Raw genomic sequence first — 56,227 nt, forward strand, 5'->3', positions numbered from 1 at the left:
CACCAACTGCGGCCAGATCAAGACCGGCTCGCTGTCGCGCTCCGACCGTCTGGCCAAGTACAACCAGCTCATCCGCATCGAGGAGATGCTCGGCACCGCCGCCCGCTTCGCCGGCCGCGGCATCCTCAAGGCGTAAGACGCTCTTAAGGACCTCCTGAGGGAAAGGCCCCTTTCCGGGACACCGGGAAGGGGCTTTTTTCTGTGGTCTCTTTCGGGATTGCGCCCGGTGCGCGGGAGATTTCCAAATCACCACCGTGCAAGGGGCGCGCGCATCTGGTAAACAGCCGCCATAGTTTCGCCCGCTTGGGCCGGCACCCTCTTAACGACGGCTTTTCCCGCCCGGACAGGACCCTCGACGCATGACCAAGACCACTTCTTTCGCCGCCCTGCTGCTTGGCGGCCTGCTGTGCAGCGGCTCCGTCCTCGCGCAGACGGTTTCGCTGCAGGACCGTCTGGACCGGCTGGAGTCGGGGGTGGAGGCGCTGGGCGGGCGCGTCGAGGTGGCGCAGGCCTATCCGGGCAACTCTTACTCGCGGGGGCAGACCGCCGAGATCCAACCGTCGCTGGCCGCCGATTTCGAGGTGCGGCTGCAGAAGCTGGAGCGCGCCCTGTCGGAGCTGACCGGGCGCTATGAAGAGGCGACCTATCAGATCTCGCAGATGAAGGACCGGCTGGAGCGGGTCAACAGCGACATCGACTTCCGCCTGAAGGAGCTGGAGAGCAAGGGCGGCGGGGCGGCCAGCGATCCGTTCGGCGCCCCGGCCAAGCCCAGCGCGGCGGCTCCCGCCGCGGCTCCCAGCGCCGCCAAGGCGCCCGAGAGGACGGCCGACAAGCCGGCGGAGAAGCAGACCGCCGCCGTGGCGCCGCTGCCCGCCAACTCCACCCCGGAGAAGCAGTACGAGCACGCCTTCGAGCTGCTGCGCCAGTCCGACTACGACAAGGCGGAAAAGGCCTTCAGCGACTTCCTGGCCAAGAACAAGGGCCACCAGCTCGCCGGCAACGCCCAGTACTGGCTGGGTGAGACTTACTACGTCCGCAACAAGTTCCAGGACGCCGCCGTTGCCTTCGCCGAGGGTGTGCAGAAGTATCCGAAGAACAACAAGGCGGCGGACAACCTGCTGAAGCTCGGCATGTCGCTGCAGCAGTTGAACCAGAAGAAGGACGCCTGCACGGCCTTCAACCAGCTGATCACCAAATTCCCCGAAGCCTCGGCCAGCGTGAAGCGCCGCGCCGACACCGAGCGCCGCCGCCTGAACTGCGCCTGACGGGCGCGGTGAACGCGTCCGACCCTGCCGGGCCGATTTCCACGGGAGAGTTCGCCGCCCGCATGGACCGGCTGGGCGGCTTCGAGACGCGGCCGCGTGTGGCCGTTGGCGTGTCCGGCGGTGCTGACAGCCTCGGGCTGGTTCTGCTCGCTCAGAGTTGGGCGGTGGAACGGGGCGGGGATGCCCTCGCGCTGATCGTCGATCATGGGCTGCGTGCGGAATCCGCGGCGGAGGCCGCTCGGGTGGGCGGCTGGCTCCAGGCCCGCGGCGTCGCCCACGCCGTTCTGCGCTGGGACGGCGAGAAGCCGGCGACGGGCATCCAGGAAGCGGCCCGCGCCGCGCGCCACCGCCTGCTGGCCGAGCGCTGCCGGGAGGAGGGCGTCCTTCATCTGGCGCTCGCACATCATCGCGACGATCAGGCGGAGACGGTGTTGCTCCGCTTCGCCCGCGGCTCCGGAATCGACGGGCTGGCCGGCATGGCGCCGGTGCGCGCGGGCGGCGCGGTGCGTGTGATCCGGCCGCTGCTGGACCTGCCTCACGAGCGGCTGCAGGCGACCTGCCGCGCCTTCGGCCAGGAGTGGATCGAGGACCCGTCCAACAGCAACCCACGCTTCGCCCGCGCCCGCCTGCGCGCGACGGGGGAGGCGCTGGCCGCCGAGGGGATGGACGCGCCGCGTCTCGCCGGCCTTGCGCGCCGCGCCGCACGTGCCCGCAACGCGCTGGAGGCAGGGACCGCCGCCCTGCTGGCCGAGGCCGCCGAGGTCCATCCGGAGGGCTGGCTGCGGCTGGACCCGAAGCCGTTGCTGGGGGCATCGGAGGAGCTTGGCCTGCGCGCGCTGGTCCGCTGCATCGCGGTGATCGGTGGCGCGCCTTACCCGCCGAAGGACGAGGCGGCGGAGCGCCTGTTCGCCGAGATCGCGGGAGAAGACTTCCAGGGACGCACGCTTGGCGGCTGCCGCATCCTGCCGCGGAAGGGGCATTTGGTGATCGCGCGGGAGCCGGTCGGGGTCACCGAACGGCTGGCCCTTACCCCTGGCGGCGAAGTCTGGTGGGATCGCCGATTCGCCGTTCGGCTGTGGCCTGGGGCGGGTGGTGCGGTCACCGTGGCAAAATTGGGGCGGGAAGGGTGGCAAAGGGTGCGGTCCGCAGGCCCGGATTCGGGCCGCATCGGCTTGCCCGAACCGGTCCGCGAGACGCTGCCGGCGCTGTGGGACGGAAACGGGCTGGCGGCGGTGCCGCATCTGGGCTTTTCGCGGCCCGGATTCCCCCTTTCGGCGGTCGCTTTGCACGCGCCCGGGGTGGTGATGGCCGGCCCAGCTTTTCCGGTTGTTTCGGACCGTGTCGGCATTATTTAATCTGGGAACGTGCCCGTAAGCCCGGGAGGGGTGGCTCCGCATCGGCCTACCTTTCCGCGCAGGGTTCGCAGAAAGGCTTTCGACGTGAACAATTTCGGCAAGAATCTCGCGCTCTGGATCATCATCGGGCTGCTGCTGGTGGCCCTGTTCAACCTGTTCCAGAGCTCTTCCACGCGCAGCCCGCAGACGACGGTTCCGTTCAGCGAGCTTCTCGCCGAAGTGGACCGCGGCCAAGTGGCCGACGTCACCATCAAAGGAAATCAGGTCTCCGGCCATTTCACCGACGGCCGGTCCTTCAGCACCTACGTCCCGCCCGAAGCCGGGCTGGTCGAGCGGCTGACGCAGAAGAACGTGCGCATCAGCGCCGTTCCGGACGACAGCAACGTGCCGTCGCTGTTCTCCGTCCTGCTGTCCTGGTTCCCGATGCTGCTGCTGATCGGCGTCTGGATCTTCTTCATGCGTCAGATGCAGTCGGGCGGCGGCAAGGCCATGGGCTTTGGCAAGTCCCGCGCGCGCCTGCTGACGGAGAAGGTCGGCCGGGTCACCTTCGACGACGTCGCCGGCATCGACGAGGCCAAGCAGGAGCTGGCGGAAATCGTCGAGTTCCTGAAGGACCCGCAGAAGTTCCAGCGTCTGGGCGGCAAGATCCCGAAGGGAGTGCTGCTCGTCGGCCCGCCGGGTACCGGCAAGACCCTGACCGCGCGCGCCGTGGCGGGTGAAGCCAACGTGCCCTTCTTCACCATCTCCGGCTCCGACTTCGTCGAGATGTTCGTGGGTGTCGGCGCCAGCCGCGTCCGCGACATGTTCGAGCAGGGCAAGAAGAACGCCCCCTGCATCATCTTCATCGACGAAATCGACGCCGTGGGCCGCCATCGTGGCGCCGGCCTGGGCGGCGGCAACGACGAGCGCGAGCAGACCCTGAACCAGCTGCTGGTCGAGATGGACGGCTTCGAGGCGAACGAAGGCGTCATCCTCATCGCCGCGACCAACCGTCCCGACGTGCTCGACCCCGCGCTGCTGCGTCCCGGCCGCTTCGACCGTCAGGTCGTCGTGCCGAACCCCGACGTGCTGGGCCGCGAGAAGATCCTCAAGGTCCACATGCGCAAGGTGCCGCTGTCCCCGGATGTCGACGCCAAGGTCATCGCGCGCGGCACGCCGGGCTTCTCGGGCGCAGACCTCGCCAACCTCGTCAACGAGGCCGCGCTGCTCGCCGCCCGCATCGGCAAGCGCGTCGTCGGCATGGCCGAGTTCGAGGCCGCCAAGGACAAGGTCATGATGGGCGCGGAACGCCGCTCCATGGTCATGACCGAGGACGAGAAGAAGCTGACCGCCTATCACGAGGCCGGTCACGCCATCGTCGCCATCCACCAGCCGGACAGCGATCCGGTGCACAAGGCCACCATCATCCCGCGCGGCCGCGCCCTGGGCATGGTGATGCGCCTGCCGGAAGGCGACCGCATCTCGCTGTCCCAGGCCAAGCTGCACGCCGACCTGCGCGTCGCCATGGGCGGCCGCATCGCGGAAGAGCTGATCTTCGGCAAGGACCGCGTGACCACCGGCGCGTCGGGCGACATCAAGATGGCGACCGACATGTCGCGCCGCATGGTCACCGAATGGGGCATGAGCGACAAGCTGGGCCCGCTGCTCTACGGCGAGCCGACGCAGGAGGTCTTCCTCGGCCACTCCGTCACCCAGCACAAGAACATGTCCGACGCCACGGCCCGCACGGTGGACGAGGAAATCCGCCGGATCGTCGACGAGGCGTACGGCGAGGCCCGCCGCATCCTGACGGAGAACATCGACCAGCTGCACACCATCGCCAAGGGTCTGCTGGAGTACGAGACCCTGAGCGGTGAGGACATCGCCCGCCTGCTGCGTGGCGAGCCGCTGATCCGCAACGACGAGCGGGAGGGCTTCTCCCCGGCCCCGCCGAAGCAGCCGACCCCGACCTCGGGCCGTCGCCCGTCGGTGCCGACCACCAAGGAAAGCGGTGGGATGGACCCGGAGCCCCAGGGCACCTGATGCCCGGCACCTGATCCGCACCGCGGCTTCGCTTCACGAAACCGGCGCTCTTCACGGGGCGCCGGTTTTTCTTTGCCGGCTTCCGCCTGTACGCGTCTCCCGTACGTCTTGGCGGAACCAAGGGGCGGGACCATCGTACTGAACAGGGTCGCCTCTACCGAAAGCGCCGCCGATGCTGTTCCTGCCCATCTACGACGACAACCCGACGCGGCGGACGCCGGTCGTCACCATGGCGCTGATCGCGCTGTGCGTGATGGTGTTCCTGTGGCAGCTCTCGTTGGGCGCGCGGGCCGGGAACCTCGCCGTCTATTCCTTCGGCCTCGTCCCGGCGGTGCTGTTCGGCTATGCGGACCTGCCGGAGCCGTTGCGGGTCGTTCCGCCCTGGATGTCTGTCGTCACTTCCATGTTCATGCATGGCGGCTTTCTGCACCTCGCCGGCAACATGCTGTACCTCTGGATCTTCGGCAACAACGTCGAGGACAGCATGGGGCGGGGCCGTTTCGTGGTCTTCTACCTGCTGTGCGGAACGGCGGCGGCCTTGGCCCAGAGCTTCGCTGCCCCAACGTCCGAAGTGCCGATGGTGGGGGCGAGCGGGGCCATCGGCGGGGTTCTCGGCGCTTATCTGGTGCTTCACCCGCGGGCCAATGTCGGCGTCTTCTTCTGGTTCATCATCATCGTGCGCGTCATCAGCGTTCCGGCGGTGTTGGTGCTGGGCTTCTGGTTCGTCGGACAGATCCTGAGCGGGGTCACCACCCCGACCTCCGACGACAGCGGCGGAGTGGCCTTCTGGGCGCATGTCGGCGGATTCGTCATGGGGGCTGCGCTGATCCCTTTCTTCAAGCGCCCCGAAGTGCGGTTGCTGGAGCCGGCGCACAGCCGGCCCTTTGAAGTCGTTCCGCCGGGCACCCGGTTGCGCCGCGGCAGCGTGCCGGAGGCGGGCGACCGTCGCCGTCCCTTCCGGTGGTGAATAGGGATCGTCTATCGATCTGTTCGGATCGTTCGATTGGACCTGTCGCCGCCCGACGCGCATGCTGAGGCTGAACAGAAACGGCGGCGTTCGGGAGTTCCGCGATGACCAAGACCTTCAGCTTTGCCTGCATCCACTTCACGGTGGCTTTCACGGTCGGCTATCTGATGACCGGCAGCATCGCGGTGGGCGGCGCGCTGGCGCTGGTGGAGCCGCTGTGCAACACGGTGGCCTATCATCTGCACGAGCGGGCCTGGGCGGCCCACGAGCACCGCAAGGCGCAGGCGGCCCAGGCGGAGCCGGCGGATGGGACCGCCGTTCCGGCTTGAAAAATTTGGTGGTCATCCCCTCTCCCCAGAGGGGAGAGGGCTAACGAAACGGAATACCAGTTCAGCGCGACCGCAGGTAGGCCAGCACCGCTTCCGGAGCGGACTCACCGTAGGGGTCGCCACCCTCGCCGGCGTCGTTGATGCCTGGCTCCTCGAACAGCTTCTCGATCACGCCGTCGGTCACCACCATGGCGTAGCGCCAGCTGCGCATGCCGAAGCCGACATGGTCCTTGTTGATCAGCATGCCCATGCGGCGGGTGAAATGGCCCGAGCCGTCGGGGATCAGCTTGACGTTCTTCACGCCGAGATGCTTGCCCCACTGGAACATCACGAAGGCGTCGTTGACGCTGAGGCAGTAGACCTCATCGATGCCCAAATCGCGGAACTCCGGATAGAGCGCGTCGTAGGTCGGCACCTGCTGGTTGGAGCAGGTCGGGGTGAAGGCGCCGGGCAGGGAAAAGACGACGACGCGCTTTCCGGCGAACAGCTCGTCGCTGCTGACGTCCTGCCAGCGGAACGGGTTGGGGCCGCCGACACTTTCGTCACGCACGCGGGTCTTGAACACGACCGAGGGGACTTTGCGTCCTTCCATGATGGTCTCCGGATCGAAGGGAAGCGGTTGGAGTGGGATAACCGGAAGCTTAGCCCTTCAACGGATTGCCGAAAACCGGCCGGAGCCGCCTGCGCGGTCTTGTCTCAGCATCAGGGCAGGAGCGACTCCGCGAAGGGACGGAAGGCCCCCTCGGTCACCAACCGCTTCGCCGCCGCGATGTCCGGGGCCATCGCCCGATCCTCCGTCCACATCGCCACGTGGGCGCGCAGCAGCGCCCGCGCGCGCTCCAGCGCGGGGGAGGAGGCCAGCGGCGCCCGCAGGTCGATGCCCTGGGTGGCCGCCAGCAGCTCCACCGCGACGATGCCCGCCAGATTGTCGGCCATGTCCGATAGGCGGCGGGCGGCGTGGGTCGCCATGCTCACATGGTCCTCCTGGTTGGCGGAGGTCGGCAGGCTGTCCACGCTGGCCGGATGGGCCATCTGCTTGTTCTCGCTGGCCAGCGCCGCCGCGGTGACCTGGGCGATCATGAAGCCGCTGTTCAACCCGCCGTCGGCCACCAGGAAAGGCGGCAGGCCCGACAGGTGGGTGTCCATCAGCAGCGCGATCCGCCGCTCCGACAGCGCCCCCGTCTCGGCAATGGACAGGGCCAGAACGTCGGCGGCCATCGCCACCGGCTCCGCGTGGAAGTTGCCGCCCGACAGGATGTCGCCGCTGTCCGGGAAGACCAGCGGGTTGTCGGAGACGGCGTTGGCCTCGCGCTCCAGCACGCCGGCGGCGAAGCGCAGATGGTCGAGAACCGCGCCCATCACCTGCGGCTGGCAGCGCAGGCTGTAGGGGTCCTGAACCGTCTCGTGCCCCTCGCGGTGGGAGTCGCGGATGCCGCTGCCCTGGAGCAGGGAGCGGTAGACGGCGGCCACGTCGCGCTGGCCCGGCTGGCCGCGCAGCTCGTGGATGCGCGCGTCGAAGGGACCGTCGCTGCCCAGCGCGGCATCGACGCTGAGCGCCCCGGCGACCAGGGCGGCGGCGAAGCCGTCTTCGGCCGTGACCAGCCCGGCCAGACCCAGCGCGGTGGACACCTGCGTGCCGTTCAGCAGGGCCAGGCCTTCCTTGGCCTCCAACGCCAGCGGCGCCAGCCCGGCGCGGGCCAGCGCCGCGGCGGCGGGCAGCCGCTCGCCGTCCACGTCGGCCTCGCCCTCGCCGATCAGCACGCCGGTCAGGTGGGCCAGCGGTGCCAGATCGCCGGATGCCCCCACCGATCCCTTGGCCGGGACCACCGGCAGAACACCGTGGTTGTAGAGGGCCAGCAGCGCCTCGATCACCGCCATGCGCACGCCGGAATGGCCGCGCGCCAGCGCGTTGACCTTCAGCGCCAGGATCAGCCGTACCACGCCCGGCGGCAGGTCTGGCCCGGTGCCGGCGCTGTGCGACAGGACCAGCCGCCGTTGCAACTCCCGCACCTGATCCGGGGGGATGCGCTTCTTCGCCAGCAGGCCGAAGCCGGTGTTCACGCCATAGACCGCGCGCTCCCCGCCCGCCGCGTCCGCGACCGTGCGGGCCGAGGCGTCGATGGCGGCGCGGCAGCCGGGCGCCAGGGCCAGGACGGGCGGGTCGCGCAGGATGCGCCGCAGGTCGGGCAGGGCGAGATGGCCGGGGTCGATGGTCAGCGTGTCGGTCATGCGGCGTTCCTTGAAGCAGGGGGAACAGGGAGGTCCTTCACATGAGGCGCCGTTGTCGTTTGCGCAAAGGGGGTGGTTTTCAGTGGCATTCCTGTGATGTCCCTCAATCTTCAGATTTCATTTACCAAAAACGCGCCAACTGACCTCGCCTGCATCCAGTGGGCACTGCCGCAAACGGTGACAATTGGAGGGCTGTAAATGCCTCGCCTGTTTTCTCGCGGGTCTGAAAAGACCAATAAAGATATGGCTCACGGGGGACGTTATTTCACCCGGGTACTCGTTGGTGCATTTGTCTTCAGCGCTACCATCAATCTTCTGATGTTGGCGATGCCACTTTATTCGCTTCAGGTCTTCAGCCGGGCCATTCCGTCCGGCAACATCGATACGCTGGTCATGCTGACCGTCATCGTCGTCCTGGCCCTGACGCTGAGCGCCGCCATGGAAACGGTGCGGGCGCGCATTCTGGCCCGCGCGGGCAACGCGCTGGAGGTCACCTGGCGCCGCCGGCTGACCGCCGACGTGCTGGACGCCTCGGGCCGCGGCCGTCCGGACACCGCCCCGGTCAGCGACCTCATGGAGGTCAAGGGCGCGATGAGCCGCCCGTCGCTGCCGGCCCTGATGGACCTGCCCTGGGTGCCCCTGTATGTCATCGGCATCTACCTGATCCACCCGCTGCTCGCCGTGATCCTGGTCGCCGCGATGGTCATCATGACGGCGCTGGGCTATCTGAGCAACTGGGCGGTCCGTCATTTCGCCGAGGACAGCAAGGCCCCGGCCAGCCGCTCGCAGCGCCTGTTCGACTCCCTGCTGTCGCGGTCGGAAACGGTGCGCGGCCTGCGCATGGGGCCGAGCGCGCTGGACACCGTGGCCCGTGACGCCATGACCACCTCCGCCCTGCAGGGCCGCTCGACGGAGCGCGCCGCCGCCATCGGCGCCTTCACCAAGTGGGTCCGCATGGTCATCCAGATCGCGGTGACCGGCGTCGGCGCCCTGCTGGTGATCGAGCAGCATCTGTCCTTCGGCGGCATGATCGCCACCTCCATGCTGGTCGGCCGCGCCCTCGCCCCGGTCGAGCAGACCGCCGGCGCCTGGGGCCAGATCCAGAAGTCCTACCAGGCCTTCCGCCGCCTGTTCCCGCTGCTGAAGCGCCTGTCGCTGGAGCCGGAGCGTCCGATCATCCCGGTGGAGCGCGAGCGCCTGACCGTCGAGAACCTGCTGTTCGTCTCCCCCCGCGACCAGAAGCCGATCCTGCGCAGCGTCACGCTGGCCGTGGAGCCGGGCCAGACGGTGTGCATCGCCGGTCCCAACCGCTCCGGCAAGTCGGTCCTGGCCCGTCTGCTGGCCGGTGTGGCGATGCCGTCGGCGGGCACCGTGCGGCTGGGCGGCCTGGCCGTCGCCTCGCTGAACCCGGAAACCCCGGAGCAGGGCATCGGCTACATGGCCCAGGGCGCCGACCTGCTGCCCGGCACCATCGCCGAAAACATCGCCCGCTTCACCGAGACGACGCGGGAGAAGGTCGAGGACGCCGCCAAGCGCGCCGGCATCCATTCCTGGATCGAAAGCCTGCCCGGCGGCTATGAGACCGAGGTGACCGACCCGCTGTTCCCGATCACCGGCGCTTCGGCCCGCCTGATCGCCCTGGCCCGTGCCGGCTACGGACGTCCCTCGCTGATGGTTCTCGACGAGCCGTCGGCCGGCATGGACGAGATCGGCCACAAGGCGGTGCGCGAGTTCATCGTCGAGGCCAAGAACAGCGGCGTCACCACCATCGTGCTGACCCATTCCCCGGCCTTCGTCGACATCTCCGACAAGACTTTCGTTCTGAAGAACGGCATGGCGGTCGAACTGCCGCAACGCCAGCAGGAGCAGCAGGGCCCGAACTGGAGCCGCCTGCGCAACATCGGCCCGGCGCCGGTGCAGAGCGCCGCCGGCTGACGCCGGAACCTCCAGACCAGCACCCAGCACCTCCGGCGATCAAGGACCTTCTGTGATGACCGACACCACCATGAACACCTACAAGACGAAGACCATGACGTCGATCGGCGCGCTGCGCGCGCTGGTTCCCGACACCCGGGTCAGCGGGCTTCTGGCCGGCGGCTTCATGGTGCTGGCGGTGGGCTTCGGCGGGATGACCGCCTGGGCCGCGCTCGCCCCGCTTCACAGCGCCGTCATGGCCTCCGGCGCACTCGCCCCGGAGACCGGCCGCAAGATCGTGAAGCACACCGAGACGGCCCAGATCGAGGAGATCCTCGTCAAGGAAGGCGACACGGTGAAGGCCGGTCAGGTCCTGATGCGGCTGGACAGCACCGAGGCGGCGACCCGGCTCCAGGTGCTCAGCACCTCCTGGCTGGAGACCCAGGCGCTGGAAGCGCGCCTGACCGCCGAGCTGTTCGAGCAGCCGGCCATCGAGTGGCCAGAGGAGCTTCTGCGCCGCCGCGGCAGCGACCGCACGGTGGAAAAGCTGATGGGCAACCAGGAGACCCTGTTCCAGGTCCGCCGCAACCAGCTCGACACCGAGGCCAAGCTGACCAAGGAGCGCGTCGCCACGCTGCGCGAGGAGGGCAAGAGCCTTCAGGAGCAGCGCAGGTTCCTGGCCCGCGAGATCCAACTCATCGAGGACGATCTGGTCATCACCCAGGGCCTGCTGTCCCGCGGCAACGCCACCCGCACCAAGCTGGTTGAGCAGCAGAAGGAGGAAGCGCAGCTCAAGGGCCGCGACCGCGAGCTGGAGGCCCGCATCGCCCAGGCCAACCAGGCCGCCGTGGACGCGGAGGGCGAGCTTCTGCGCCGCCGCAACGACTTCCGCGAAAAGGTCCTGGTCGATCTGGAGAAGTCCCGTGGCGACGTCATCCGCCTCGCCGAGCAGATCCGCGACGCCGCCAACCGGCTTGAGACCCGCGCCATCAAGGCTCCGGACGCCGGCACCGTGGTGATGCACAGCCATTGGGCCGCCGGCGGCACGATCACCGCCAACGAGCCGATCCTGGACATCATCCCGGACGGCCGCGCCCTGCTGGCCGAGGTGAAGGTCCAGCCGAAGGACATCAAGTCGCTGACCGTCGATCTGCCGGTGAAGGTGCAGCTGACCGCCTATGACAGCCGCGTCGTCGGCTCGCTGGACGGCACGGTGACCTACGTCTCGGCCGACCGCGTGATGGACCCGATCACCCGTCAGGAATCCTACATCGCGCGGATCAAGCTGAAGGACAGCGACTCCCATCAGGTCCACAACCTGACGATCAAGCCGGGCATGCCGGTGGAGGCGCGCATCCTGCTGTCCGCCCGCACCCCGCTCGACTATCTGGTTCAGCCGTTGTCGCACTCCTATGTGAAGGCGTTCATCCAGGAGTGAGGCAGGGGTAGGGAGCGTCACGCTCCGCGAGGGTTCGAAAAAGGAAAGGGCGGCTTCCCACGGGGGAGGCCGCCCTTCCTTGTTTGACGAAGCGGGATGATGTCAGCCGCGCGGGCCGTGCAGGCGCCGTGCCGCGAGGTCCAGAGCCAATTTCAACTGGGCCAGCGAATAGGGTTTGTTGACCACGCCCAGCGGATAGGTCTCGGTGATGCGGGCCATGATCGCGTGGTTGGCGTAGCCGGACAGGAAGATCGAGCGGATGCCGTAGTTGGCGCGCAGGCGCCGTGCCGCCTCGATCCCGTCGCCGCCGGCCAGCCGCACGTCCATCAGCGCGACGTCGGGACGCTCGCGGCCGGCGATGGCCACCGCCTCCTCTTCGGTGCGGGCGGTGCCGCAAACGATGTGGCCGAGGTCCATGGCGGCCATGCCCACCGCCTCGGCGGCGAGAGTCTCGTCCTCCACGATCAGCAGCCGCAGGGGACGGACCGCCGCCTGGGTGCCGCGCCGGGGTGACTCGGTCCGGTCGGACTCTGTTCTGTCGGCTTGGGCGGCCGGGCCGCAGCGGTGCCGCCATTCCAGGCCGGACGCCGGTCGTGCCAGCGTGTCCACATCGTCCCGTGTCATGACCACCACCCTCATGCGTCGCCGCAGGTGTTATTGGTAAAGATTCATTTACCAAATAAAGTGGTAGTCGCACCCAATTCGGAGTTCAAGGAAAATCGGTGTGACGTGGGACCGTTCGGACGAGGTGCGACCTTCCCGCAACAATGCGGCCGAAGGGGGAAGGTCAGCGCTTGGGACGGCTCAGCCAGTCCACATTGCCGCTGCGGGGAGCGCTGCCGTTGGCTCCGGAACCGCCCTTGCGCCCCGACAAGGGCGAAAGCCAGGAGGGGGGGGGAGGCGAGTCGGCCGTGGGGTCCGGGTTCGCCGGGCGCTGCGGCGCCGGAGCCGGCGCGCGCGGCACGAAGGGCGACAGGACCGGTGCGGGAGCCGGCGGCGGAGGTGGTTCCTTGCGCACCGGTTCGGGGACGAAGGAAGGGGTGGGCTCGTCCGACGGCGGCGGCGCATAGGTTTGGGGGGCGGTCTGGGGAGCGATCTGGGCCGCGGACTGTGGCGTCGTCTGCGACGCCGCCGGAGCTGTGGCGGACGACTGGGGACGCGCATCGGCGGCGGCCCGCGTGGGGCGGTCGTCATCGTCGACCGGGCCGGTCTGGGTGTTGATGCGCCGGGCTTCGTCGCGGATGGACAACAGGGTCGACACCGCGAACTGGAGCAGCGGCGCCATCGTCTCGGAGTTCGCCAACTCCTCCGCCGTCAGGGCGGAGAAGCGCTGACGCACCTGCTCCACCGCGTCCTCGATGCTGTCGCGCAGTGCGCCGGTGTCCTGGAGAACGCGCTCCAGATCCTCCCGGAGCGCCGAGATCTCGCAGGCCTGGCGCAGCTCGTGGAAGCCGATGGGCGTCCCTGGCGTCCGGCCGGAGTCGGCGGTCCGCTGATCCTGCGATCGGAAATCATAGGGCATCTTCGCCAAACGCCGGGCCCTATCCTGCAATCCTGTCGGAGACCAAGGAAGGTTGCCGTGTCACAGGTTTAATGCGGTTGAACATGGTTGGAAACCGTTTGCGCACCCCAATCGCTTGTACTATTTTTTCCGCACCGGGGGGAACGGATTCCTGCGGTATCACAAATCCTACCCACCCCTCCCCAGAACCACGCCTGCCGGGTACACACGGTGTCGATTGATCGCGCGGAACTGGAACGGCTTCTTGCCGATCGTCCGACTGGAAACCGCTCGGCCATGCAGGCCGTCCGCGAAAGCTACGCCGACATCGGCCTGATGCGCGAGCGCGGCCTGTCCTGGGTGGAAATCTCCGATGTGCTGGCGAAGCTGGGCGTCACCGCCCGCGACAACCAGCCGATCTCGCCCGTCACCCTGCGCTCGGCCTTCTTCCTCGTGGGAAACGAGGAACGTGACGGCGGCCCGGACGAGGGGGATGCGGGCGAGACGACCCCGCGCGAAATGCTGGATGCGGTGCACCGCGCCGCCCTCGCCGCGGGACAGCCGGCGGACGCCGAGGACGCCACGGCCGAACCGGAGACGGCTGTTCCGGAAGCGGCCGAACCGAAAAGGGATGAATCGCAAGGGATCCCGCCGGCCCAGGCGGATGGCGACGCCGGTGTTCCGCCGGACGCCGCCGAGCCGGACCTGGACGGCACTCCGGTTGTGGAACCGCCCCCGCCCCCGGTGGCGGAACCGGCCGCCGCGGAGTCCGCCGGTCCCCCGGATGAGCCCGCCTCGGCAGCGGTTCCGGAATCCTCTCCTGCTGAGGTCCCGATTCCCCAGGCTTCGGCCCTTCATGTTTCAACACCTCAAGATTCGACAACGAACAGACTCTGGAAAGGCGATCGCATGCTGGGCACCATCTTCGTTCTCAACGACCGCGGTGGCGTCGGCAAGACGCTGCTGTCCCATCACCTGATGGCGACCGCCATGCTCGAAGGCCTTCAGCTCAAGGTCGTCGAATATGAGGTGAACGAGCGCCTGAACCGCCTGTTCGGTCCGGAGGTGGTGGAGCACCGCCGCATCACCCAGGACTTCATGAACATGATGGGGTCGGGCGACGGCTTCTACGAGTTCTGGGACCAGATCGGTCCGGAACTGCAGCGCGGCGGCCGCCTCTATGACTTCGGCGGCAACATTTCCCAGTGGTTCTTCAATTGGGCCGAGGTGTCGGGCTTCGACTACTATGTCGGCGAGGGCGAGCGGCTGACCTTCATGGTGCCGGTCACCGTCGATCTGGCGTCGCTCTCCACCGGCATGAACACGCTGGAGCGCATCGCCACCATCGCCCCGAAGGCCAAGCGCGTCCTGGTCGAGAACGGCTTCTCCGGCCCCTTCTCGCAGCTCGACGACAGCCAATACGCCCGCCGCAAGGCGGAGATGGTCGAGCGCGAGGGCGTGGAGGTCATCTCCATGGCGCCCTGCACGGCCCCGGCCTGGGCGCGCCTGACCGGCCACCGCATCGACGAGGTGGCTCAGATGACCCGCGAGGATCTGGTGAAGCTGGGCATGACCCCGCCGGTCGCCTCCCGCTCGCTGATCATCATCCACGAGTGGCTGCGCACGATGCGGCAGGCGCTGTCGCCCTATCTGCGCGACGCCTTCAACCAGTCCGCCGGTCCGGCCGCCAAGACCGGCGCCCGCCAGGGCGCGCTCTGACTGGGCTTCGCATCGCCAGCATGTGAGAACGGGGGCCTTCGCGGCCCCCGTTTCTTTTCCGGGGAACGGCTTACGCGAAGGCTTCGACCAGGGCCGCGAACTCCTGCGGGCGTTCGGCGTGCAGCCAATGGCCGGCGCCCTCGATCATCTCGATGGTGGCCTTGGGGAAATGGCGGCGGATGGCGGCGTGATTCTCCGGCACGATGTAGTCGGAGCGGGTGCCGCCGATGAACAGGGTGGGGCCGTCGTACAGGGCGCCGTCCAGATCCGGGAAGCCGATCAGGTCGCTCATGCGGGCGCCGATGGCGTCGAGGTTGATCCGCCAGTGAAACGACCCCTGTTCCAGAACGAGATTTTGCAGCAGGAAGGAGCGCAGGGGGGCTTCCGGCACCGCGTCCACAAGCTGCGCCTCGACCTCCGAGCGGCGGGTGCAGCCTTCCAGCCTGGCCTGCTTCATCGCCGCCACGAAGGGGGCGTGGGTGTGGGTGTAGGCGACCGGCGCGATGTCGGCCACCGCCAGACGCTCCACCCGGTCGGGATGGGTCAGCGCCAGGGTCATCGCCACCTTGCCGCCCATGGAGTGGCCGACCACCGACGCCCGCGCGAAACCGCGGTCGTCGAGGAAGCGCAGCACGTCCGCAGCCATCGCCGGGTAGGTCATCTCGTCCGACCAGGGGGCGCCGCCGTGGTTGCGCAGGTCCAGGGCGTAGACCCGGTGCCGCTCCGCGAAGCGCTTCGCCAGGGTCTGCCAGTTGCGCGCCGACCCGAACAGGCCGTGCAGGACCAGCAGGGGGGTGCCGCCGTTCGCTTCGCCGGCTTCCAGATAGGTGAGGGGAAGACCCTGGGCCATGGACGTTCCGCTTGTCTGAAGGTGGGTGGAGAGGACATGGGTGGGCGGCGATCCTAGCAGACCGTTTCCGCCCACTGCTTTCAAATTCCACACGGGCTGGCATGCCGAAAGGCGTGACGCGGGCGGGGAAAACGTTAGGATGGCGCCGCCCATCAGAGGACCCGTACGCACCGTGCTCCGCAACATCCTGTCCGTCGGCGGGCTGACGCTGGTCAGCCGCGTCCTTGGCTTTCTGCGCGACGTTCTGACCGCAGCGCTGCTCGGCGCCGGGCCGGTGGCCGACGCCTTCTTCGTGGCGTTCCGGCTGCCCAACCATTTCCGCGCCCTGTTCGCCGAGGGGGCCTTCAACTCCGCCTTCGTGCCGCTGTTCTCGGCCAAGCTGGTGCAGGACGGGCAGGCCGCCGCCAAGCGCTTCGCCGAGGAGGTGATGAGCCTGCTGCTGGCGGTGCAGTTGCTGTTCCTGGCCGGCATCCTGGCGATCATGCCTCAGTTCATGACCGTCTTCGCACCGGGCTTTTCCGACGAGCCGGAGAAGTTCCGGCTGGCCGTCCTGTTCACCAGCATCACCTTCCCGTACCTGTTGTTCATCTCGCTGGAATCGCTGCTGGCCGGCGTGCTGAACAGCATGGGGCGGTTCGGCGCGGCGGCGGCGGCACCGATCCTGCTCAACCTGTGCCTGATCGCGGCGATGGTGCTGGCCGCGCCGCTGATGCCCACGGTCGGCCACGCCCTGTCCTGGGGCGTCTTCGCCGCCGGGCTGGCGCAGTTCCTGTACCTGTACTGGGAGGCGAGCCGCGCCGGGATGGGGCTGCGGCTGCCCCTGCCGCGCCTGACGCCGGACGTGAAGCGCTTCCTGACCGTGCTGGGTCCGGCGGCGCTGGGGTCCGGCCTGACGCAGATCAACCTGTTCGTCGACACGCTGATCGCCTCGCTGCTGCCCACCGGGGCAGTGTCCTACCTCTACTACGCGGACCGGCTGAACCAGTTGCCGCTGGGTGTCATCGGGATAGCGGTGGGGACCGTTCTGCTTCCGGAAATGGCCCGGCGCATCAAGGGCGGCGACGAGCCCGGCGCGGTGGAGAGCCAGAACCGGGCGGTGGAGCTGTCGCTGGTGTTGACCCTGCCGGCCGCCGCCGCCTTCCTGGTCGCCGGCCTGCCCATCGTGTCGGTGCTGTTCCAGCACGGCGCCTTCGGCCCGACCGACGCCGCGCAGTCCGCTGCCACCTTGCAGGCCTATGCGCTGGGGCTGCCGGCCTTCGTGGTGATCCGCAGCCTCGTCAACGGCTTCTACGCCCGGCACGACACGGCGACGCCGGTGCGGGTGGCGCTGGCCGCGACGGCGGTCAACGTGGCGTTGAAGCTGGCCCTGATGGGGCCGCTGGCCCAGGTGGGGCTGGCGGTGGCGACCTCCGTCGCCGCCTGGGTCAACGCCGGGCTGCTGGCGTGGCTGCTGACCCGGCGCGGGCTGTTCAAGGCCGACGCCCGGCTGCTGCGCAACCTGCCGCGCATGGCCGTCGCGGCGCTCGCCATGGGCGGCACGCTGTGGCTGGTGCAGACGCAGCTCTCGTCCTGGCTGACCGCCCATGGCCTGTTCGAGCGGCTGGGCGGGCTGGTGCTGCTGGGCCTTGCCGGACTGCTGGTCTACGCGGTTCTGGCGGTCGCGCTGGGCCTGCTGCGCCGGTCGGACCTCGGGCGGTTCCGCCGGCGCCGCAAGAGCGTTTAACGCTTAAGCCACCGGCCCGTTCTTGACGGGACGAGACGGGTCGGCGGTCCATTCCGACATCGACCCGTCATAGAGGCGGACCCCGTCGATCCCCGCCACCTCGCTCAGCGCGAACCAGGACACCGAGGCGAGGTGGCCGGTGTTGCAGAAGGTGATCGTCGACTCGCCCGTCCCGGCCCCATCCGCCAGAGCCTTCACCGCGTCGGCGGGGAGGAAGCGCTTTCCGGTGGCGGAGTAGAAGGCGCCGTTCTCGATCAGCACCGCTCCCGGCAACGTCCCCGGAACGCGGGCCTGCGGGCTCTTGGCCTTGCCCTCGAACTGCTCGGCGGAGCGGGAGTCCAGCAGCGGGACGGAGCCACCGGCCACCGCCGCCGCGACCACGGGAAGGGGGGCGCGCAGGTCCTCGCGGGGGGTCGCGGTGAAGGTGGTGGCGGGACGGGTGGCGGCGGCCGTGGTGACGGGGAGGACGGCGTCGCTCCAGGCGGCGAAGCCGCCGTCCAGCACCGACACGCGGTCATGGCCGAGCGTCTTGAGCGTCCAATAGACGCGCGTCGCGTTGCCCATGTCGGCAGCGCTCAGGCCGCTGGCGACCAGAACGACGTGGTCCTCGTTGCCGATCCCCAACCCGCCGATCAGCCCTTCCAGAACGGCGGTGTCGGGCAGCAGGCCCGGGACGCCGTCCACCGTCGCCCGCCAGCCGGCCTTCGCGTAGTCGGAATGGATCGAGCCGGGAATGAAGCCACCCGATGGCGGCGTGCGCACGTCGAGGATCACGAGGTCCGGGCGGTTGAGAGCGCCCTTCAGCCAGGCGCTGTCGACCAGCGGGCGTTGGGATTCGGTCGTCATGGCTCTGCCTTCGCGGCTGGTTTCACGTCGGACTGGCAGGGTATCAACACAGGGCGGCGCAGGAAAACCAAATTTGCGCTGTTGTTTCCCATCCTTGTCGCAGGGTGTCGCGACGGTCGCCGTTGCCCCGGCGCGCCCGGTGCGGTAACTCTTGTCGGTTGAAGGGTCTTGTGATCCAGGCGAAGGAGTGCGGCATGGCCAACATCGACGATCTGCTGGGCGCCGGTTCGTCCGACGACATGAGCAGCGATGCCTTCGCCATCGGCGACGCGCCGGTCGAGATCAAGGTGGTCATCGGCACCGCCATGCTGCGCGTCCGCGACCTTCTGAAGCTCGGCCGTGGCGCCGTCGTGGAACTGGACCGGCACCTGAAGGACCCGACCGACGTCTATGTGGAGGGCGTCCTCGTCGCCCGCGGCGAGGTGGTCATCGTGGACGACAAGATCGGGGTCACCCTGACCGACTTCGTGAAATCCAGCCGCGAGTGGAAGCGCTAAGCTTTCGGCGCTTTGATGCGCTTGCGCAACGACATGTTCCGGGAGCGAAACGTCATGTTTCGCTCCCGGAACAATTATGATGCGGCTTCGCAACGATCCTTACATCGTCAATCGGCCGGTTCGGGCACCACGATGTCCAGCGGCGTGCCGGTGGCGTGGGCGTAGAGCATCAGGTCGTTCAGCAGCTCGGCCTCCTGCTCGCCGGCGTCCTTGCGGCGGATGGCGACCAGCTTGTCGAGCGCCTTGATGTTGAAGCCGGCGGATTTGACCTCGCTGCGCAGGTCCTTCAGGTCGGCCTTCAGGCCGTCGATCTCGTCCATCAACCGCTCCATGCGGTCGGCGAACTGCTTCAATTGGTCGGCGGCGGTGGTGTTGAAACCGGTCGTCACGACGGAACCATCTCCTTCAGGAACGGGAACCCCCGCCGCCTTCAGCATCCTGCCGGGCCGCGGGGGGAGGCGCTGTTAGCACAGCTCGCGGCGCTTTGTCCGGGGACAACGCGCGTGGCTTGACGCGGCGTGGCTGGCAGTGCTTTCGTGGCTGCGGCCGTCCTTGCGGCGCTGGAGAGCGAACACGATGTCCGACCTGCCGCCGCTTGGCACCCCGCGTCTCTTCTCGAATCCGCGCGCCGACACGGACCAGCCCTACGGGCCCGCCGAACGGGCGATCCTGAGCCGCGCCGCCTTCCAGGACGCGATGACGGAGATCGGCGCCTGGCCCGGCTACGCCCCGACCCCGCTGCGCTCGCTGGGCGGGCTGGCCCGCGCCGCCGGCATCGACCGCATCTGGTACAAGGACGAGAGCAGCCGCTTCAACCTGCACAGCTTCAAGGCGCTGGGCGGTGCCTACGCCGTGCTGCGCCTTCTGGTGCGTGAGGTGCAGGCCCGCGTGCCCGGCGTGCCGGTGACCGCGCTGGATCTGGTGGTCGGGCGCTACGCCAAGGTGACCCGCGGCATCACGGTGACCACGGCGACCGACGGCAACCACGGCCGCTCCGTCGCCTGGGGCGCTCAGGTGTTCGGTTGCGGCTGCGTCATCTACATTCCAGGCAACTGCTCGCAGGGGCGGCAGCAGGCGATCGAGTCCTTCGACGCCCGCGTCGTCCGCGTCGCCGGCAACTACGACGATGCGGTGCGGCAGGCGGCGGCGGACGCGCGGGAGCATGGCCGGCACGTCGTCTCCGACACCTCCTACACCGGCTACATGGACATCCCGCGCGACGTCATGCAGGGCTACACCGTGATGGTGGAGGAGGCGATCAGCCAGCTTCCGGCCAGCGAGCGCCCGACCCACGTCTTCGTGCAGGGCGGGGTGGGGGCCTTGCCCGCCGCCGTCTGCGGCCATCTGTGGGAAAGCCTGGGCCGCCAGCGCCCGCGCTTCGTGGTGGTGGAGCCGCACGCCGCCGATTGCCTGTACCAGAGCGCCGTCAACGGCCGGCCGACTCCCTCCAAGGGCGACCTGGAGACGCTGATGGCCGGCCTCGCTTGCGGGGAAGTGTCCCTGTTGGCCTGGGCGATCCTGGAGCGCGGCGCCGACGATTTCCTGACCATCCCCGACGATGCCGCGGTGGCGACCATGCGCCTGCTGGCCGAGGGGCGGCATGGCGGGCGGCCCATCGTGGGCGGGGAGTCCGGCGTGGCCGGTCTGGCTGGTCTGCTCTGCGCCGCGGCGGACCCGGCGACCCGCGCCAGCCTGGGCCTCGCCCCGGACGCCCGCGTTCTGGTCTTCGGATCGGAAGGGGCGACCGACCCCGAGGTCTATGAATCCCTGGTGGGCCGCAAGCCGGATGCGGTGCCGGGCGGCGCCTGACCCCTGCTTTGTCTCCGCATGGCCTGCCATGCGCGTTCCCCTGTTCTGGTCCCTTGCGCGAGCCCGGCGGGGCGGTCCACCATGGCGCCCCATAAAAATCGGACCCCGCAGACTGGACATCAGGGAATGGACCGCAGAGACGTCAACCCGCTCGTCGCCGCCACCGAGGCTCCGCCCATCGCCGAGGCGTGGCGCTGGGTGGAGGGCCGCAGCTTTCCGGCGGACAAGCCGCTGATCGACCTCTGTCAGGCGGTGCCCGGCTATCCGCCCGCCGACGCACTGACCGCCCATCTGGCCGAGCAGGTGCGGGCGCCGGACACCGCGCGCTACACGGCCATCGACGGCATCCCGCCGCTGACCGCCGCGCTGGCCCGGCGCACCGGATCGCTCTATGGCGGCGAGGTGGTGGCGAACGAGGTGCTGATCACCGCCGGCTGCAACCAGGCCTTCGCGGTGGCGGTGATGGGGCTGGCGCGGGCCGGCGACAACGTGATCCTGCCGGCCCCCTGGTACTTCAATCACAAGATGACGCTGGACATGCTGGGCATCGAGGCCCGGCCGCTGGCGCTGCGCGAGGAGAACGGGCTGATCCCCGACCCGGCGGAGGCCGAGCGGCTGATCGACGCCGGGACGCGCGCGCTGGTTCTGATCTCCCCCAACAACCCGACCGGCGCCATCGCCCCGCCCGACGCCATCGCGGCGCTCTACGAGCTGTGCGAGCGGCGCGGCGTCAAACTGCTGCTCGACGAGACCTACCGCGACTTTCCGGATTGGGAGGGGCGGGCGCCGCATGGGCTGTTCCAGCGGCCTGGCTGGCAGCGCACGCTGGTCCAGCTCTACAGCTTCTCCAAGGTCTACAGCCTCGCCGGCTACCGGGTCGGCGCGGTGATCGCCGACGCTGGTCTGCTGTCCCAGGCGCGCAAGGTGATGGATTGCCTCGCCATCTGCGCGCCGCATGTCGGGCAGAAGGCGGCGCTGTTCGGGCTGGAGAACCTGGACGGTTGGGTGGCGGAGAAGCGCGGCGACATCCTGGCCCGCGTGCACGCTTTCCAATCGGCGATGGAGGCCAGCGGCACCGGGTACCGCATCGCCAGCATCGGGGCCTATTTCGCCTATGTCCGGCATCCCTTCGCCGGCAAGCGCGCCCACGACGTGGCCGAGGGGCTGGCGCGCGATCACAACATCCTGTGCCTGCCCGGTTCCATGTTCGGCCCCGGCCAGGACGATTACCTCCGCTTCGCCTTCGCCAACGTCGACGCGGCGGTCATGCCGGAGATCGCGCGGCGTCTTGTGGAAAGCGAAGCGTAAGGAAGCTCAGCGGATCAGGTGGGTGACGACGTTGGCGCCCACCGCCGCCAGATGGTCGGCGTTGTCGCGGTAGTCGAGGCTGCCGGAGAAGCCGCCGGCGGCCCGCACCCGCTCGATCCAGGCGGGGGCGGCGCCCAGCGCGACCAGACGCTTCACCATCTGGTCCGTGGAGCGCAGCGTCATGCGGCCGTTCTCGGCCAGACGCGGGGCGTGCACCATGAACTCCGCGGTCGGCGCCGCGTAGCGCGGGTAGCCGGCCAGATAGAGGCCGACGCACATGCTCTCGCAGGACTGTCCGCCAGCCACGCGGGTGGCGACGGAGCGCCCCGCCTGCCGTTCCGCCAGCATCAGATCGATCATGCGGTAGCCCGCGGTGGTGAAGCCGCCGGGGCTCGACAGTTCGACCACCACCGGCTGGCCGGCCGGCACGCTGCGCAGCGCGTCGGAGAAGCGCTGCTCCACGCCCGGGGTGATGATGCCGTCCAGCCGCAGCGTGGTGGCCCCCACCTGATCGACGCGGACCAGTGTGGCGTCGGGGAAGTCGGGGGCGACGGGTGCCGGCGCCGGGTTCGGACGGTTCACCGACAGGCTGTCGGCGGTCGCGGCCCCTGACGAGCCGACGGCCAGCAGCAGCCCCAGAACCATCATGCGTGCAGTCGCGCGAACCGGCATCGAAACCTCCTTGCTCTGGGAAGGAGGGTGCCGGGAAATGCTTGCGCGTTGGTTAACGGCCGGCCTGCCCAAAGGTGCAACGTCCTTCGCCACAGGCTGTTTATGGAGGAAGTCGATCGTCAGGGCTGTGAGTGGTGAAACAATTTTGCGCATTTTGCGCCGCGGCCTTGCTGATTCTGTGGGCGGCTCAGGGCTTATCGGCGGAATTGGTTAATAATGTGGCGCCGCAGCAAACATCGCGCGGCTGCGGAGTGCCGACCCCGGCAACGGTGCCCGACCATGTGACCCTGGACGGCGCGGCGCGCGGCGTGATCGTGGCCGTGCCGGACGGCTACCGCCCCGACCGTCCGCACAGCCTCGTCGTCGCCTTTCATGGCCGGACCAACAGCAACGCCGAGGTGCGGCGTTACTTCGACCTTGAAGGGCAGGCGGAAGAGCGGGCGATCATCGTCTATCCCGCCAGCCTGAAGGATTCCCGCGGCTTGAACGTCTGGTCCGATCCCGGCGACCCGCCGGACCGGCTGCGCGATTTCCGCCTGTTCGACGCCGTGCTGGAGAGCATGGCGGCGTCCTATTGCCTGGACATGGGCCGGGTGTTCGTCGTCGGCCATTCGCTGGGCGGGTCCTTCGCCAACAGCCTCGCCTGCGCGCGGGGCGGGGTGATCCGCGGGCTGGCCAGCCTTGGCGGCGGGTCCGCACGTCCCAAGGACTGCGGCGGGCCGGTCGCCGCCATGGTCCTGCACAACCCGCGCGATGAGCAGGTGCCGGTTTCCGAAGCCCTGCGCCTGCGCCGCGCGCTGCTGGCCCAGGACGGGTTGCCGACGGGCAGCGAGCCGGACGAGCCGCACCGTTTCAACTGCCGGCGCTATGGCGCCGAAGGTGAGGAGAACCCGGTTCTGTGGTGTCCGCTGGCCGACGACCGCACGCGCAATGGGCGCTTCTACCCGCATCAATGGCCGCAAGGGGTGGGGGCGGCGATCATGGCCTTCTTCGCGCGGCTGGACTGAGTCTCACCGTGCGCGGCAACAATTGTTGGCTGTGCCCATTGCCGAGGCCGCCTCATTCCGCCAAGATGCCGTGAAAACGAACATCAGGGATGGAACGCATTGATGTCAGACAGCGCCGCCGTGGCGGCCGCCCTGCGGACGGAGGGGGCGGACAAGGCCGCGCTCCGCCTGGACGGCGTGACCTGCACCTTTCCATCGCCCGACGGGCGCGGGCAGACCTACACGGCGGTTCAGGGCGTGACCCTGTCGGTCGCCGCGGGGGAGTTCGTGTCCATCGTCGGGCCGACCGGCAGCGGCAAATCGACGATCCTGAACGTCGCGGCGGGGCTTCTCGCCCCCAGCGCCGGGCGCGCCCTGACCTTCGGGGAGCCGGTCGACGGCATCAATCCGCACGCCGGCTACATGTTCCAGGCCGACGCGCTGATGCCCTGGAAGTCGGCGCTGGAGAATGTCGCCGCCGGGCTGGAGTTCCGCGGCGTGCCGCGGCGCGAGGCGGAGGAGCGGGCGCGCCCCTGGCTGGCCCGCGTCGGACTGGACCGTTTCGGCGACCGCTACCCCCACCAGCTTTCCGGCGGCATGCGCAAGCGGGTCGCGCTCGCCCAGACGCTGATCGTCGATCCGAAGATCGTGCTGATGGACGAACCCTTCTCGGCGCTCGACATCCAGACGCGGCAGTTGATGGAGAACGAACTGCTCGACCTGTGGTCGGCGGACCGCAAGTCGGTGGTCTTCATCACCCATGACCTGGAGGAGGCCATCTCCATGTCCGACCGGGTGCTGGTGCTGTCCGCCGGCCCCGGCGCCCGGCTGATCGGCGAGTACCGGGTGGATCTGGAGCGCCCGCGCGACGTGGCGGAGATCCGCATGACGCCGCGCTTCCTCGACCTGCACCGGGAAATCTGGGGGCAGCTGCGCGAGGAAGTGCTGAAGGGCTACGCCCAAACCAAACTGAAATGACGTCCAAGCCGACGTGAGGACCCCATGGCCGTGGCCCGTGTGAAACGCCTGCCGAGCCGCCCGGTGATCCTGCTGCTGCAGGTCGCCGTGCTGATCGGATTCTTCCTGATCTGGCACGTCCTGACCGCGACGAAGATCCTGAGCCCTTTCTTCTTCGGCACGCCGCTGGCGGTGCTGGAGCGCACCTGGAGCGACTTCGCGTCCGGGGTGATCTGGTACCACCTGGGCATCACGCTTCTGGAGACCGCGCTGGCCTTCGTCATCGGCACGGTGGCGGGCATTGCCTTCGGATTCTGGTTCGCCCGCGCGCCTTTGGTCTCCATCGTCTTCGACCCCTACATCAAGGCAGTCAACGCGCTGCCCCGCGTGGTGCTGGCGCCGATCTTCGCGCTGTGGCTCGGCCTCGGCATCTGGTCGAAGGTGGCGCTGGGGGTGACGCTGGTCTTCTTCATCGTCTTCTTCAACGTCTACCAGGGCGTCAAGGAGGTCAGCCCGGTCGTGCTGGCCAACGCGAAGATGCTGGGGGCGAGCAACCGGCACCTGTTCCGGCACGTCTATCTGCCGTCCGCCCTGTCCTGGGTCTTCTCCAGCCTGCACACCGCGGTCGGCTTCGCCATGGTCGGCGCGGTGGTGGGCGAGTATCTCGGCTCCGCCGCCGGCCTCGGCTACCGCATCCATCAGGCGGAGGGGGTGTTCGACACGGTCGGCGTCTTCTCCGGGATGCTGGTTCTGACGATCTTCGTCGTGGTGATCGACGCCGTGGTGACCGTCATCGAGAAACGCCTTCTGCATTGGCGCCCGCAGGAGGCGCAGACGACCAACGCGCAGGGATGACTGCGCCATAGCAAGAAAACTGGGAGGGAAGCCATGCGTATGAAAAACGTGATCGCCGCCGCGGCGGTGGTCCTGGCCTTCGGCATCGGCGGGGCGAACGCCCAGCAGGTCGAGAAGAAGGATCTGAAGCTAGCGGTCGGCGGCAAGCCGCTGCTCTATTATTTGCCGCTGACGGTGGCGGAGCGGCTCGGCTACTTCAAGGAGGCCGGGCTGAACGTCGAGATCAACGACTTCGGCGGCGGCGCCAAGAGCCTCCAGGCGCTGGTCGGCGGTTCGGCCGACATCGTGACGGGCGCCTTCGACCACACGGTGCAGATGCAGGCCAAGGGCCAGCCGATCACCGCCGTCGCCCTGCTGGGCCGCTATCCGGGCATCGTTCTGGCCGCGGTGAACAAGGCCGGCACGATCAAATCGATCAAGGAGCTGAAGGGCAAGAAGATCGGCGTGACCGCCCCCGGCTCCTCGACCAACTTCATGGTCAACTACCTGCTGACCCAGCACGGCATGACGCCGGAGGACGTGTCCTTCATCGGCGTCGGCGGCGGCCCCAGCGCGGTGGCCGCGGTGAAGCGCGGCGAGATCGACGCCATCGCCAACCTCGACCCGGTGATCAGCCAGCTGGAGGCCGACGGCGACGTCACCACCATCGCCGACACCCGGACGGAGAAGGGCACGCTCGACACCTACGGCGGGCCGTACCCGGCGGCGGTGCTCTACACCACGCCGGCCTTCATCAAGGAGAATCCGAAGACCACCCAGGCGCTGGTCGACGTCTTCGTCCGGACGCTGAAGTGGCTGGATCAGGCCAAGACCGAAGACGTCCTGAAGGTCCTGCCGCCGGAATACTTCCTCGGCAACCAGACGCTCTACGCCCAGGCCTTCGAGCATTCGAAGCCGACCTATTCGCCCGACGGCCGCTTCTCCCAGGAGGGGGCGGAGGCCGCCTACAAGGTGCTGAAGGCCTTCGACAAGGCGGTGGCGGCGACGGACATCGACCTGTCCAAGACCTACACGAACGCTTACGTCGAGGACTCGCTGAAGCGCATCAAGTGATTGGCGAACAGCCAAGCCGCTCGACAATCCGGGGGTGCGACATTCCGTCACCGGCACCCCCGGTCCCCGCGCCGGTAGACTGGACCTAATTCGTCCTGTTTCGATGCGGAGCACCAACCCCATGACGGAAGTGATCTTTTACGGTCTGTCCGGCTGCACGGCGAACGCCAAGCAGAAGCTTCAACTCCAGGCCGCCGGCCACACGCTGGTGGAGCGCGATCTGGCCGCCGAACCCCTCACCGCCGAAACCTTGCGCCCCTTCTTCGAGGACCGTCCGGTCGAGGACTGGTTCAACCGCCGCGCCGCCGCCGTGAAGACCGGCGCCGTGAAGCCCGACGAACTGGACGAGGAGTCGGCGCTGGCCGCCCTGCTGGCCGACCGCGATCTGATCCGCCGCCCGCTGCTCCAGGTCGGGGCGGACCGCAAGGCCGGTTTCGACCCCAACACGCTGCACGCCTGGATCGGCCTGACCGCGTCCGGCGAAAGCTGCGACGACAAGCATTCGCGCGGCGTCTGCGACCACGGCCATCACCATTTCCCGAAGCAGGGCTGAACGCGGAATCAACTGGCGGGGGGACCGGGGGGAATGGTTGAATGCCGGGCTATGGACCGGCCCGACCAAGAGCTTGCGGAACTCATCGACACCCTGGGCGCGCGGCTCTCCGCCGCGCCGCCCGGCGCGCTGGCCCATCTGCGGGAGCCGTTGCGGGCGCTGCGGAAACGGCTCGACGCCGTCGCAGAGGCCCCGGCGAGCCCTCATCTGGGCGAAGGCGAGGGCGAGGCGCATTTCCGCGCGCTGCTGTCCGACGCCATCGGCTGCGTGTCCGAAGGGTTTGTGCTGTTCGGCGCCGACGGGCGGCTGGTGCTGTGCAACGACCGCTACCGCGCCGCCTACCCGCTGCTGTCCGACCATCTGGTTCCCGGCGTCCGCTTCGCCGACCTGCTGCGGGTCGCGGTGGAGCGGGGGGCAGCGGGCGACGATCTCGGCGACCCGTCCGACTGGATCGCCGAACGTCTGAACCGCCACACCCGCAGCGGGCCGCCGACCGATCACCAGCTCGGGGATGGGCGCTGGTACCGCATCAGCGAGCACGCCACGCGCTTCGGCGGCGTGGTCAAGATCCTCACCGACATCACCGAACTGAAGCGCCACGAGGAGGCGCTGGCCGACAGCGAGGCGCGCTACCGCCGGCTGGTCGAGATGGCGCCCTACGGCATCCTAATCTGGGATGGGCTGCGGCTGCGCTTCGCCAACCGCTCCGCCGCGCTGATCCTGGGCAACGGCGATCCCGAGGCCATGCTGCGCATCCCGCTGGTCGAGGCGACGGAGTTCGACGGGGTGCAGCGCCTGTTCGACTGGCTGCCCCCGCCCGGCAGCGGTCTGGAGGCCCCGCCGCCGGTCGAGGCTCGCTTCGTCACCGCGCAGGGCGCCCTGCGCGAGCTTGAGGTCGGCATCCACCCCTTCGCGGTCGAGGGAGAGGCGGCGTGGTTCCTTGTCCTCACCGACATCACCGGGCGCAAGCAGGCGGAGCGGGCGATCCAGCAGGCGCAGAAGATGCAGGCCATCGGCCAATTGGCCGGCGGCATCGCGCACGAGTTCAACAACATGCTGACGGCCATCGGCGGATTCGCCCAGATGGCCCGCCGCGCCCCGCAGGACCGCCCGCGGGTCGAGCAGTGCCTGACCGAGATCGTCAAGGCGACCGACCGGGCGTCGGGCCTGACCGCCCAGCTTCTCAGCTTCGGTCGGCCCGGCCAGACCGACGCGGCGCGTCCCGTGCGCGTCGGCGCGGTGATCGACGATCTGCGCCGCTTCCTCGGCCCGACGCTGGGCGAACGCCACCCGCTGCGGATCGAGGGCGCCGGGGGCGGGGCGGTGGTGACCATCGACCCGGCCCTGCTGCACCAGTCGCTGCTCAACCTCGTGCTCAACGCGCGCGACGCCATGCCGGAGGGCGGGCCGATCACCATCGCGGTGGAGCGGACGGACGATCTCGGCGTGACCATCACCATCGGCGACACCGGTTGCGGCATCGACCCGGCGGTGATCGACCGCATCTTCGAACCCTTCTTCACCACCAAGGAGCCGGGGGCCGGGACCGGGCTGGGGCTGGCGCTCGTCTATTCCACGGTCGTGCGGGCCGGTGGCAGGGTCGAGGTGGACACGGAGCTGGGTCGCGGCACCGTCTTCACGCTCCGCTTCCCGGTGGAGGACACCGTGGAGACGCAGGAGGCGGACGTTCCTGGACTGGACGCCTTCGGTCTTGACGACGCCTTTTCCCTCGACGCGGAGGACGACGAGATGGAGGGGCTGTCGATGGCCGCCACCGTCCTGCTGGTGGAGGACGAGGCGCAGGTGCGCGACTTCATCCGCCTGACGCTGGAGGACATGGGCATGCGGGTGGTCTGCACCGCCGACGGCACCGAGGCTCTGCGCGCCTACGCCGACCATGGCGGGGCCTTCGACCTGCTGGTGACCGACCTCGTGATGCCGCAGGTCGGCGGGGCGTCGGTGGCCCGCGCGCTGCGCCGGGAGAATCCGGACCTGCCGACCGTCCTGATGTCCGGCTACCCGCCGGAGACGGAAAGCCTGGACGATCTGCTGGCCGATCCGCTCGCGGACTCTCTGATCGACCGGTGCCGCACCGTCTTCCTGCGCAAGCCGATCAACCCGGACGAGCTGGCCGACACGATCCACGCGCTGCTGATCTGATGGCGGGGCATCGATGAGCGCTGTTCCGCCGTCCTCCACCCTTTCAACCGACGGCATTCCCATCGGCGTCTACGACGTCGACGCGCTCCTCGGTGAGCTGAGCGGCGACGGACCGGTGGAATCGCCGGAGTCCGCCATCTGCGTCCGGGTCGAGGAGATCTTCACCCCCGCCGCGCGCTTCCTGATCGCGGAGGAGCTTGCGGAGTTCCTGGAAGCACGCGGCATCACCCCCACCGAGTTCCTGCACAAGGTGGAGCCTCAGCGCTCCTTCCTCGACTGGCCGCGCCGCGCCCAGGTGCTTGAGCGGGTGGCCCAGCGGCAAGCCCGCCCCGGACGCCGCTCCCCCGCCATGCGGCTGGAGGAATTGAAGCGGCTGGAGCAGGAGGTGCTGGCCGTCACCGCCCGGCGCGCCCACAGCGGCACCGCCCTGTCCATCGACGCCAAGCAGTTCGCCGCCACGGTGGCCCAGACCATGGCGCGGACGCCGGGCTTCGCCGGGCGCCACACCATTGATTGCTGGCTGTCCGCTTGGCTGGGTGAGGGGCGCAACCACGAGCTTCGGCTGGTGCGCATCCTCTCGCTCGACGGGGACGGCCTGTCCGGCGAGGGCATCGCCATCCTCGACCAGATCGTCGGGGAGATGCTGGCCGACGGGCTGGTGGTCGAGGCGCTGTTCGGCTGGGCGGACGGGCTGCGCGGCGTGCTCGACGCCGTGGCGATGGTCTGGCGGGGCGAGGCGCCGTCGCACCCCGACGCCCCGGCGGTCCTGCACCGCCTGTCCGCCTTCGTCGCCCGCCATCAGGCGCGCGCCGCCCGGCTGGGGCTGGAGGCGGCGGTCCACCACGCCCTGCTCGGCGACGCGCCGCTGTCCGGCACCAAGGCCGAGCCGAACAGCGTGGCGGCGGTGCTGGACGAGCTGTCGGCGATCAGCCTGCTGTCCTCCCGCCTGGCGGTTACGGGCGGGGTGATCGGCGGGGAGCGCACGACCCGGCTGATCGACCGGCGGGTGGCGCTGCTGCTGTCCGGGGCGCGGCTGGAGGCGGTGCTGCACGCCAAGAGCCATTACGCCCGCATCGTCGATCTGCTGGCCTTCGAAGGGGCGGTGTCGGGGGAGCGCAGCCGGCGCATGATCGTCGCCCATCTGCGCCGCCATCTCGAGGCCCGCGACTTCACCCAGCGCCTTTTCGAGACGGCCCGCACGCCGCGCGCCCGAATCAAGGCGCTGGCCGACCTGCAACGGCGCGTGGCGCGCTCGACCCTGCCGGACGCTCTGCGCGAGCGCTACGTCCGCATGCTCGACGAGATCCAGAACACCTTCCTGCGCACCAACAAGGTCTTCGCCCGCATCGCCAAGGACCGCCCGCCGAACGTCGACGAGGTCATGGAGTTCGCCAGCCTGCTCGCCGAGGGCGCCTTCACCGAGGGGAAATGCGTGGCGGCGGCGCGCGAACTGGTCGGGCACCATGTCCGCTCCACCGCCTTCCTGCGCGGCTACCTCGCCCGCTGCAAGGACGCGACGGAGCAGCGGGCCGAGCGCTTCGCCCAGTTCTTCGCCACGCTGGCCGGCGCCGGCCTGCCGATGCGCGCCATGAACACGCTGCGCGTCCTGCTGGCCGACGACGAGCCGGCGGCGCGCGGCTACGTCGAGATGATCCTGCGCGACCTCGGCATCACCGAGCTGACCATCGCCCAGGACGGGCGCGAGGCGCTGACCCAGTTCGAGGAGCGGCAGGGGGCCTTCGACCTCATCGTCTGCGACTGGAAGATGCCGCGCCTGTCGGGGCTGGAGTTCCTGAAGCTGGTCCGCGCGGTGCGTCCCGACATGCCCTTCCTGATGGTCACCGCGCTCGCCACCATCATCGCGGTCGAGGAGGCCATGGCCCACGACGTCACCGCCTACATCGCCAAACCTTTTTCTCCCGAACAGCTCGAGGAGAAGATCCTGGTTCTGGTGAACCGGCGCTGAGCGGTGGAAATCGTATGCTCACGGTAGAATCCGACCGTACGAAGGCGAACAGCGAAACCGGCTGTTAACGGCTCCCCTCCTATTACGGGTCTATGCAGATCGCGCCTTGCGCGGCGGTACACCCATGATGATGGAGCGGGGCTCCGTGGATCTTTCCGGCCGGGGCGGGCTGCCCCCCACCGACCTCGACGTCCGTGCCGCCGGGGCGGCGGGAGAACCGGCGCCGCGCCGCGGGCTGGGCGGGCTGACCGACCTGCTGTTCCTCATGCTCGGCGCTGCCGGCCTGCTGGCCGTGATGATGCCGGAGGAGGGGCGCGACCGGCTGATGCTGCCGCTCGGCGTGATGACGCTGGCGATGGCCGCGCTGGCCGTGCTGTCGGTGCGCCGCGCCCGCGCCGCGGCGGCGGCGGTGGACCGCTCCGCCCGCCTGTTGCGCGCCGCCAACGAGGAGTTGGCCGCCAGCCGCCAACGCTTCCGCGATTTCGCCGAGGCCGCGTCCGACTGGTTCTGGGAGAGCGCTCCCGATCACCGCTACACCTATGTGTCCGAACGGCTGCCGGAAATCCTCGGCGGCGATCCGGCGCCGGTGTTCGGCGATTCGCTGCTCGATCTCGGTGCGCTGGTCGAGGACACCGACACCTGGCTCGACCAGTTGGCCGACATCGAAGCCGGGCGGGCCTTCCGCGATCTGGAGATCACGCTGCGCGACGGGGCGGGCAACACCCGTGTCTTCCGCATCAGCGGCCAGCCCTTCACCGACGCGGACGGGCGGTTCGCCGGCTACCGCGGCACCGGCATCGAGACCACCGCGGAGACGCTGGCCCTGGTCGAGGCGCGCTTCATGCAGTCGGTGGTGCACGACGCGCTGTCCAGCATCTCCGAGGGCTTCGTGCTGTTCAGCCCGGACGACCGGCTGATCTTCTGCAACGAGCGCTACCGCAGCGCCTACCCGAACCTCGCCGACGTGCTGGTGCCCGGCACCGCCTTCAAGGACATCCTGCGCGCCGCCGCCGAGCGCGGCGGGTACGAGGGCGACGACCGCGGGATGGCCGACTGGATCGCCGAGCGGATGAAGCGTCACTTGCTGCACACCGATCCGGTGGACGGCCGTCTGTCCGACGGGCGCTGGTACCGCATCAGCGAGCACGCCACCGGCTCCGGGGGAATCGTGAAGATCCTCATGGACATCACCGAGCTGAAGCGGCGCGAGGAGCAGCTCGCCGGCCAGACGGAGCGGCTGGAGGCCACCGTCAGCGCGCTCAGCGAGAGCGAGAAGCGCTACCGCCAGCTGGTCGAGCTGGCGCCTTACGGCATCGTCCTCTGGGACCGGCGGGCCATCCGCTTCGGCAACGCCGCGGCGGCGTCCATCCTGGGGGTGGACGGCAGCGGCGGGCTGGAGGGGCTGGACCTCAACCGCTTCATCGTCGAGGCGGAGACGGTGGCGTCGCGGCTGGGGCTGGGCGCGGAGGGGGAGCACCAGCGCGTGGAGTGCGCGATCGCCCGCCCGTCGGGCGAGCAGCGCCATGTGGAGATCGGCGCCTTCCCAGCGGTCTACCAGCGGGAGGCGGCGGTTCTCCTGGTGCTGAACGACGTGACCGAGCGCCGCCGCGCCGAGGCGGAGTTGCAGAAGTCGCAGAAGATGGAGGCGGTGGGACGCATGGCCGGCGGCATTGCCCACGAGTTCAACAACATGCTGACCGCCATCGGCGGATTCGCCCGGCTGGCCGAACGGGCGCCGGACGACCCGGCACGCGTCACCACCTGCGTGCGGGAGATCGCCAAGGCCTCCGACCGGGCCGCCGCGCTGACCGCCCAGCTTCTCGACTTCTCGCGCCGCCGTCCGTCCGACGAGACGGAGGTGGTGGCGCTGGCGCCGCTGGTGCGCGACCTGAAGGTCTTCCTGAAGCCGCTGATGAGCGCCGGCATCGACCTGGACATCCGCATCGGCGACGAGGACGTCCATGCCGTCGCCAACCCGGTGATGCTGAACCAGGCGATCCTGAACCTCGCCCTCAACGCGCGCGACGCGATGCCGGACGGTGGGCGGCTGACCATTGCGCTGGACAGCGCCTTGCCGGGTGCCGGCTTCTTCGGGCGGCACGGCGCGCTGGCGCACGGCCGCTACGCTGTGATCCGCGTCGTCGACGAGGGCTGCGGCGTGCCGGAGGCGGTGCGCGACCGCATCTGGGAGCCCTTCTTCACCACCAAGGAGCCGGGCAAGGGCACCGGCCTCGGCCTGTGGATGGTCTACGGCACCGCCCGGCAGGCCGGCGGGGCCGTGGAGATGGAGGCCGGGCCGGACGGGCGCGGCAGCGTCTTCTCCATCCATCTGCCCGCCGTTCCCGCTCCCGTTTCGGCCGGTTCGCTGGCGGACGGGCTGGGGCTGGGCGAGGACGAGGGGGCCGCCATCCTGCTGGTGGACGACGAGGAGTCCGTGCGCACCTATGTCCGGCTGGCGCTGGAGGAGGCCGGCTGCACGGTGACCGAGGCGGTGGACGGGCTGGACGCGCTGGAGCGCTGGGACGAATGCGGCGGGCTGTTCGACGCCGTGGTGTCCGACATGTCGATGCCCCGCATGAACGGCCTGGAGCTGAGCCGCGCCCTGGCGGAGCGCAATCCCGACCTGCGCATCCTTTTCCTGACCGGCTACGCGTCCCATGAAACGGCGGCGGACATGACGGCACAGCCGGGCCGCCGGATCGTCATGAAGCCAGTGGCCCCGGACCGCCTGATCGAGGCGGTGCGTGAATTGCTGGCCGAATGAGACGGGGTTAGGGCATGGCATCGGACCAGAGCATGGCGGACGGCCGGGACAGTGGTCGGGACCCGGACACGGACGGTGGGGGCGACACCGCCGTCTGCCGGACGCCGGACGACTTCTACACTCCGCAAGGCCGCGACAGCATCGGCCGGCATTGCCAGCGCTATTTCGACGAGAACGCGCTGACCCCGACCGAGCTTCTGCACTCCCCCCGCCACCAGCAGAGCCTGTCCAACATTCCGACCTTCGTCGCCATCCTGCAGCAGGCGGAACGGGCGATGGACCGCAAGGGCGCGCTGACCGCCCTGGTCAACGAGGTGGCGCGGCTGACCCGGGAGCGCCTGAAGGACGCCCAGCCGCCGGACCTGACGCCGGCCAGCTACGCCACGACGGCGGAACGGCTGATCGCCGCCCGCGACGCCTTCACCGGGCGCTTCATGGTCGACGCGGCGCTGACCACCCACCTGTACCAGGGCCGCAGCTTCGCCGAGAAGGCGCGGCTCCTGCTGGAACTGGCGGACGGCCTGGAGAACGCCGACGCGCTGGCGCCGCTCGACCGGCTGCTGGGCGAGATCCTGCGCAGCGACACCGGCACCGCCTCCTGCTCCATGGACGCGCCATTCGTGGACCGGGTGGACATGATCGTGTCGCTGATCGCCGGTGACAAGCCGCTGCCCGACGAGGCGCCGCCGGTCTTCCGGGGGCTTGAGACGCTGCTGCGCCGCACGGCCATGCCGGTGCTGAGCGACAGCCTGATCTTTGCGCTGCGCCGCGAACTGTCGAAGCCCGACCGCTTCACCATCACCAGCGCCGGCGACCTGTTCGGGGTGGAGGCGGTTCAGCGGGAGATTATGGCGCTGAGCCAAGTGTCGCAGCGGCTGCGCACGGGGGAGGGCTATTTCGGCGGCGCCCGGACGGAGGCGGCGCTCCAGCGGCGCAGCGCTCTGCTGGTCAACGAGGACACGCTGCCCGAGATCACCAAGGGGCGGACGCTGATGCAGAAGCTTCGCATCCTGTTCGTCCTGCAGAGGATGCCCCTGTCGCCGAGCGCCGAGCGGGCGGTGAACGGCTATCTAACCCAGTTCTTCGACGGGCGGGACTTCGCCGGACGCCTGCTCGACTGCTGGAAGGAGAAGACCGAGAAGCTGAAGGGGCTGGCCGAGGTCCAGAAGCTCGTGCTCGACAGCGCCTTCGCCGAGGAGGCCCGCGAGCATATGGCCGGGCAGATCGACGAGATCCAGAACGCCTTCATCCGCACCCAGCGCCTGCTGAGCCCCCTCCAGGGCAAGGACGAGCCGAACCCCGACACGGTGCTGGAGATGGTGCGGATGGCCGGCGACGGTGCCTTCTGCCGCGGCAAGAGCCGGGCGGCGGTCGCCAAGGCGCTGTACCGGCAGGTGCACCGGCCGCGCTTCGTGCGCTCCTTCCTGCTGGGTGCCTTGGGCGGCAAGGAGCGCTCGGCCCGCGCCTCCTGGATGCGCGGGGCGCTCGGGGTGGTCGGTGTTCCCTTCATCGACCTCGGCGCCATCCGCGTGCTGGTCGTCGACGACGAGGACGGGCCGCGGCACTTCATCGAATCGGTGCTGCGCGACCTCGGCATCGGCCATATCGACACGGCGGCGGACGGCCAGGAGGCGCTGCTCCGGCTGGCCGGGGACGGGGGGTACGACCTGATCGTCTGCGACTGGATGATGCCGAAGGCCAGCGGCCTGGACGTGCTGCGCCGGGTGCGCGAGGTGCGGCGCGATCTGCCCTTCCTGATGGTGACGGCGCTCGCCACGCTGAAGGCGGTGGAGCGGGCGCTGGCCCACAACGTCAGCGCCTACATCGCCAAGCCTTTCACCCCGGAGCAACTCGAGGAAAAGGTCTTTCTCGTCCTGACGCAGAAATCGGCGCCGGGCGGCTGAGCGGGAAAGCAAAATTTGGCATCCGCATTCATTTATAACGTCTGCGGTTTATCAATTTTTCGCTGTGGAAGACAAAACAACCCTAGCGATGGTTCAATGATGTTCGATCTTTTTTCCAAGGAATTGAATAAAACCATTAACAAATAAGTCACGATTGCTTCGATAGCATTCCGGCAGATGAAGGCAGGCGTGCCACCGCCCATCGGCGCCGATCTGTCGGAAGGGCAAATTTGTCGGAAGGGTCGTCATGCTCGATAATTTGTCCATTCGCTCGAAGCTCTGGGGACTTGTGGCTCTGGCGAGCATCGCGTCGGCGGCCATTGTCGGCGCCGGCCTCTGGCTGAATTACCAGCGCATGCACGCCGATCGCGTCCAGTCCCTGCGCTTCATGGTCGAGGCCGCCCACAGCATGGCCGCCGCCTACGAGGCGGAGGCCGCCGCCGGGCAGATCACGCGTGAGGAGGCGCAGGCCCGCTTCAAACGGTCGCTTCTCGGCATGCGCTACGGCGGGCAGGATTATCTGTTCGCGATCACGCTGGACGGTTTCGGCTTCGCCCATCCCAGCCCCAAGCTGATGGGGAAGGACGTGTCCGGCGTGAAGGACACCAAGGGGGCGCCGATCCTGATGGACATGGCGCGGATCGCCAAGACGTCAGGGGAAGGCACCTACGGCTATTTCTGGAACGTCGCCCAGAACAGCGACGAGACGGCGGCGAAGCTGTCCTACATCAAGACCTTCCAGCCCTGGGGCATCTACATCGGTACGGGCGTCTTCATCGACGACATCCGCAGCGCCTTTCTGGGCACGCTGTGGACCGTTCTGGCGGTCGCCGGCCTTCTGGCGGTGCCGGCGGTCGGCCTGATCGCGCTGGTCGGGGTGCGGCTCAGCGCCACGATCCGCAGCCTCAGCGCCCGTATGCACGCCCTGGCGGACGGCGACCTCTCGGTCGCCTTTCCCGAGGCGAACCGCCGCGACGAGATCGGCGCCATGGCCAGCGCCGCCCGCGTGTTCCTGGGCAACGCCGTGGAGAAGAAGCGCCTGGAAGCCGATCAGGCCGCCGCGCTGCGCAGCTCGGAGGAGGACAAGCGCCGCACCCTCGCCGGCCTCGCCGAGCGGTTCGAGCGGAGCGTCGGCGAGGTGATGAAGTCGGTGTCGCGCGAAACCGAGGAGATGGAGCGTGAGGCCCAGGAGATGACCAGGGCCGCCGGGCAGACCGACCAGTTGGCCGGCGCCGTGGCGTCGGCAACGGAGCAGACCTCGGCCAACGTGCAGACGGTCGCCGTGGCGACGGAGCAGTTGTCGGGCTCGGTGGGGGAGATCAGCCGCCGGGTCGCCGACGCTTCGCGGATCGCGCGCGACGCCGCCACGGCGTCGGAGCGGGCCACCGGCAAGGTGACCGGCCTGGCCGAGGCGGTCGGTCGGATCGGCACCGTGGTGAGCCTGATCAACGACATCGCCGCGCAGACCAATCTGCTGGCGCTGAACGCCACCATCGAGGCGGCGCGCGCCGGCGAGGCGGGCAAGGGCTTCGCGGTGGTCGCCGGCGAGGTGAAGAGCCTCGCCAGCCAAACCGCCAAGGCGACCGAGGAGATCGCTGCCCAGGTCGCCGGCGTCCAGTCCGCGACCGGCGAGGCGGTGGCGGAGATCGGCGGAGTGGCGCGGGTGATCGAGCAGGTGAACGGCATCGCCACGATCATCGCGTCGGCGGTGGAGGAGCAGGGAGCGGCGACCCAGGCGATCAGCCGCAACGTGCAGCAGGCCGCCGATGTCACGCGCGACGTGGCGCGGGACATCGCCGGCGTGACCGCCGCCGCCGGGCAATGCGGGACAATGGCCTACGCGGTGCTGGAGGCGTCCCGGCAGCTGGCTCAGCAGTCGGAAACGCTGAACGGCGAAATCGCCGGCTTCCTGAGCACCCTGCGCACGCGGTGAACGGCGGCGTGCCCTGCCGATCAGTCGGCGGCGGCGCGCACGCCCACAGCCGGAGGCGCCGTCTTCTTCGGTGCCGGTTTCTCCAGAATGGTCGTTTCCACCCAGTCCGCGACGTGGCGGGCGACCGCTTCCCAGCCGGGCTCGAGCATCATGCTGTGCCCCATCTCCGGGAAGAAGACCGGCTCCGTCCGGAAGGCGCGGGCGGTGGCCTCCACTTGGTCCCTGGGGATCAGCCGGTCTTCCTCGGCGCCCAGCACCGCCACGCGGACGCCGCGGGCCGGCAGGAGCGGGAAGGGAATCCAGCCACCGATGTCGAGAAGCACGCGCTGCGACTCCTCCTGCATCAGCGGCTCGTAGCGCTTGGCAAGCTCCAGCGGCACCCGGTCGGAGAACATGGCGCGGCGCACCGCCTCCGCTTCGATGCCGTTGGAGAAGGTCATCAGCATGCCCATCTGCTGGAACACATAGGGATCGCTCCAGGCCAGCCGCATCGTGGACTCCAGCAGGCCGTGCGGCGGGGCGGAAGCCATCAGGACAGCCCCCGGAAAGCGGCGGCGGATCAGGGCCCGCTGGACCACCATACCGCCCATGGAATGGCCGATCAGCACCGGCGGTGCCGAGCAGGCGTCCACGGCGGTCAGCACATCCTCCACATAGTCGGTGATGCCGAAGCTGTTCAGCCGGTCCCGCCCCTCGCTGGCGCCGTGGCCGCGCAGGGACACCGCGTGCGCCTCCCACCCTTGCTCGGCGAACCAGGGCAGGAAATGCTCGTCCCAGATCCAGCCGCCGCAGAAGGCGCCGTGGACGAACAGCAGGGGCACGGGCTTGGCCGGTTTGGCGGGGCGGTGGCTGAGGATTTCGAGCTTGGGCATGGGCGGTCCGGTCCGGCTGCTGCGGTGCGGGAAGAAACCAGAGGTAGCCCGCATCGCTTCCGCTGTCGACCCGCGCTCAACCGTTGGCAGCCTTGAGCAGATGGGTGGTGAACCAGGACCGCGCGGAATCAGCCACCTGATCGAGCTTCCCCGTCTCCTCGAACAGGCGCCCGGCACCCGGCACGACCTCAAGCGCCTTGGTGCAGTGCAGCCGGCCGAAGGCGTCGTTGTTGAGGTCCAGCGCCGGCGCGTCCTTGCCGCCAACCACCAGCAGGGTGGGGGCGGCGACGGCGTTCAGCCACTCCTCCGCCAGATCGGGACGCCCGCCACGGCAGACCACGGCACCGACTCCGTCATGCTCCGCGGCACGTCCCGCCGCGATCAGCGCCGACGCCGCCCCGGACCCGGCGCCGAAGAAGCCGATGGGCTTGCGCTCCACCGCGGTGGTCGCGCGCAGGTGGCGGACGGCGAGCAACAGGCGCTCGGACTGGCGGTGGACGTCGAACTGGTTTGCCGGGTCGGCCCTCTCCGCCTCGGTCATCAGGTCCATCAGCAGCGTGGCGAATCCGGCTTCGCGCAATCGCGCGGCGACACGGACGTTGCGCGGGCTCATCCGTCCGCTGGAGGTGCCATGGGCGAAGATCACCGCCGCCGCGAACCCATCGGGCACGCCGAATTGCCCCGCAAGGCCGAGCGGTGGAATGTAGAGAGTCGTCTCCATGCGCCTTTCCCCCTTTCGTTGGGCCTTGCCCCGATGAGGTGCCCGGCCGGTGGCTTAACAGGCCGGATGGTCGGTCCGTGCCCAATGGCCTACAATGACGATCCTGGACCAAATCCAGAGATCGGTATCGTTCCCCGGAGAAGGGAGACCCACCTTTGTCAGACGAAGCCCCGTCCAGCGCGCCACCCGTCACGCCCGGCATTCCGCCGAAGCCCCCGGTGCTCGATCCCGCGGTCGTCGGGGCGACGCTGGGCGCCACCGACTACCCCGAGCCGTTCCGCGCGGCGGTCGCCGGGCGCCTGCGCAAGCGGCTGGGCAATCCGCTGGGAATCACCAACTTCGGCGTGAACCTGACCCGGCTGGAGCCGGGCGCCGCCTCCGCCCTGCGGCATTGGCACACCCGCCAGGACGAATTCGTCTATGTGCTGGAGGGCGAGCTGACCCTGGTCGCCGACGCCGGCGAGACGGTCCTGCGTCCCGGCATGTGCGCCGGCTTCCCGGCCGGAAAGCCCGACGGGCACCAGCTCGTCAACCGCTCCGACGAGCCGGCGACCTATCTGGAGGTCGGCGACCGCAGCGCGGGGGACGAGGCGCATTACCCGGACGAGGATCTGCGCTACGACAGCGCGACGGACCTCTTCACGCACCGCGACGGCACCCCCTGGTGAGAAAAGCGGGGCAGCGGTCCCATCACGAAATCGCCCGCGCGCCCGCAAGCGCCGACTCCGGCAGAGGGGTGGCGGACCGCGGCAGCCGGGCGATGTGCCGGGCGGCCCGGGCGCATTGGCTGCGCAGTTCGGGAACCGCGGTCATCTCCCAGAAGGGTGGACGGCTGATCGGGCCGAGCGCGAACAGCCGGTCCGACACCTGCCCGTCCTCGCCGATCAGGGCGCCGTCCATGGTGACGTCCAGCCCCAGCCGCAGCGGATCGGGCCGGGCCAGGCCGCGCGTCAGCAGCGCCTTGACCAGCGGATGGGCGATGCGGCTGAAGTCGCACTCGGTGCCGGTGGCATTGACGATGGAGCCCACCGTCCGGGTCCAGACGGTTCCTTCCGCCCCGCGGGCACGGACGGTCGCTTCCACACCGTTCGGAACGAGGTGCAGCGTCTGAAGGCGGCCGGCGCGGATGGTCAGCCGTCCGTTCGCGCACAGGGCGGCGATGCGGGCGGCCACCTCCGGCGCGATGCGGTGGCGATGGACCTCCCAATAGGGGCGGGCATGGCGGAGGAAGCGCCGCCGCTCCTCCAGCGGCAGGTGGCTCCAGATCAGGTGATGGTAGGGCCGCAGCGCATCGAAGGCCGACCGCCAGTCGAACCCGGTCTCCCGTGCGCGGCGGACGTCGGCCTTCAGGGCGATCATCACGTCCAGCACGGTGCGCGGCATCACCTGCGGGTGGATGAAGCTCTTGAAAGGCCGCGTCTCCTCGTGCGTCTGGGGCAGCAGGCCGCGGCGCGACAAAGCGACGATCGGGCCGCGGTGTCCCTGCTCCTCCAGCGACAGGACGGTGTCCACCATGGTCAGGCCGGTTCCCAGGATCAGCACGGGGGCGTCGGGGGCGATGGTCGCCAGCGCCGGCCAGTCCCAGGGCGAGGCCACGTAGCGGCTGGAGGCATAGACCTCCGGCGCCGTGACGGGCGGCGGCGAGGGGGCAAAGTTCCCGACGCACAGGACCGCCGTGTCCACCGGCAGGCTGGTTCCGTTGCCCAGCCGCAGCCGGGTGCCCCGGGCGTCCGACGCGATGTCCACCGCCTCCGCCTGCGACACGGTGAGCGAGACGTGGGACGGAGCGGCGGTCATCGCTTCGCGCAACACGTCCTGGATGTAAGCTCCGTAACGGGCGCGGGAAACGAAGGCGTGGCCGCTGGGCGGCGCTGCGCCGGCCCCGTCGTCCTGCGCCCACAGCCAGCGCAGGAAGTGCCGCGGGTCGTCGGGATAAGCGCTCATGTTGTAGGCGCGCACGTTCAGCAGGTGCGCGGCGTTGGGCGTGGAGTAGGCGAGCCCGGCGCCGACGCTGGGCATGCGTTCGATCAGGTGCAGGCTGGTCGGCTCATCGGCGCAGCGCATCAGGTGCGCGGCGAGGACGCTGCCGGTGAAGCCGGCCCCGATGATGGCGATGCGGCGTTTCGAAGGGCGTGCTGACAACGTCGTCGCTCCTCTGCTCTGGCCGTGCGAAGAGGGTGGTGATCCGGCGCTGAAGCGCCGGATGGCCCAGCCGGCCACTCTTCGGTGCAGGGTTGGGCAGGTCAACCGCTATTCCGGTGTAGGGCAAACCCCTGGCACCGCCATGGGCTTTGTGGTTAACAAGAAATTAACTATAAGCGGGGATGGTTTCGCACCTTCGAACCATATACGGCAGGACCGATGCCCGACCACCCCCTCCGTCCCACCCCGACCATTCCAGCCATTGCCGGTCCAGCGCCATCGGACCGCCGCGAACCTGACGTGCAACTGGCCGCCATGGTGCCGCAGAGTGTCAAGCGCGCGGTCCGCCGCCGCGCCGAGGAGGAGGGGACGACCGTCCGCAGCGTCCTGTTGCGCGCCCTGAAACACGCCGGGATCGCCGAGGTCGAGGAATCGGAGATCGCCGATCGCCGCATCGCCGCCGGCGCCGAACGCTCCGGTGCCTGGAAGGCCACGCGTATCCGTTGACGGGACAGCCGAGCATCGCGCACGGTCACACGGCACCATTTTCCGAAAGCCGCCCTGTATGAGCCTTCTTCACCGCCTGCTGCTTCTTGTTCTCGTGGCGATGATCCCGGCGGCCGTCATCGAGGTGAAGAACGAGTTGGCCCTGCGCGCCGCGCGGGAGGCGGAGGTGGGGCGGGACGCCCTGCACCTCGCCGCGCTGTTCGAGGCGGAACAGCACCGCATGATCGACGGGCTGCGGCAGGTGCTGAACACGCTGGTGAGGGCCGATCCGGTGCATGCGCCCGAATCCCCGGCCTGTCAGGCGCTGATGGACGGCCTGCGGGCGTCCTATCCCGGCCACCTCGGCATCGTGGTTGCCGGGCTGGACGGGATGGTGCGTTGCGGAACCGATCGCGCTTCGCTGGGGATTTCCATCGCCGACCGCGACTATTTCCGCGACGCGCTGGACAGCGGCCGGATGACGCTGGGCGAGCATGTCTTCCGCCGGACCGACGGGCGCGCCGCCATGCCCGTCGCGCTGGCCTTCCGGGACGCGGAGGGCAGGGCGGCCGGCGTGGTGACGGCGATGACCGACATCTCCTGGATCGCCGACTTTCTGTCGAAACGGCCGTTGTCCGACAACGCGCGGATCACGCTGGTGGACCGCCGCGGCCGGGTGGTCGCCCAGGTGCCGCCTTTGCCAAACCAGACGGGGCCCAATCAGACGGGCGAAGGCGGTGCGCTGTCGCCCCCTGTCATCGCGCTGCTCTCCCGCGACACCCCCGGCGTCGCCGAGGTGACCGGACCGGACGGGCGGCCACGGATCGTCGCCTTTCAGCCGACCGGCCAAAGCTTGGATGGCATCGGTGTCGTGGTCTGCCTGGACAAGGGCGAGGCGCTGGGGCCGATCCGCGGCGCGATGATTCGGGCGATGATGGGCATCGCCACGGTGCTGCTCCTGACACTGCTCACCGTCTGGTGGGGCGCCAGCCGGTTTCTGCGGCGGCCGGTGGCGGCGCTGGTCGCCACCGCGGAGCGTTGGAAGGACGGCGATCTGACGGCGCGCAGCGGCGTGGCCGACCAGTCGTCCGAACTCGGCATGCTCGCCCGCGCCTTCGACGGCATGGCCGAGGAACTGGCTCGTCAGCAGCAGGTCCGGGAGCAGGCCAACGCGTTGGCCCACAAGACGGCCGCCGTTCTGGGCAGCATCACCGACGGTGTGTTCGAGGTGGACCGCCGCTGGCGCATCACCTTCATGAACGAGCGCGCCCGGGTGCTGATCGCCGGGGGGCGCGATCTGGTCGGCCAGGACCTGTGGGACGTTTTTCCGGAGGTTGCCGGCAGCGCGTTCGGCGAGAGCTACCGCCGCGCCATGCAGGACCAGACGCCCGTCGAGTTCGAGGAGTACTGCACGGACTTCGAATCCTGGTTCGCCGTGCGCGCCTTCCCGTCGCCGGATGGACTGGCCGTCTTCTTCCAGGACACCACCGCCCGCAAGTGGGGGGAAGCGGCGCTGGTCTCGGCCAATCGGGAAAAGAACGCGCTGCTGGCGCAGTTGAACAGCCTGCTGCAGAACGCGCCGGTTGGATTCGCCTTTTTCGACCGCGAGCGCCGTTACATCCGCATCAACGAGCAGTTGGCCGACTCCAACGGCATTCTGGCCGAGGCCCATATGGGGCGCACTCTGGCGGACCTGCTTCCCGTCGTGGGCGCCAGCGTCGAACCGCTGATCGACCGGGTGTTCGACACCGGCGAGCCGATCCCCTACCGGGAGGTGATGGGCGAAACGCCTAAGGAACCGGGCGTGACGCGCCATTGGCTGATCGCCCTGTTCCCCGTGCATGAAGGGAGCGAGGTCGCGGCGGTCGGCGCCGTCGTGATGGAGGTCACCGACCTGCGCCGGGCCGAGACGGCGCGCCGCCAAAGCGAGGAGCGGTTCCGATCGGTCTTCGAACTGGCCGCGGTGGGCATCGAGCGGTTGGGGTTGGACGGCCGCATTCTCGACGTCAACGCCAAGATCTGCGACATCGTCGGCTACCCGCGGGAGGAGCTGCTGCGGCGGACCTACCGCGACATCACCGACCCGGCGGATCTGGCGGCGGAAGAAGAGCTGATCGAGCGGCTGCTGTCCGGCGAGCTGGCCAGCTACGCCCTGGAGAAGCGCTACCGTCGCAAGGACGGCGGTGCGGTGTGGGTGCGGGTGACCTCCTCGCTTGCCCGGATCACCGGCACGGAGCCGGCCTACCGCATCACCGTCGCCGAGGACATCACCGAGCGCAAGGCGATGGAGGCCGCGCTGCGCTCCGCCCGCGACGAGGCGGAGCGCGCCGACCTCGCCAAGTCGAAGTTTCTGGCGGCGGCCAGCCACGACCTGCGCCAGCCGCTCCAGTCGCTGTTCTTCTTCGCCGCCGCCCTGTCGGCCCATGTCGGGTCCGCCGCCGGTGCGAAGATCCTGGCCCATCTGGAGCAGGGGCTGGACGCGCTCAAAGGGCTGCTGGACAGTCTTCTCGACGTGTCGCGCCTCGACGCCGGGGTGGTGACGCCGGTGTTCGAGGATTTCGATGTGGCGGAGGTGCTGGACCCGATCCGCGCCGCCTACGCGCCGGTCGCTGCGGGCAAGGGCATCGGCTGGCAGGTGGAGGTCGCCGCCGGGCGGGTGCGCAGCGACCGCACGCTGCTGAGCCGGCTGCTGCGCAATCTGGTCGAGAACGCCATCCGCTACACCGACAGCGGGCTGGTGCGGGTGCAGTGCCGGCCCGACGGGCGGTTCCTGTCCCTCGTCGTCCAGGACACCGGCATGGGCATTCCCGACGATCATCTGGAGCGCATCTTCGAGGAGTTTCATCAGGTCGGCAACCCAGAGCGGGACCGCAACCAGGGGCTCGGGCTCGGCCTCGCCATCGTGCGGCGCCTGTCGCGGCTGCTCGACCACCCGGTGGAGGTGCGCTCCGCGGTGGGCAAGGGCTCGGCCTTCCGGGTGCTGGTGCCGATGGGCGATGCGGCGGTGGCGGAGCCCGTGGGCAACGGGAGCGCGGCGCCGGGGATGGGACAGGGCCGTTTTGCCGTCCTGGTGGACGACGACGCCATCGTGCTGATGGGTCTTCAGCTGATCCTGACGGAATGGGGGTATGCCGTGCTGGCGGCGGGCAGCGCCGATCAGGCGATGGAGCGGCTGTCCGCTCAGACGCGCGTCCCCGACGTCGTGATCGCCGATTACCGGCTGCGCGAGGGGCGGATCGGGACCGAGGTGATCCTGCGTGTCCGCGAGCGGTACGGTGCCGGGGTGCCGGGGGTGATCCTGACCGGGGAAACCGGGCCGGACTGCCTGCTGGACGCCACCGCCCACGGGCTGACGGTGATCCACAAGCCGGTCACCCCGCGCGAACTGGCGGCGGCGGTGGACCAGCAGCTCAAGGCCGTGCCGGTGTGAGGCGCGCGCCGGGGCGTCATCGCGTCAGGTTCCAGCGGCGATACCAGGCGTTCAGGTCCCGCGCGGAGTCGATCCGTATCTTCGGCAGGTCGGCCTGATCGAAGGTGCGCAGGTTGCGCTCCCGGTTTCTCGGGGTGGCGACGGCGATGTGGCGGATCATCTCCCACTTGATGCTGTCACGGCGGCCCTCCAGAGCGCCTCGCCGTTCCCGCTCGAACAGGGTCCGGCGGACGTAGCGCAGCAGGCTCAGGGGCATGGGCACGTCCAGGTAGATCAGGCCGGTCGCCCGCTGGAAACGCTGCGGGATACAGCGTGAGTAGTTTCCCTCCATGATCCAGCGCTCCCCGGCGATGGCCGCGTCATGCAGGGCAATGAACTCCTCGGTCGGTCGCGGCTGCCAGTCCGTGTTGGGGGCATGGTACAGCCGGTCGAGATGGACGACGGGAAAGCCACGCTGCCGCGCGATGGCTTCGGCAAGGGTGGATTTCCCGCTGTTGGACGGCCCGAGGATGCAAATGCGTTGGCCGAGGTCGGAAAGCTGCATGGATTGATACCGTCACGATAAGGCAGAAGCCCGTTCGGGCCGCGAGCGTTCGCGGACCGCAACATGGTGCGCAGAGGGTGGATCGGTCACCCGCTTGGCGGTCATTCCGCCTGGGCGAGTTCCTTCGCGGCGGGGCGGGGGGCAAGGGCGGCGCGGCCGGTGTCGGTCAGGCGGCAGACCAGCCAGTCGGGCTTCAGCGGGTTGTGGAACCAGCGCTCCGCCCAGCCGGACTTCAGGCAGCTTTCGATGGTCTGGCGCTTGACGCGCTGGCCGTCGCCGTCGAACAGGGGGAGCTTGCCGCCAGGCTGGTCCAGGCCGCTGCGCAGCCACGCCGCCTGCGCCTCGGTGGGGCGGCGTCGGGACATGGTGCGTCGGGGTGCGGCCATGGTTCGTCGCCTCGGAAAATGTTGCGGCCTGGCTGTCGCGCTCTGGCGGCCTGTGGCAAGATTCGGGCACTCTACATCGAAAGGGTTCGGTCATGGAATTCGTCTTCGCCTACATCACCGCCGGATCGCGCGACGAAGCCCGGCGCATCGGCCGTGCCCTGGTCGAGGAACGGCTGGCCGCCTGCGCCAACATCCTGGACGGCATGACCTCGATCTACCGCTGGCAGGGGGCCATCGAGGAGGCCACGGAGACGGTGCTGATCGCCAAGACGCGGGCGGAGCTGTTCGACCGGCTGGCCGCGCGGGTGCGGGAACTGCACGGCTACGAGGTGCCCTGCGTGGTCGAGCTGAGGGTGGGACGCGGCAACCCGGCCTATCTGGACTGGCTGCGCGACGCCACTATCTGAGTCCTGATGCGGGTCGTCGCATGCCCGCCATGACGGCGGCGCATTGGACCGCCTCCGACCCGCATGCCAGTTTCGCGATGGTTGCTTTCAAGCGCAAATCATCCGGATGCGGAGAATTTCCATGACCGACACATCGGCGCGGCTGTCGATCGGCTTTTCCTGGATCGGCCACGCGCTGATGCACATCGTGTCGGCCCTGTTCCTGACGGTCGTCCTGGCGCTGGAGCGGGAATGGAAGCTGCCCTACGACGAGTTGATCCGGCTGTGGACGCTCGGCGCTCTGATGATCGGTGTCGGCGCGCCGCTGGCCGGCTGGCTGGGCGACCGCTGGAGCGAATGCCGGATGATGGCGGTCTTCTTCCTGCTGACCGGGGCAGGGACCATCGCCTGCGGCCTGACCGACGGTCCGGAGGCGCTGCTGTGGGCGCTGGCGGTGCTCGGCCTCGGCGCCTCCATCTACCACCCGGTGGGCATGGCCTGGATGGTCAAGAACGCCACCAACCGCGGCAAGGCGCTGGGCTATCAGGGCATTTTCGGCACCATCGGCATCGCCTCGGCGGCGGTGGTGGCCGGCGGCCTGACCGAATGGCTGGGTTGGCGTTCGGCCTTTCTGATTCCGGGCGCGGTCTGCCTGGGGCTGGGCGTCGTGCTGGCCCTGCTGATCGCGCTGGGCAAGGTCGAGGATCGCCAGGGCGACGTGAAGCCGATCCCCAAGGCCTCGCGCGGCGACGTGATCCGCGCCTTCTTCGTGCTGTCGGTGACGATGGTCTGCGCCGGCCTGATGTTCAACGCCATGCAGGTGGTGCTGCCCAAGCTGTTCGAGGCGCGGCTGAGCGACCTGCTGGGCGGCAGCACGTTGGGCGTCGGCGGCGTGGTGACGGCGGTCTATCTGTTCGCCGCCCTGCCGCAGCTCATCGGTGGGCATCTGGCCGACAAGTACCCGCTGAAGCGCATCTACACCCTCTGCCTGCTGGTCCAGGTGCCGATGATGGCGGCGGTGGCGGTCCTGGCCGACCTTCCGCTGGTCGGCGCCGCGGCGCTGGTCGTCGTCGCATCCCAGGTGCAGATTCCGGCGGAGAACCTCCTGCTCGCCCGCTACACGCCGGAGAAGCACCGCGGGCTGGCCTATGGCGCCAAGTTCATCCTGTCCTTCGGCGCCGGCCCACTGGCCGTGCAACTCGTCGCCCTGGTCTACGAGCGGACGGGCGAATTCGTGATGCTCTACATCACGCTGTCGGTGCTGGCGCTGGTCGCCTTCGCGGCGGCGCTGCTGCTGCCGCGCGACCGCGACGCTCCGGTCAAGCCCGCCGCGGCCCCGATGGCGGCGGCGGAGTGACGGCTCACATTTTGTCCGGCAGGCTGGGGTAGGGCGCGGCGCCGGGCAGGTCGGCGACCACCGTCCACCCGGTCCAGGTCAGGAGCCACGCGTCGCCGACCCCGGCGGCGCGGATCTCGGCCAGCCGGCGCAGGGCGGTCGGGCGGTCCTCGGGCGGCAGGACGAGGCGGTGGATGCGCCGGCCCCGCACGTCGGCGGCCACGATGTCGGCCTCCGGATGGCCCAGCCGCGCGCGCTGGGCTTCGGCCTGTCCACGCTTGGAGAAGCTGCCCGCAACCACGAGAAAGCGCTGTTCGGCGAGGCGCGGAATCGCGGCAATCTCCACCTCCGCCGTCACGGGAAGCGGTGCTGGCGGTGGCGGGGCGGGGGCGGGCGACGGTTCCGTTTCCGGAAGGGGGACCGGCACGCTTTCCGCGCTGCGGACCACCGGCACGATCACCGGCTTGCAGACATAGCCCTGGCTCAGGACACGGAAGGTCGCGCAATCCTGCTGCAGCATCGCCGAGAGCATGTGGTCGGTGCTGCTCTTGTTGGTTCCGACATACAGCATCCCGTCCACCGCGAAGGACGCGGCGGTCATCGCCACCGGCGCCCCCGCGCAGCCGCCCAGCCCCAGCAACGCGACCGTCGCCACTCCCCGCCTGAGCCGTCCGCTCATGCCCCGCTTCCCCACCCTGTTCGGGTCAGGGTCGGTGCTATGACCTGCGGCGGTCAATGGAACGGCCAGTGCTCAGCCCTTCGCGCCACGCCTACCTCTTGCGAGGTAGCCCCCGCCCGCCGGGGCCGGACGCCGGAGCGGGCAGGGGGAACCAGCATCAGGCTGCGGACAGCGCCCGGTCGAGGTCGGCGATGATGTCCTCCACGCTCTCCAGCCCGATCGACAGGCGCAGCACGTCCGGACCGGCGCCCGCCTGGGCCTGACCTTCCGGCGACAGCTGGCGGTGCGTGGTCGAGGAGGGGTGGATGATCAGCGACCGGCTGTCGCCGATGTTGGCGAGATGGCTGAGGAGCTGGACGTTCTCCACCACCTTCACACCGGCGTCGAAGCCGCCCTTGACGCCGAAGGTCAGCACGGCGCCGGCACCCTTGGGCAGGTACTTCTTGGCCAGCGCGTGGTACTTGGACGACTCCAGCCCGGCGTAGCTGACCCAGCCCACCGCCGGATGGCTCTCCAGGAACTGCGCGATCTTCAGGGCGCTGTCGCTGTGGCGCTGCATGCGCAGCGGCAGCGTCTCGATGCCGTTCAGCGTCAGGAAGGCGTTCAGCGGCGCCTGGCTCGGCCCGAGGTCGCGCAGGCCGACGGCGTGGCCGTGGATGGTGAAGGCCAGATGGCCGAAGGTCTCCTGGAACTTCAGCCCGTGATAGCCGGCGTCCGGCTCCGACAAAGCGGGGAACTTGCCCGACTTGCCCCAGTCGAAGGTGCCGCTGTCGATGACCACACCGCCGACCGAGGTGCCATTGCCCGACAGGAACTTCGTGGTCGAATGCACGACCAGCGTGGCGCCCCACTGGATCGGGTTGATCAGGTACGGGGTCGCCAGCGTGTTGTCGACGATCAGCGGAACACCGGCCTCGTCGGCGATCTTCGCGATGGCCTCCAGGTCGGTGACCACGCCGCCGGGGTTGGCGAGGCTTTCCACGAAAATGGCCTTGGTCTTCGCCGTGATGGCGGCGCGGACGTTCTCCGGCTGGTCGGTGTCCACGAAGACGGACTTCCAGCCGAAGGCGCGCGGGAAGCTGGTGCCGAGCTGGTTGAGCGTGCCGCCGTAGAGCTTGCGCGACGCAACGATCTCGTCGCCCGGCTCCATCAGCGGGAACAGGGCGAGCAGCTGCGCGGCGTGGCCGGAGGAGGTGGCCGTGGCGCCGGCGCCGCCTTCCAGGTTGGCGAGCCGCTCCTCCAGCACCGACACCGTCGGGTTGGTCAGGCGGGAGTAGATGAAGCCGACCTTCTGGAGGTTGAACAGCGAGGCCGCGTCGTCCACGTCGTCGAAGACGAAGCTGGTGGTCTGGTAGATCGGCGTCTGGCGCGCCCCGGTGGCGGGATCGGGGGCGGCGCCGGCGTGGATGGCGCGGGTCTCGAAACCGAAGGACTTCTGCTCGCTCATGATGGCTTCCTCTGCTTTTTACATCAGTTTTTTGAAGGATTTGGCCGGTGCGGCCTTCTTGGACGTCAGAATGTTGGAGTTGACGCCGATGCGCCCGATCTCGTGGAACAGACGCTGAAGCTCGATCTTGGGACAGCGGTTCATGACCACGGTCAGCCCCGCCGCCTCGGCCCGCGCCGCCGCCTCGTCGTTGCGCACGCCGAGCTGCATCCACACCACCTTGGCGCCGATGGCGACGGCCTCGTCGGTCACGCTTCCGGCAGCGGTGGCGTTGCGGAAGACGTCCACCATGTCCGGCGGCTCCGGCAACTCCGACAGGCTGGCGTGGACCCGCTCGCCGAGGATGGTCTGGCCGGCCAGCTTCGGGTTGACCGGGATGACGCGGTAGCCCTTGTCGCGCAGGTATTTCAGCACGATGAAGCTGGCTTTCACCGGGTCGTTCGACGCGCCGACCAGGGCGATGGTCTTCACCCGGTCCAGGACTTGGCGGATGAACTCGTCGCTGTAGCCGTCATGCGAGGGGGCGGGGCCGCTCATCGGCCGCACCACACCGGAGGGCGCTTTTGCAGGAAGGCGTCGATGCCCTCCTCGGCGTCGCGGGCCAGCATGTTCTCGGTCATCACGCGGGCGGCGTAGGCGTAGGCCTCCTCCACGCCCAGCTCGATCTGGCGGTGGAAGGCCTCCTTGCCGATGGCGAGAGTCAGCGGCGACTTCGCGGCGATCTTGCCCGCCGCCTCCGCCACCACGGCGTCGAGCCGGTCGGCCGGCACCGCGCGGTTGACGAGGCCGATGCGCGTTGCGTCCTCGGCGCCGATCAGGTCGCCGAGCAAAAGCATTTCCATGGCCGCCTTGCGCCCCACGGCGCGGCTCAGCGCCACCATGGGGGTGGAGCAGAACAGGCCGATGTTCACGCCCGGCGTGGCGAATCGCGCGGTGTCGGCGCAGTAGGCGAGGTCGCAGGTGGCGACGAGCTGGCAACCCGCCGCCGTGGCGATGCCGTGCACCTTGGCAATCACCGGCTGGCGGAGTCGGCTGACCGTCAGCATCAGTCTGGAGCACTGGACGAACAGCGCCTCGTACGCCTCGCGGTCCGGGTTGGCGCGCATCTCCTTGAGGTCGTGCCCGGCGCAGAAGGCCGGCCCCGCTCCGGCCAGAACCACGACGCGGATCGAGGAATCCTGGTGAATGGCGTCCATCTCCGCCTGAAGCGCCGCCATCAGCCCGACGGACAGGGCGTTGCGCGCCTGCGGGCGGTTCAGCGTCAGGGTTGCGACTCCGTCGCGGTTCTCGCGGAGAACCAGCGGCGTGTCGTCGCCGATGAGGGGCGGGGTGTCGTTCATCGCTGTCCATTCCTCCCGGATGTTTTGATCGTTGGCGGGAACAGTACCCCGACCGCTCCCGCCACGGAACCGGGCGTGTGGTCCGATCATCTAACGATGCCACGGCGGACAACTCAACCTATTTGTTGATCAAATTTGTAGATTTATGACGTTGATGTGAGGGGGTGGTGATGTGAAATAGGCTTCGACGCGACGCGCTTGGCGGCCCGGGCGATGTCCGCCATGATCGGGTCTCCATAAGAAAAGCCATGGGTGAGGGAATGAGCGCGCCGGTCGTGTCCGCCGAAGAACTGGAAGCCCTGATTCGCGAGGGCGTGCCGCTGGTCGGCAATTACGGAATCACCATCGAGCAGCTCGGCGCCGGGACCGTGCGCATGAAGCTGCCCTACAACGACAGCTTCGTCCGTCCCGGCGGCACGGTGACCGGGCCGGCGATGTTCGGGCTGGCCGATGTCGCGCTCTACGCCGCCGTGCTCAGTCTGATCGGGCGGGTGGAACTGGCGGTGACCACCAGCATGACCATCAACTTCCTGCGCCGCCCGGCGCCGGTCGCCATCACCGCGGATTGCCGCATCCTGAAGATGGGCAAGCGGCTGGCCTATGGCGAAGTCCTGCTGTTCTCCGAGGGCGATCCGGAGCCCGTCGCCCACGCCACCGGCACCTACTCGATTCCGCCGCACGACCCGGTGACCCTCGCGGTATCAGGATACCACGATCAGGAGATGTCTTGAAAACGTCAATGATATCAATGGTTTTGCTTTAACGGTAAAATGATACCGTGCGCGTAGAGCATTGATATATAACGGATATTTTTCCGTTGACAGAGCACCCCTGCGCTGCGTACAAAACCGGCCGCTTCGGCGCCCCGGGGATTGAACGTCCAGTTTCGGTGGCCCGCCGATCCACGTTTAGTCAACGAGTGTGGCGATGAAGACCTTCAATCTGAAGCCGACCGACATCGAGAAGAAGTGGTACGTCGTCGATGCCGACGGCCTCGTTCTCGGCCGGCTTGCCAGCATCCTGGCGAACATCCTGCGCGGCAAGAACAAGCCGACCTTCACCCCGCACATGGATTGCGGCGACCATGTCGTCGTGATCAACGCGGAGAAGGTCAAGCTGACCGGCAACAAGCGCCAGGACGACATCTTCTACTGGCACACCGGTTATCCGGGCGGCATCAAGGGCCGTTCCAAGGGCCAGATCCTGGACGGCAAGTACCCGGAGCGCGTGATCGAGAAGGCCGTGGAGCGCATGGTTCCGCGCGGCCCGCTCGGCCGCAAGGTGATGACCCACCTGAAGGTCTACAAGGGCGCCGCCCACCCGCACGAGGCGCAGCAGCCGGTCGCTCTCGACGTTGCGGCCATGAACCCGAAGAATAAGCGGAGCGCGTAATCCAATGGCTCAGGTTACCACCACCCTTTCCGGCCTGAAGGACATCGCTGCCGCTCCGGCCGCCGCCTCCGCCGAAGTGGTCGCCCCGAAGCTGGACGCCCAGGGCCGCGCCTATGCCACCGGCAAGCGCAAGGACGCCGTCGCCCGCGTGTGGATCAAGCCGGGCTCCGGCAAGATCGTCATCAACGGCCGCGACCAGGAAGTCTATTTCGCCCGCCCCGTGCTGCGCATGATGATCGCCCAGCCGTTCGGCATCACCGACCGCGCCGACCAGTTCGACGTGATGGTCACGGTGGCCGGCGGTGGTCTGTCCGGCCAGGCCGGCGCGGTCCGTCACGGCATCTCCAAGGCGCTGACCTACTTCGAGCCGGCGCTCCGTCCGCCGCTGAAGGCCGCCGGCTTCCTGACCCGCGATGCCCGCGTCGTCGAGCGTAAGAAGTACGGCAAGGCCAAGGCCCGCCGCAGCTTCCAGTTCTCGAAGCGCTAAAGCCTACCGCGGACCCGCGTTACTGCTGTACAAGCGAGGGGCGTCCCGACGGGGCGCCCCTTTCTTGATTCAGGTCTGTTTCACTCGTCTTCACCGTTCCGTGCCCATCCCCGTGCGTCAAAAGGAACAGCGTCCATGGCCAACAGCACTTCCCCCATCCGCGTCGGCATTCTCGGTGCGTCCGGTTACACCGGCGCCGAGCTGGTGCGCATGCTTCTCCGCCATCCCGGCGTTGAGATCTGCGCGCTGACGGCCGAGCGACAGGCGGGGAAGCCCATGGCGGAGGTGTTCCCGCATCTGGGCCAGTTCAACCTGCCCGGCCTCGTGAAGATCGAGGAGGTCGCCTGGGACAAGCTGGACGCCGTCTTCTGCGCCCTGCCGCACGGCACCACGCAGGAGGTCATCGCCGGCCTGCCGCGCCATATCAAGGTGGTGGACCTGTCCGCCGACTTCCGCCTGTCCGACCCCGCCGAATACGCCACCTGGTACGGGCATGAGCACCGCGCCGTGGACCTCCAGAAGGAGGTCGCCTACGGCCTGACCGAGTTCAACCGGCAGGGCGTGCGCAAGGCGCGCGTGGTCGCCAACCCCGGCTGCTACCCGACCTGCTCGCTGCTGCCGCTGCTGCCGCTGCTGATGGACGAGATGATCGAGCCGGGCGGCATCGTGATCGACGCCAAGTCGGGTGTGTCCGGCGCCGGGCGCGACGCCAAGCAGCAGAACCTCTTCACCGAGGTGTCGGAGGGCTTCAACGCCTACGGCGTCGGCCATCACCGCCACATGCCGGAGATCGAGCAGGAATTGCGGCTGGCCGCCGGGCGCCCGGTGACGGTCAGCTTCACCCCGCACCTCGTCCCGATGAACCGCGGCATGATGGCGACGATCTACGTCCGCATGGCCGACGGGGTCACCGCCGACGACCTGCGCGCCACCCTGACCGCGCGCTACGAATCGGAGCCCTTCGTGAACGTCACGGCGGCGGGCATCGCCCCGGCGACCCGCCACGTCCGCGCTTCCAACCAGGCGCTGATCGGCGTCTTCCCCGACCGCACCCCGCGCGGCGCCATCATCGTCTCGGTCATCGACAATCTGGTGAAGGGTGCCTCCGGCCAGGCCATCCAGAACATGAACGTCATGTTCGGCCTGGGCGAGACGACCGGCCTGGAGCAGGCCCCGCTGTTCCCGTGACCGAAGAGAAACAGCCTGAGGAAAAATCGCCTGCGATGTCCGGCCTGATCTTGCCCTTCCAGGGCACGCATCCGAAGATCGACCCCAGCGTCTATGTGGCGCCGACGGCCTCGGTCATCGGCGACGTGGAGATCGGGCCGGGCAGCAGCGTCTGGTTCGGCTGCACGATCCGCGGCGACGTGAACGAGATCCGAATCGGTGCGCGCACCAACATCCAGGACGGTACCGTGATTCACGTCGCGTCTGCGGGGCAGGGGACCTACATCGGCGACGACGTGTCGATCGGCCATATGGCCCTGTTGCACGCCTGCACGCTGGAGAGCGGCTGCTTCATCGGCATGCAGGCCTGCGTCATGGACGGTGCCTACGTCGAGTCGGGGGCCATGGTGGCCGCCGGGGCTCTGGTGACCCCCGGGAAGCGTGTGGCAACGGGGCAACTTTGGGCCGGAAGTCCCGCAAGACCCGTGCGTGCACTAACGGAAAAGGACCTTTCCTTCTTCCCGGTAAACGTCAGGAACTACGTGCGGCTTGCTCAAATCTACAGAGAGGGCTAATACCTCTTTAGTGCGTCGCAGCACTGTGGCATACTAGCAACAGTGACACCGGCACGAAACGTGTAGGACTTCCGAAGGGTATGTTTGTACGTGGACAAACCCCACATGTTTCGCGTTTTGTCACGTTACATGCACGCGATAAGTCCTATCGTTTGTGCGATTCGTCCTCCGCGAACCAAGCGGTAGGGAGTGTGTCTCTAAGGGAGTGGAGAAATGAACAGCTTCTTCCGCGCTACCATGGCCGTCGTGCCGGCCGCCGTCGTCGCTTTCGGCCTGACCGCCGGGGCTCAGGCCCAGAGCGCCGACACCGCCGAGTGGTGCAATCCGGTCATCGGCTGGAACGACACCCCGGTCCGCACGGCGGATGGCGGCTACGCCACCCACCAGGGCAGCTTCAAGTGCCCGCCGGCCGCCGCTCCGGCGGTTGCTCCGGCCCCGGCCGCCCGCGCCCAGACCGAATACCTCGTGTTCTTCGACTGGGATAAGGCCAACGTCACCCCGGCCGCCGATCGCGTGATCGGCGATGCGGCCGCCGCCATCGGCAAGGGCGCCAACGCCCGCGTCCATGTCGTCGGCCACACCGACACCTCGGGTTCGCCGGCCTACAACCAGCGTCTGTCGGTGCGTCGCGCCGAGGCGGTGAAGCAGGCCCTCGTCTCCAAGGGCATCGCCGCCGGCGCCATCACCACCGAGGGCAAGGGCGAGAGCCAGCTCCTGGTGCAGACCGGCCCGAACGTCCGCGAGCCGTCCAACCGTCGTGCGCAGATCCTGCCGCGCGGTGCGAACGCCCCGTCGTCGTAAGGCGCAGGTTCCCATTCGGGACACGGAGCCCCGGACCTCGGTCCGGGGTTTTCGCTGACAAAGGAAAAGGCCCCGGACCATGGTCCGGGGCCTTTTCTTATGGGCCACTCTTGTGGTCCGCCGCGTCGACGGCTCGACAACTGCTCCGGGCATCCGGAGGGCGGCGGACCGCCCTCCGGATTTGGGGCATCAGACGATGCGCACCTTGGCGTAGGAGCCGGGGGCGTCCTCCAGAACGGGCAGGCCGCCCTTTTCCGGATTGCGCGCCGGGACCTTGCCTTCGGAGAAGGTGGAGACCCAGTTGTTCCACTCCGGCCACCAGGAGCCGGGGGTCTGCTCCGACGACGCCAGCCAGTCATCCGATGCCTTCGGCAGCTTGGCGTTGGTCCAGTAGCAGTACTTGCCGGCGGCCGGCGGATTCACCACGCCGGCGATGTGGCCGGAGGCCGCCAGCACGAACT

The 56,227-nt window shown here is 69.0% G+C and carries 51 protein-coding genes and 1 pseudogene (1 of these 52 cut by a window edge); 34 read left to right on the forward strand and 18 right to left on the reverse strand.

All coding sequences use genetic code 11. The annotated features are described in order from the left end of the window. From eno to FHW79_RS28645, 6 genes and pseudogenes are all read left to right on the forward strand, one after another. Positions 1 to 136: pseudogene (eno, locus tag FHW79_RS28620) on the forward strand (phosphopyruvate hydratase); the annotation flags it as partial. Positions 137 to 359: 223 nt separating this feature from the next. After that, complete coding sequence (ybgF, locus tag FHW79_RS28625) at positions 360 to 1,265, forward strand: tol-pal system protein YbgF (RefSeq protein WP_183182056.1); 906 nt, start codon at positions 360 to 362, stop codon at positions 1,263 to 1,265. 8 nt (positions 1,266 to 1,273) lie between these two features. Then, complete coding sequence (gene tilS / locus FHW79_RS28630) at positions 1,274 to 2,620, forward strand: tRNA lysidine(34) synthetase TilS (RefSeq protein ID WP_348984305.1); 1,347 nt, start codon at positions 1,274 to 1,276, stop codon at positions 2,618 to 2,620. An 84-nt stretch (positions 2,621 to 2,704) separates the two neighbouring features. Further along, positions 2,705 to 4,642, forward strand: coding sequence for an ATP-dependent zinc metalloprotease FtsH (gene ftsH / locus FHW79_RS28635; RefSeq protein ID WP_014240204.1), 1,938 nt, complete (start codon positions 2,705 to 2,707; stop codon positions 4,640 to 4,642). A gap of 172 nt (positions 4,643 to 4,814) precedes the next feature. Further along, entirely contained in the window at positions 4,815 to 5,609 is a 795-nt protein-coding gene (locus FHW79_RS28640) for a rhomboid family intramembrane serine protease (RefSeq protein WP_247884656.1), read from the forward strand. 104 nt (positions 5,610 to 5,713) lie between these two features. Continuing rightward, positions 5,714 to 5,938: a DUF2061 domain-containing protein gene (locus FHW79_RS28645; protein WP_183182057.1), complete on the forward strand. Its 225-nt coding sequence runs from the start codon at positions 5,714 to 5,716 to the stop codon at positions 5,936 to 5,938. Between the two features lie 61 nt (positions 5,939 to 5,999). Here FHW79_RS28645 and FHW79_RS28650 read toward each other — a convergent pair whose 3' ends face one another. Beyond that, positions 6,000 to 6,530 carry a peroxiredoxin gene (locus FHW79_RS28650; RefSeq protein WP_183182058.1) on the reverse strand — a complete coding sequence of 177 codons (531 nt, stop codon included), beginning with the start codon at positions 6,528 to 6,530 and terminating at the stop codon, positions 6,000 to 6,002. Between the two features lie 110 nt (positions 6,531 to 6,640). After that, positions 6,641 to 8,167, reverse strand: coding sequence for a histidine ammonia-lyase (gene hutH, locus FHW79_RS28655; RefSeq protein ID WP_183182059.1), 1,527 nt, complete (start codon positions 8,165 to 8,167; stop codon positions 6,641 to 6,643). Positions 8,168 to 8,410: 243 nt separating this feature from the next. Between hutH and FHW79_RS28660 the strand changes: the two genes are divergently transcribed. Both FHW79_RS28660 and FHW79_RS28665 read left to right on the forward strand, forming a co-directional pair. After that, positions 8,411 to 10,102, forward strand: coding sequence for an ATP-binding cassette domain-containing protein (locus FHW79_RS28660; protein ID WP_183182060.1), 1,692 nt, complete (start codon positions 8,411 to 8,413; stop codon positions 10,100 to 10,102). 55 nt (positions 10,103 to 10,157) lie between these two features. After that, positions 10,158 to 11,519: an HlyD family type I secretion periplasmic adaptor subunit gene (locus FHW79_RS28665; RefSeq protein ID WP_183182061.1), complete on the forward strand. Its 1,362-nt coding sequence runs from the start codon at positions 10,158 to 10,160 to the stop codon at positions 11,517 to 11,519. A gap of 102 nt (positions 11,520 to 11,621) precedes the next feature. Here the strand turns inward: FHW79_RS28665 and FHW79_RS28670 are convergent, their stop codons facing one another. Next, positions 11,622 to 12,143 (reverse strand): response regulator, encoded by a 522-nt coding sequence (locus tag FHW79_RS28670; protein ID WP_183182062.1) that lies wholly within the window; start codon positions 12,141 to 12,143, stop codon positions 11,622 to 11,624. Positions 12,144 to 12,306: 163 nt separating this feature from the next. Beyond that, on the reverse strand, positions 12,307 to 13,050 hold the full coding sequence (locus tag FHW79_RS28675; protein WP_183182063.1) for a hypothetical protein: 744 nt from the start codon (positions 13,048 to 13,050) through the stop codon (positions 12,307 to 12,309). Positions 13,051 to 13,317: 267 nt separating this feature from the next. Here FHW79_RS28675 and FHW79_RS28680 point away from each other — a divergent pair, with 267 nt between their 5' ends. Next, on the forward strand, positions 13,318 to 14,739 hold the full coding sequence (locus tag FHW79_RS28680; protein ID WP_247884658.1) for a hypothetical protein: 1,422 nt from the start codon (positions 13,318 to 13,320) through the stop codon (positions 14,737 to 14,739). A gap of 70 nt (positions 14,740 to 14,809) precedes the next feature. On the opposite strand, the gene FHW79_RS28685 is transcribed toward FHW79_RS28680, so the two are convergent. Further along, a complete protein-coding gene (locus FHW79_RS28685; protein ID WP_183182065.1) occupies positions 14,810 to 15,589 on the reverse strand; it encodes an alpha/beta fold hydrolase in 780 nt (259 codons plus the stop codon). A 172-nt stretch (positions 15,590 to 15,761) separates the two neighbouring features. On the opposite strand from FHW79_RS28685, the gene murJ reads away from it, so the two are divergent. Next, a complete protein-coding gene (gene murJ / locus FHW79_RS28690) occupies positions 15,762 to 17,312 on the forward strand; it encodes a murein biosynthesis integral membrane protein MurJ (RefSeq protein WP_183182066.1) in 1,551 nt (516 codons plus the stop codon). A 3-nt stretch (positions 17,313 to 17,315) separates the two neighbouring features. Here the strand turns inward: murJ and FHW79_RS28695 are convergent, their stop codons facing one another. After that, positions 17,316 to 18,158 (reverse strand): rhodanese-like domain-containing protein, encoded by an 843-nt coding sequence (locus FHW79_RS28695; protein WP_183182067.1) that lies wholly within the window; start codon positions 18,156 to 18,158, stop codon positions 17,316 to 17,318. 194 nt (positions 18,159 to 18,352) lie between these two features. Between FHW79_RS28695 and fliN the strand changes: the two genes are divergently transcribed. Then, a complete protein-coding gene (gene fliN / locus FHW79_RS28700; RefSeq protein WP_014240218.1) occupies positions 18,353 to 18,655 on the forward strand; it encodes a flagellar motor switch protein FliN in 303 nt (100 codons plus the stop codon). A 107-nt stretch (positions 18,656 to 18,762) separates the two neighbouring features. On the opposite strand, the gene FHW79_RS28705 is transcribed toward fliN, so the two are convergent. Then, a complete protein-coding gene (locus FHW79_RS28705) occupies positions 18,763 to 19,044 on the reverse strand; it encodes a DUF2312 domain-containing protein (RefSeq protein WP_348984306.1) in 282 nt (93 codons plus the stop codon). 187 nt (positions 19,045 to 19,231) lie between these two features. Between FHW79_RS28705 and FHW79_RS28710 the strand changes: the two genes are divergently transcribed. After that, the gene (locus FHW79_RS28710; protein WP_183182069.1) at positions 19,232 to 20,464 is read left to right on the forward strand and encodes a diaminopropionate ammonia-lyase; all 1,233 of its coding nucleotides are present in this window, start codon (positions 19,232 to 19,234) and stop codon (positions 20,462 to 20,464) included. Between the two features lie 126 nt (positions 20,465 to 20,590). After that, entirely contained in the window at positions 20,591 to 21,772 is a 1,182-nt protein-coding gene (locus FHW79_RS28715; RefSeq protein ID WP_183182070.1) for an aminotransferase, read from the forward strand. A 6-nt stretch (positions 21,773 to 21,778) separates the two neighbouring features. Here FHW79_RS28715 and FHW79_RS28720 read toward each other — a convergent pair whose 3' ends face one another. After that, the gene (locus FHW79_RS28720) at positions 21,779 to 22,444 is read right to left on the reverse strand and encodes an ATP-dependent Clp protease proteolytic subunit (RefSeq protein ID WP_183182071.1); all 666 of its coding nucleotides are present in this window, start codon (positions 22,442 to 22,444) and stop codon (positions 21,779 to 21,781) included. 251 nt (positions 22,445 to 22,695) lie between these two features. On the opposite strand from FHW79_RS28720, the gene FHW79_RS28725 reads away from it, so the two are divergent. The 10 genes from FHW79_RS28725 to FHW79_RS28770 all read left to right on the forward strand — a co-directional run bounded on the left by FHW79_RS28725 (position 22,696) and on the right by FHW79_RS28770 (position 37,575). Beyond that, complete coding sequence (locus tag FHW79_RS28725; protein ID WP_183182072.1) at positions 22,696 to 23,451, forward strand: alpha/beta fold hydrolase; 756 nt, start codon at positions 22,696 to 22,698, stop codon at positions 23,449 to 23,451. Between the two features lie 102 nt (positions 23,452 to 23,553). Continuing rightward, on the forward strand, positions 23,554 to 24,408 hold the full coding sequence (locus FHW79_RS28730; RefSeq protein WP_014240224.1) for an ABC transporter ATP-binding protein: 855 nt from the start codon (positions 23,554 to 23,556) through the stop codon (positions 24,406 to 24,408). Between the two features lie 24 nt (positions 24,409 to 24,432). Next, a complete protein-coding gene (locus FHW79_RS28735) occupies positions 24,433 to 25,242 on the forward strand; it encodes an ABC transporter permease (protein ID WP_014240225.1) in 810 nt (269 codons plus the stop codon). Positions 25,243 to 25,275: 33 nt separating this feature from the next. After that, positions 25,276 to 26,295 (forward strand): ABC transporter substrate-binding protein, encoded by a 1,020-nt coding sequence (locus FHW79_RS28740; protein WP_183182073.1) that lies wholly within the window; start codon positions 25,276 to 25,278, stop codon positions 26,293 to 26,295. Positions 26,296 to 26,416: 121 nt separating this feature from the next. Beyond that, on the forward strand, positions 26,417 to 26,848 hold the full coding sequence (locus FHW79_RS28745) for an ArsC/Spx/MgsR family protein (protein WP_035673230.1): 432 nt from the start codon (positions 26,417 to 26,419) through the stop codon (positions 26,846 to 26,848). 51 nt (positions 26,849 to 26,899) lie between these two features. Continuing rightward, the gene (locus tag FHW79_RS28750) at positions 26,900 to 29,008 is read left to right on the forward strand and encodes an ATP-binding protein (RefSeq protein WP_211108534.1); all 2,109 of its coding nucleotides are present in this window, start codon (positions 26,900 to 26,902) and stop codon (positions 29,006 to 29,008) included. 13 nt (positions 29,009 to 29,021) lie between these two features. Beyond that, positions 29,022 to 30,974 carry a response regulator gene (locus FHW79_RS28755; RefSeq protein WP_183182075.1) on the forward strand — a complete coding sequence of 651 codons (1,953 nt, stop codon included), beginning with the start codon at positions 29,022 to 29,024 and terminating at the stop codon, positions 30,972 to 30,974. Positions 30,975 to 31,119: 145 nt separating this feature from the next. Next, positions 31,120 to 33,738 (forward strand): response regulator, encoded by a 2,619-nt coding sequence (locus FHW79_RS28760; protein WP_348984308.1) that lies wholly within the window; start codon positions 31,120 to 31,122, stop codon positions 33,736 to 33,738. A 14-nt stretch (positions 33,739 to 33,752) separates the two neighbouring features. Further along, a complete protein-coding gene (locus FHW79_RS28765; RefSeq protein WP_183182076.1) occupies positions 33,753 to 35,642 on the forward strand; it encodes a response regulator in 1,890 nt (629 codons plus the stop codon). A 247-nt stretch (positions 35,643 to 35,889) separates the two neighbouring features. Then, positions 35,890 to 37,575 carry a cache domain-containing protein gene (locus tag FHW79_RS28770; protein ID WP_183182077.1) on the forward strand — a complete coding sequence of 562 codons (1,686 nt, stop codon included), beginning with the start codon at positions 35,890 to 35,892 and terminating at the stop codon, positions 37,573 to 37,575. Positions 37,576 to 37,595: 20 nt separating this feature from the next. Here the strand turns inward: FHW79_RS28770 and FHW79_RS28775 are convergent, their stop codons facing one another. After that, positions 37,596 to 38,447, reverse strand: a complete 852-nt coding sequence (locus FHW79_RS28775) for an alpha/beta hydrolase (protein WP_183182078.1) — start codon at positions 38,445 to 38,447, stop codon at positions 37,596 to 37,598. 76 nt (positions 38,448 to 38,523) lie between these two features. Beyond that, positions 38,524 to 39,168 carry an alpha/beta hydrolase gene (locus FHW79_RS28780; protein WP_183182079.1) on the reverse strand — a complete coding sequence of 215 codons (645 nt, stop codon included), beginning with the start codon at positions 39,166 to 39,168 and terminating at the stop codon, positions 38,524 to 38,526. Positions 39,169 to 39,323: 155 nt separating this feature from the next. Here FHW79_RS28780 and FHW79_RS28785 point away from each other — a divergent pair, with 155 nt between their 5' ends. Then, positions 39,324 to 39,836, forward strand: a complete 513-nt coding sequence (locus FHW79_RS28785; RefSeq protein ID WP_211108535.1) for a cupin domain-containing protein — start codon at positions 39,324 to 39,326, stop codon at positions 39,834 to 39,836. Between the two features lie 22 nt (positions 39,837 to 39,858). Here the strand turns inward: FHW79_RS28785 and FHW79_RS28790 are convergent, their stop codons facing one another. Next, positions 39,859 to 41,310 (reverse strand): FAD/NAD(P)-binding protein, encoded by a 1,452-nt coding sequence (locus tag FHW79_RS28790; protein WP_183182080.1) that lies wholly within the window; start codon positions 41,308 to 41,310, stop codon positions 39,859 to 39,861. Between the two features lie 219 nt (positions 41,311 to 41,529). On the opposite strand from FHW79_RS28790, the gene FHW79_RS28795 reads away from it, so the two are divergent. Together FHW79_RS28795 and FHW79_RS28800 are read left to right on the forward strand one after the other, a co-directional pair. Continuing rightward, on the forward strand, positions 41,530 to 41,817 hold the full coding sequence (locus tag FHW79_RS28795; protein ID WP_183182081.1) for a hypothetical protein: 288 nt from the start codon (positions 41,530 to 41,532) through the stop codon (positions 41,815 to 41,817). A 58-nt stretch (positions 41,818 to 41,875) separates the two neighbouring features. After that, positions 41,876 to 45,226, forward strand: a complete 3,351-nt coding sequence (locus FHW79_RS28800) for a PAS domain-containing protein (protein WP_183182082.1) — start codon at positions 41,876 to 41,878, stop codon at positions 45,224 to 45,226. A gap of 16 nt (positions 45,227 to 45,242) precedes the next feature. Here FHW79_RS28800 and FHW79_RS28805 read toward each other — a convergent pair whose 3' ends face one another. Both FHW79_RS28805 and FHW79_RS28810 read right to left on the reverse strand, forming a co-directional pair. Continuing rightward, positions 45,243 to 45,770: an isopentenyl transferase family protein gene (locus FHW79_RS28805; RefSeq protein ID WP_183182083.1), complete on the reverse strand. Its 528-nt coding sequence runs from the start codon at positions 45,768 to 45,770 to the stop codon at positions 45,243 to 45,245. Positions 45,771 to 45,871: 101 nt separating this feature from the next. Then, on the reverse strand, positions 45,872 to 46,156 hold the full coding sequence (locus FHW79_RS28810) for a hypothetical protein (RefSeq protein ID WP_183182084.1): 285 nt from the start codon (positions 46,154 to 46,156) through the stop codon (positions 45,872 to 45,874). Positions 46,157 to 46,248: 92 nt separating this feature from the next. On the opposite strand from FHW79_RS28810, the gene cutA reads away from it, so the two are divergent. Further along, positions 46,249 to 46,563, forward strand: coding sequence for a divalent-cation tolerance protein CutA (gene cutA, locus FHW79_RS28815; protein ID WP_183182085.1), 315 nt, complete (start codon positions 46,249 to 46,251; stop codon positions 46,561 to 46,563). Between the two features lie 121 nt (positions 46,564 to 46,684). Further along, positions 46,685 to 47,899 (forward strand): MFS transporter, encoded by a 1,215-nt coding sequence (locus tag FHW79_RS28820; protein WP_183182086.1) that lies wholly within the window; start codon positions 46,685 to 46,687, stop codon positions 47,897 to 47,899. A gap of 4 nt (positions 47,900 to 47,903) precedes the next feature. Here the strand turns inward: FHW79_RS28820 and FHW79_RS28825 are convergent, their stop codons facing one another. The 4 genes from FHW79_RS28825 to FHW79_RS28835 form a co-directional block, all read right to left on the reverse strand. Beyond that, a complete protein-coding gene (locus tag FHW79_RS28825; RefSeq protein WP_183182087.1) occupies positions 47,904 to 48,557 on the reverse strand; it encodes an SPOR domain-containing protein in 654 nt (217 codons plus the stop codon). Between the two features lie 157 nt (positions 48,558 to 48,714). Continuing rightward, positions 48,715 to 50,004, reverse strand: coding sequence for an O-acetylhomoserine aminocarboxypropyltransferase (locus FHW79_RS28830; RefSeq protein ID WP_247884659.1), 1,290 nt, complete (start codon positions 50,002 to 50,004; stop codon positions 48,715 to 48,717). 18 nt (positions 50,005 to 50,022) lie between these two features. Next, on the reverse strand, positions 50,023 to 50,541 hold the full coding sequence (locus FHW79_RS32995; RefSeq protein ID WP_247884660.1) for a CoA-binding protein: 519 nt from the start codon (positions 50,539 to 50,541) through the stop codon (positions 50,023 to 50,025). Beyond that, positions 50,538 to 51,344: an enoyl-CoA hydratase gene (locus FHW79_RS28835; protein WP_183182088.1), complete on the reverse strand. Its 807-nt coding sequence runs from the start codon at positions 51,342 to 51,344 to the stop codon at positions 50,538 to 50,540. The genes FHW79_RS32995 and FHW79_RS28835 overlap by 4 nt, the downstream gene beginning before the upstream one ends. Before the next feature lie 260 nt (positions 51,345 to 51,604). On the opposite strand from FHW79_RS28835, the gene FHW79_RS28840 reads away from it, so the two are divergent. The 6 genes from FHW79_RS28840 (at position 51,605) to FHW79_RS28865 (ending at position 55,766) form a co-directional block, all read left to right on the forward strand. Continuing rightward, positions 51,605 to 52,075, forward strand: coding sequence for a PaaI family thioesterase (locus FHW79_RS28840; protein WP_183182089.1), 471 nt, complete (start codon positions 51,605 to 51,607; stop codon positions 52,073 to 52,075). Positions 52,076 to 52,271: 196 nt separating this feature from the next. Further along, positions 52,272 to 52,736 carry a 50S ribosomal protein L13 gene (gene rplM / locus FHW79_RS28845; RefSeq protein WP_014240247.1) on the forward strand — a complete coding sequence of 155 codons (465 nt, stop codon included), beginning with the start codon at positions 52,272 to 52,274 and terminating at the stop codon, positions 52,734 to 52,736. A 4-nt stretch (positions 52,737 to 52,740) separates the two neighbouring features. Beyond that, positions 52,741 to 53,223, forward strand: coding sequence for a 30S ribosomal protein S9 (gene rpsI / locus FHW79_RS28850; RefSeq protein ID WP_014240248.1), 483 nt, complete (start codon positions 52,741 to 52,743; stop codon positions 53,221 to 53,223). Between the two features lie 135 nt (positions 53,224 to 53,358). Beyond that, a complete protein-coding gene (gene argC, locus FHW79_RS28855; protein WP_145685723.1) occupies positions 53,359 to 54,411 on the forward strand; it encodes an N-acetyl-gamma-glutamyl-phosphate reductase in 1,053 nt (350 codons plus the stop codon). Between the two features lie 35 nt (positions 54,412 to 54,446). Further along, positions 54,447 to 54,965, forward strand: a complete 519-nt coding sequence (locus tag FHW79_RS28860; RefSeq protein WP_183182090.1) for a gamma carbonic anhydrase family protein — start codon at positions 54,447 to 54,449, stop codon at positions 54,963 to 54,965. A 213-nt stretch (positions 54,966 to 55,178) separates the two neighbouring features. After that, positions 55,179 to 55,766 carry an OmpA family protein gene (locus tag FHW79_RS28865; protein ID WP_014240251.1) on the forward strand — a complete coding sequence of 196 codons (588 nt, stop codon included), beginning with the start codon at positions 55,179 to 55,181 and terminating at the stop codon, positions 55,764 to 55,766. Between the two features lie 189 nt (positions 55,767 to 55,955). Here FHW79_RS28865 and phaC read toward each other — a convergent pair whose 3' ends face one another. Next, positions 55,956 to 56,227, reverse strand: the end of a protein-coding gene (gene phaC, locus FHW79_RS28870) for a class I poly(R)-hydroxyalkanoic acid synthase (protein ID WP_183182091.1). The gene runs 1,528 nt beyond the window's last position; the window shows 272 of its 1,800 coding nt (coding positions 1,529-1,800); the start codon falls outside the window, past its right edge; its stop codon occupies positions 55,956 to 55,958.

The organism is Azospirillum sp. OGB3, assembly GCF_014192915.1.
Taxonomy (GTDB): domain Bacteria; phylum Pseudomonadota; class Alphaproteobacteria; order Azospirillales; family Azospirillaceae; genus Azospirillum.

Excerpts from the sequence above, each read along its gene's own strand:
- FHW79_RS28735 (WP_014240225.1), top strand. The coding sequence starts at position 24,433 with ATGGCCGTGGCCCGTGTGAAACGCCTGCCGAGCCGCCCGGTGATCCTG.
- fliN (WP_014240218.1), top strand. The coding sequence starts at position 18,353 with ATGGCCAACATCGACGATCTGCTGGGCGCCGGTTCGTCCGACGACATG.
- FHW79_RS28680 (WP_247884658.1), top strand. The coding sequence starts at position 13,318 with ATGCAGGCCGTCCGCGAAAGCTACGCCGACATCGGCCTGATGCGCGAG.
- FHW79_RS28795 (WP_183182081.1), top strand. The coding sequence starts at position 41,530 with ATGCCCGACCACCCCCTCCGTCCCACCCCGACCATTCCAGCCATTGCC.
- FHW79_RS28770 (WP_183182077.1), top strand. The coding sequence starts at position 35,890 with ATGCTCGATAATTTGTCCATTCGCTCGAAGCTCTGGGGACTTGTGGCT.
- argC (WP_145685723.1), top strand. The coding sequence starts at position 53,359 with ATGGCCAACAGCACTTCCCCCATCCGCGTCGGCATTCTCGGTGCGTCC.
- FHW79_RS28640 (WP_247884656.1), top strand. The coding sequence starts at position 4,815 with ATGCTGTTCCTGCCCATCTACGACGACAACCCGACGCGGCGGACGCCG.
- FHW79_RS28840 (WP_183182089.1), top strand. The coding sequence starts at position 51,605 with ATGAGCGCGCCGGTCGTGTCCGCCGAAGAACTGGAAGCCCTGATTCGC.
- rpsI (WP_014240248.1), top strand. The coding sequence starts at position 52,741 with ATGGCTCAGGTTACCACCACCCTTTCCGGCCTGAAGGACATCGCTGCC.
- FHW79_RS28810 (WP_183182084.1), bottom strand. The coding sequence starts at position 46,156 with ATGGCCGCACCCCGACGCACCATGTCCCGACGCCGCCCCACCGAGGCG.
- FHW79_RS28715 (WP_183182070.1), top strand. The coding sequence starts at position 20,591 with ATGGACCGCAGAGACGTCAACCCGCTCGTCGCCGCCACCGAGGCTCCG.
- FHW79_RS28805 (WP_183182083.1), bottom strand. The coding sequence starts at position 45,770 with ATGCAGCTTTCCGACCTCGGCCAACGCATTTGCATCCTCGGGCCGTCC.
- FHW79_RS28670 (WP_183182062.1), bottom strand. The coding sequence starts at position 12,143 with ATGACACGGGACGATGTGGACACGCTGGCACGACCGGCGTCCGGCCTG.
- hutH (WP_183182059.1), bottom strand. The coding sequence starts at position 8,167 with ATGACCGACACGCTGACCATCGACCCCGGCCATCTCGCCCTGCCCGAC.
- FHW79_RS28750 (WP_211108534.1), top strand. The coding sequence starts at position 26,900 with ATGGACCGGCCCGACCAAGAGCTTGCGGAACTCATCGACACCCTGGGC.
- FHW79_RS28730 (WP_014240224.1), top strand. The coding sequence starts at position 23,554 with ATGTCAGACAGCGCCGCCGTGGCGGCCGCCCTGCGGACGGAGGGGGCG.
- FHW79_RS28820 (WP_183182086.1), top strand. The coding sequence starts at position 46,685 with ATGACCGACACATCGGCGCGGCTGTCGATCGGCTTTTCCTGGATCGGC.
- FHW79_RS28650 (WP_183182058.1), bottom strand. The coding sequence starts at position 6,530 with ATGGAAGGACGCAAAGTCCCCTCGGTCGTGTTCAAGACCCGCGTGCGT.
- FHW79_RS32995 (WP_247884660.1), bottom strand. The coding sequence starts at position 50,541 with ATGAGCGGCCCCGCCCCCTCGCATGACGGCTACAGCGACGAGTTCATC.
- FHW79_RS28695 (WP_183182067.1), bottom strand. The coding sequence starts at position 18,158 with ATGACGACCGAATCCCAACGCCCGCTGGTCGACAGCGCCTGGCTGAAG.
- FHW79_RS28645 (WP_183182057.1), top strand. The coding sequence starts at position 5,714 with ATGACCAAGACCTTCAGCTTTGCCTGCATCCACTTCACGGTGGCTTTC.
- ybgF (WP_183182056.1), top strand. The coding sequence starts at position 360 with ATGACCAAGACCACTTCTTTCGCCGCCCTGCTGCTTGGCGGCCTGCTG.
- FHW79_RS28765 (WP_183182076.1), top strand. The coding sequence starts at position 33,753 with ATGGCATCGGACCAGAGCATGGCGGACGGCCGGGACAGTGGTCGGGAC.
- FHW79_RS28800 (WP_183182082.1), top strand. The coding sequence starts at position 41,876 with ATGAGCCTTCTTCACCGCCTGCTGCTTCTTGTTCTCGTGGCGATGATC.
- rplM (WP_014240247.1), top strand. The coding sequence starts at position 52,272 with ATGAAGACCTTCAATCTGAAGCCGACCGACATCGAGAAGAAGTGGTAC.
- FHW79_RS28775 (WP_183182078.1), bottom strand. The coding sequence starts at position 38,447 with ATGCCCAAGCTCGAAATCCTCAGCCACCGCCCCGCCAAACCGGCCAAG.
- FHW79_RS28660 (WP_183182060.1), top strand. The coding sequence starts at position 8,411 with ATGGCTCACGGGGGACGTTATTTCACCCGGGTACTCGTTGGTGCATTT.
- FHW79_RS28860 (WP_183182090.1), top strand. The coding sequence starts at position 54,447 with ATGTCCGGCCTGATCTTGCCCTTCCAGGGCACGCATCCGAAGATCGAC.
- cutA (WP_183182085.1), top strand. The coding sequence starts at position 46,249 with ATGGAATTCGTCTTCGCCTACATCACCGCCGGATCGCGCGACGAAGCC.
- FHW79_RS28835 (WP_183182088.1), bottom strand. The coding sequence starts at position 51,344 with ATGAACGACACCCCGCCCCTCATCGGCGACGACACGCCGCTGGTTCTC.
- FHW79_RS28665 (WP_183182061.1), top strand. The coding sequence starts at position 10,158 with ATGACCGACACCACCATGAACACCTACAAGACGAAGACCATGACGTCG.
- FHW79_RS28780 (WP_183182079.1), bottom strand. The coding sequence starts at position 39,168 with ATGGAGACGACTCTCTACATTCCACCGCTCGGCCTTGCGGGGCAATTC.
- FHW79_RS28745 (WP_035673230.1), top strand. The coding sequence starts at position 26,417 with ATGACGGAAGTGATCTTTTACGGTCTGTCCGGCTGCACGGCGAACGCC.
- FHW79_RS28825 (WP_183182087.1), bottom strand. The coding sequence starts at position 48,557 with ATGAGCGGACGGCTCAGGCGGGGAGTGGCGACGGTCGCGTTGCTGGGG.
- FHW79_RS28740 (WP_183182073.1), top strand. The coding sequence starts at position 25,276 with ATGCGTATGAAAAACGTGATCGCCGCCGCGGCGGTGGTCCTGGCCTTC.
- FHW79_RS28720 (WP_183182071.1), bottom strand. The coding sequence starts at position 22,444 with ATGCCGGTTCGCGCGACTGCACGCATGATGGTTCTGGGGCTGCTGCTG.
- FHW79_RS28710 (WP_183182069.1), top strand. The coding sequence starts at position 19,232 with ATGTCCGACCTGCCGCCGCTTGGCACCCCGCGTCTCTTCTCGAATCCG.
- FHW79_RS28685 (WP_183182065.1), bottom strand. The coding sequence starts at position 15,589 with ATGGCCCAGGGTCTTCCCCTCACCTATCTGGAAGCCGGCGAAGCGAAC.
- FHW79_RS28865 (WP_014240251.1), top strand. The coding sequence starts at position 55,179 with ATGAACAGCTTCTTCCGCGCTACCATGGCCGTCGTGCCGGCCGCCGTC.
- FHW79_RS28830 (WP_247884659.1), bottom strand. The coding sequence starts at position 50,004 with ATGAGCGAGCAGAAGTCCTTCGGTTTCGAGACCCGCGCCATCCACGCC.
- FHW79_RS28755 (WP_183182075.1), top strand. The coding sequence starts at position 29,022 with ATGAGCGCTGTTCCGCCGTCCTCCACCCTTTCAACCGACGGCATTCCC.